The organism is Mesorhizobium sp. M0030 (assembly GCF_040323695.1).
GTDB lineage: Bacteria > Pseudomonadota > Alphaproteobacteria > Rhizobiales > Rhizobiaceae > Mesorhizobium.
The window spans coordinates 112,672-169,482 of record NZ_JAMYVE010000008.1 but is presented as its reverse complement, the minus strand read 5'-3'; the positions used below and the strand labels follow the sequence as shown (position 1 = coordinate 169,482).

At 64.0% G+C, this 56,811-nt stretch carries 54 protein-coding genes (1 of these 54 only partly in view); 24 read left to right on the top strand and 30 right to left on the bottom strand.

The window, feature by feature from the left end; translation table 11 throughout:
* The first annotated feature begins 112 nt into the window (after positions 1-112).
* Both NKJ80_RS17860 and NKJ80_RS17855 read left to right on the top strand, forming a co-directional pair.
* Complete coding sequence (locus NKJ80_RS17860; protein ID WP_023667887.1) at positions 113-277, top strand: DUF3309 family protein; 165 nt, start codon at positions 113-115, stop codon at positions 275-277.
* Positions 278-492: 215 nt separating this feature from the next.
* The gene (locus tag NKJ80_RS17855) at positions 493-627 is read left to right on the top strand and encodes a hypothetical protein (protein ID WP_352498042.1); all 135 of its coding nucleotides are present in this window, start codon (positions 493-495) and stop codon (positions 625-627) included.
* Between the two features lie 6 nt (positions 628-633).
* Here the strand turns inward: NKJ80_RS17855 and NKJ80_RS17850 are convergent, their stop codons facing one another.
* Positions 634-1,800, bottom strand: coding sequence for an MFS transporter (locus NKJ80_RS17850; protein WP_352498041.1), 1,167 nt, complete (start codon positions 1,798-1,800; stop codon positions 634-636).
* Between the two features lie 102 nt (positions 1,801-1,902).
* A complete protein-coding gene (locus tag NKJ80_RS17845; protein WP_023686977.1) occupies positions 1,903-2,130 on the bottom strand; it encodes a DUF1127 domain-containing protein in 228 nt (75 codons plus the stop codon).
* Between the two features lie 255 nt (positions 2,131-2,385).
* Between NKJ80_RS17845 and NKJ80_RS17840 the strand changes: the two genes are divergently transcribed.
* Both NKJ80_RS17840 and NKJ80_RS17835 read left to right on the top strand, forming a co-directional pair.
* Positions 2,386-3,903, top strand: a complete 1,518-nt coding sequence (locus NKJ80_RS17840) for a winged helix-turn-helix domain-containing tetratricopeptide repeat protein (protein WP_352498040.1) — start codon at positions 2,386-2,388, stop codon at positions 3,901-3,903.
* Between the two features lie 520 nt (positions 3,904-4,423).
* The gene (locus NKJ80_RS17835) at positions 4,424-5,920 is read left to right on the top strand and encodes an aldehyde dehydrogenase family protein (RefSeq protein ID WP_352498039.1); all 1,497 of its coding nucleotides are present in this window, start codon (positions 4,424-4,426) and stop codon (positions 5,918-5,920) included.
* A 25-nt stretch (positions 5,921-5,945) separates the two neighbouring features.
* Here the strand turns inward: NKJ80_RS17835 and doeB are convergent, their stop codons facing one another.
* From doeB to ehuR, 10 genes are all read right to left on the bottom strand, one after another.
* On the bottom strand, positions 5,946-6,950 hold the full coding sequence (gene doeB, locus NKJ80_RS17830) for a N(2)-acetyl-L-2,4-diaminobutanoate deacetylase DoeB (RefSeq protein WP_023823547.1): 1,005 nt from the start codon (positions 6,948-6,950) through the stop codon (positions 5,946-5,948).
* A 5-nt stretch (positions 6,951-6,955) separates the two neighbouring features.
* On the bottom strand, positions 6,956-8,134 hold the full coding sequence (gene doeA / locus NKJ80_RS17825) for an ectoine hydrolase DoeA (RefSeq protein ID WP_023823548.1): 1,179 nt from the start codon (positions 8,132-8,134) through the stop codon (positions 6,956-6,958).
* A gap of 38 nt (positions 8,135-8,172) precedes the next feature.
* Complete coding sequence (locus NKJ80_RS17820) at positions 8,173-9,165, bottom strand: cyclodeaminase (protein WP_352498038.1); 993 nt, start codon at positions 9,163-9,165, stop codon at positions 8,173-8,175.
* Positions 9,166-9,397: 232 nt separating this feature from the next.
* Entirely contained in the window at positions 9,398-10,384 is a 987-nt protein-coding gene (eutB, locus tag NKJ80_RS17815) for a hydroxyectoine utilization dehydratase EutB (protein WP_352498037.1), read from the bottom strand.
* A 5-nt stretch (positions 10,385-10,389) separates the two neighbouring features.
* On the bottom strand, positions 10,390-11,169 hold the full coding sequence (gene eutA, locus NKJ80_RS17810; RefSeq protein WP_023682672.1) for an ectoine utilization protein EutA: 780 nt from the start codon (positions 11,167-11,169) through the stop codon (positions 10,390-10,392).
* 8 nt (positions 11,170-11,177) lie between these two features.
* Positions 11,178-11,837, bottom strand: a complete 660-nt coding sequence (gene ehuD / locus NKJ80_RS17805) for an ectoine/hydroxyectoine ABC transporter permease subunit EhuD (RefSeq protein WP_352498036.1) — start codon at positions 11,835-11,837, stop codon at positions 11,178-11,180.
* Positions 11,837-12,496 (bottom strand): ectoine/hydroxyectoine ABC transporter permease subunit EhuC, encoded by a 660-nt coding sequence (gene ehuC, locus NKJ80_RS17800; protein ID WP_023682673.1) that lies wholly within the window; start codon positions 12,494-12,496, stop codon positions 11,837-11,839. The genes ehuD and ehuC overlap by 1 nt, the downstream gene beginning before the upstream one ends.
* A 161-nt stretch (positions 12,497-12,657) precedes the next feature.
* Positions 12,658-13,509: an ectoine/hydroxyectoine ABC transporter substrate-binding protein EhuB gene (ehuB, locus tag NKJ80_RS17795; protein WP_023682674.1), complete on the bottom strand. Its 852-nt coding sequence runs from the start codon at positions 13,507-13,509 to the stop codon at positions 12,658-12,660.
* A gap of 63 nt (positions 13,510-13,572) precedes the next feature.
* Positions 13,573-14,358 carry an ectoine/hydroxyectoine ABC transporter ATP-binding protein EhuA gene (gene ehuA / locus NKJ80_RS17790; RefSeq protein WP_023682675.1) on the bottom strand — a complete coding sequence of 262 codons (786 nt, stop codon included), beginning with the start codon at positions 14,356-14,358 and terminating at the stop codon, positions 13,573-13,575.
* A 124-nt stretch (positions 14,359-14,482) separates the two neighbouring features.
* Positions 14,483-15,868, bottom strand: coding sequence for a MocR-like ectoine utilization transcription factor EhuR (gene ehuR, locus NKJ80_RS17785; RefSeq protein WP_352498035.1), 1,386 nt, complete (start codon positions 15,866-15,868; stop codon positions 14,483-14,485).
* An 82-nt stretch (positions 15,869-15,950) separates the two neighbouring features.
* Here ehuR and NKJ80_RS17780 point away from each other — a divergent pair, with 82 nt between their 5' ends.
* From NKJ80_RS17780 to NKJ80_RS17765, 4 genes are all read left to right on the top strand, one after another.
* Positions 15,951-16,439, top strand: a complete 489-nt coding sequence (locus NKJ80_RS17780; RefSeq protein ID WP_023686966.1) for an Lrp/AsnC family transcriptional regulator — start codon at positions 15,951-15,953, stop codon at positions 16,437-16,439.
* A gap of 129 nt (positions 16,440-16,568) precedes the next feature.
* Positions 16,569-18,062: an NAD-dependent succinate-semialdehyde dehydrogenase gene (locus NKJ80_RS17775; protein ID WP_352498034.1), complete on the top strand. Its 1,494-nt coding sequence runs from the start codon at positions 16,569-16,571 to the stop codon at positions 18,060-18,062.
* 30 nt (positions 18,063-18,092) lie between these two features.
* Positions 18,093-19,472, top strand: coding sequence for an aspartate aminotransferase family protein (locus tag NKJ80_RS17770; protein ID WP_023823553.1), 1,380 nt, complete (start codon positions 18,093-18,095; stop codon positions 19,470-19,472).
* Positions 19,473-19,480: 8 nt separating this feature from the next.
* Positions 19,481-20,584, top strand: a complete 1,104-nt coding sequence (locus NKJ80_RS17765) for an alcohol dehydrogenase family protein (protein WP_352498033.1) — start codon at positions 19,481-19,483, stop codon at positions 20,582-20,584.
* 20 nt (positions 20,585-20,604) lie between these two features.
* Here the strand turns inward: NKJ80_RS17765 and NKJ80_RS17760 are convergent, their stop codons facing one another.
* Positions 20,605-20,781 (bottom strand): hypothetical protein, encoded by a 177-nt coding sequence (locus NKJ80_RS17760; RefSeq protein WP_352498032.1) that lies wholly within the window; start codon positions 20,779-20,781, stop codon positions 20,605-20,607.
* A 178-nt stretch (positions 20,782-20,959) separates the two neighbouring features.
* Here NKJ80_RS17760 and NKJ80_RS17755 point away from each other — a divergent pair, with 178 nt between their 5' ends.
* From NKJ80_RS17755 to NKJ80_RS17730, 6 genes are read left to right on the top strand one after another with little or no spacing between them, the layout of a single operon-like run.
* On the top strand, positions 20,960-21,631 hold the full coding sequence (locus NKJ80_RS17755; protein ID WP_023827980.1) for an amino acid ABC transporter permease: 672 nt from the start codon (positions 20,960-20,962) through the stop codon (positions 21,629-21,631).
* Positions 21,631-22,302, top strand: a complete 672-nt coding sequence (locus NKJ80_RS17750) for an amino acid ABC transporter permease (RefSeq protein WP_023825949.1) — start codon at positions 21,631-21,633, stop codon at positions 22,300-22,302. The genes NKJ80_RS17755 and NKJ80_RS17750 overlap by 1 nt, the downstream gene beginning before the upstream one ends.
* Before the next feature lies 1 nt (position 22,303).
* On the top strand, positions 22,304-23,038 hold the full coding sequence (locus NKJ80_RS17745; RefSeq protein WP_023710015.1) for an amino acid ABC transporter ATP-binding protein: 735 nt from the start codon (positions 22,304-22,306) through the stop codon (positions 23,036-23,038).
* Positions 23,039-23,040: 2 nt separating this feature from the next.
* Complete coding sequence (locus tag NKJ80_RS17740) at positions 23,041-23,961, top strand: isoaspartyl peptidase/L-asparaginase (RefSeq protein ID WP_352460167.1); 921 nt, start codon at positions 23,041-23,043, stop codon at positions 23,959-23,961.
* A gap of 17 nt (positions 23,962-23,978) precedes the next feature.
* Positions 23,979-24,770 (top strand): transporter substrate-binding domain-containing protein, encoded by a 792-nt coding sequence (locus NKJ80_RS17735; RefSeq protein WP_023726283.1) that lies wholly within the window; start codon positions 23,979-23,981, stop codon positions 24,768-24,770.
* Entirely contained in the window at positions 24,767-25,786 is a 1,020-nt protein-coding gene (locus NKJ80_RS17730) for a LacI family DNA-binding transcriptional regulator (RefSeq protein ID WP_502902207.1), read from the top strand. Before NKJ80_RS17735 ends, NKJ80_RS17730 begins: the two co-directional genes overlap by 4 nt.
* Positions 25,787-25,867: 81 nt before the next feature.
* On the opposite strand, the gene NKJ80_RS17725 is transcribed toward NKJ80_RS17730, so the two are convergent.
* Genes NKJ80_RS17725 through NKJ80_RS17700 form a run of 6 tightly spaced genes read right to left on the bottom strand, consistent with a single transcriptional unit; the run spans position 25,868 to position 30,207 of the window.
* The gene (locus NKJ80_RS17725) at positions 25,868-27,127 is read right to left on the bottom strand and encodes an ABC transporter substrate-binding protein (RefSeq protein ID WP_023692246.1); all 1,260 of its coding nucleotides are present in this window, start codon (positions 27,125-27,127) and stop codon (positions 25,868-25,870) included.
* A 36-nt stretch (positions 27,128-27,163) separates the two neighbouring features.
* Positions 27,164-27,592: a hypothetical protein gene (locus tag NKJ80_RS17720; protein ID WP_023667860.1), complete on the bottom strand. Its 429-nt coding sequence runs from the start codon at positions 27,590-27,592 to the stop codon at positions 27,164-27,166.
* A complete protein-coding gene (locus tag NKJ80_RS17715) occupies positions 27,589-28,644 on the bottom strand; it encodes an aldo/keto reductase (RefSeq protein ID WP_023667859.1) in 1,056 nt (351 codons plus the stop codon). The genes NKJ80_RS17720 and NKJ80_RS17715 overlap by 4 nt, the downstream gene beginning before the upstream one ends.
* Entirely contained in the window at positions 28,641-28,994 is a 354-nt protein-coding gene (locus tag NKJ80_RS17710) for a TIGR04076 family protein (protein WP_023667858.1), read from the bottom strand. Before NKJ80_RS17710 ends, NKJ80_RS17715 begins: the two co-directional genes overlap by 4 nt.
* Positions 28,995-29,483, bottom strand: a complete 489-nt coding sequence (locus tag NKJ80_RS17705; RefSeq protein WP_023692247.1) for a DUF3830 family protein — start codon at positions 29,481-29,483, stop codon at positions 28,995-28,997.
* A gap of 1 nt (position 29,484) precedes the next feature.
* Entirely contained in the window at positions 29,485-30,207 is a 723-nt protein-coding gene (locus NKJ80_RS17700) for a GntR family transcriptional regulator (protein ID WP_023686960.1), read from the bottom strand.
* 124 nt (positions 30,208-30,331) lie between these two features.
* Between NKJ80_RS17700 and NKJ80_RS17695 the strand changes: the two genes are divergently transcribed.
* From NKJ80_RS17695 to NKJ80_RS17675, 5 genes are read left to right on the top strand one after another with little or no spacing between them, the layout of a single operon-like run.
* Positions 30,332-31,132 carry an ABC transporter ATP-binding protein gene (locus NKJ80_RS17695; protein WP_023692248.1) on the top strand — a complete coding sequence of 267 codons (801 nt, stop codon included), beginning with the start codon at positions 30,332-30,334 and terminating at the stop codon, positions 31,130-31,132.
* A complete protein-coding gene (locus NKJ80_RS17690; protein WP_023692249.1) occupies positions 31,129-31,878 on the top strand; it encodes a branched-chain amino acid ABC transporter ATP-binding protein in 750 nt (249 codons plus the stop codon). The genes NKJ80_RS17695 and NKJ80_RS17690 overlap by 4 nt, the downstream gene beginning before the upstream one ends.
* On the top strand, positions 31,875-32,783 hold the full coding sequence (locus NKJ80_RS17685; RefSeq protein ID WP_023745643.1) for a branched-chain amino acid ABC transporter permease: 909 nt from the start codon (positions 31,875-31,877) through the stop codon (positions 32,781-32,783). The genes NKJ80_RS17690 and NKJ80_RS17685 overlap by 4 nt, the downstream gene beginning before the upstream one ends.
* The gene (locus NKJ80_RS17680; RefSeq protein WP_352498091.1) at positions 32,780-33,763 is read left to right on the top strand and encodes a branched-chain amino acid ABC transporter permease; all 984 of its coding nucleotides are present in this window, start codon (positions 32,780-32,782) and stop codon (positions 33,761-33,763) included. The genes NKJ80_RS17685 and NKJ80_RS17680 overlap by 4 nt, the downstream gene beginning before the upstream one ends.
* Positions 33,760-35,055 carry an NAD(P)/FAD-dependent oxidoreductase gene (locus NKJ80_RS17675; protein WP_352462108.1) on the top strand — a complete coding sequence of 432 codons (1,296 nt, stop codon included), beginning with the start codon at positions 33,760-33,762 and terminating at the stop codon, positions 35,053-35,055. Before NKJ80_RS17680 ends, NKJ80_RS17675 begins: the two co-directional genes overlap by 4 nt.
* Positions 35,056-35,187: 132 nt before the next feature.
* On the opposite strand, the gene NKJ80_RS17670 is transcribed toward NKJ80_RS17675, so the two are convergent.
* The 8 genes from NKJ80_RS17670 to NKJ80_RS17635 form a co-directional block, all read right to left on the bottom strand.
* Positions 35,188-38,025, bottom strand: a complete 2,838-nt coding sequence (locus NKJ80_RS17670) for a nitrate reductase (protein ID WP_352498030.1) — start codon at positions 38,023-38,025, stop codon at positions 35,188-35,190.
* 3 nt (positions 38,026-38,028) lie between these two features.
* Positions 38,029-38,358 carry a nitrite reductase small subunit NirD gene (gene nirD, locus NKJ80_RS17665; RefSeq protein WP_023686954.1) on the bottom strand — a complete coding sequence of 110 codons (330 nt, stop codon included), beginning with the start codon at positions 38,356-38,358 and terminating at the stop codon, positions 38,029-38,031.
* Between the two features lie 5 nt (positions 38,359-38,363).
* Entirely contained in the window at positions 38,364-40,811 is a 2,448-nt protein-coding gene (gene nirB / locus NKJ80_RS17660; RefSeq protein WP_352498029.1) for a nitrite reductase large subunit NirB, read from the bottom strand.
* A gap of 4 nt (positions 40,812-40,815) precedes the next feature.
* The gene (locus NKJ80_RS17655) at positions 40,816-41,613 is read right to left on the bottom strand and encodes an ABC transporter ATP-binding protein (protein ID WP_023667847.1); all 798 of its coding nucleotides are present in this window, start codon (positions 41,611-41,613) and stop codon (positions 40,816-40,818) included.
* Between the two features lie 10 nt (positions 41,614-41,623).
* Positions 41,624-42,514 (bottom strand): nitrate ABC transporter permease, encoded by an 891-nt coding sequence (gene ntrB / locus NKJ80_RS17650; protein WP_023682697.1) that lies wholly within the window; start codon positions 42,512-42,514, stop codon positions 41,624-41,626.
* Positions 42,515-42,605: 91 nt separating this feature from the next.
* Positions 42,606-43,934, bottom strand: coding sequence for a CmpA/NrtA family ABC transporter substrate-binding protein (locus NKJ80_RS17645; protein ID WP_023745648.1), 1,329 nt, complete (start codon positions 43,932-43,934; stop codon positions 42,606-42,608).
* A 343-nt stretch (positions 43,935-44,277) separates the two neighbouring features.
* The gene (locus NKJ80_RS17640) at positions 44,278-45,516 is read right to left on the bottom strand and encodes a CmpA/NrtA family ABC transporter substrate-binding protein (RefSeq protein WP_031201114.1); all 1,239 of its coding nucleotides are present in this window, start codon (positions 45,514-45,516) and stop codon (positions 44,278-44,280) included.
* A 2-nt stretch (positions 45,517-45,518) separates the two neighbouring features.
* Positions 45,519-46,121: an ANTAR domain-containing response regulator gene (locus NKJ80_RS17635; protein WP_023667842.1), complete on the bottom strand. Its 603-nt coding sequence runs from the start codon at positions 46,119-46,121 to the stop codon at positions 45,519-45,521.
* Positions 46,122-46,403: 282 nt separating this feature from the next.
* Here NKJ80_RS17635 and NKJ80_RS17630 point away from each other — a divergent pair, with 282 nt between their 5' ends.
* Positions 46,404-48,692 carry a mechanosensitive ion channel family protein gene (locus NKJ80_RS17630; protein WP_352498028.1) on the top strand — a complete coding sequence of 763 codons (2,289 nt, stop codon included), beginning with the start codon at positions 46,404-46,406 and terminating at the stop codon, positions 48,690-48,692.
* A gap of 177 nt (positions 48,693-48,869) precedes the next feature.
* On the opposite strand, the gene NKJ80_RS17625 is transcribed toward NKJ80_RS17630, so the two are convergent.
* The 3 genes from NKJ80_RS17625 to NKJ80_RS17615 form a co-directional block, all read right to left on the bottom strand.
* A complete protein-coding gene (locus NKJ80_RS17625) occupies positions 48,870-50,357 on the bottom strand; it encodes an aldehyde dehydrogenase (protein WP_023818585.1) in 1,488 nt (495 codons plus the stop codon).
* Entirely contained in the window at positions 50,354-51,547 is a 1,194-nt protein-coding gene (locus NKJ80_RS17620) for a cytochrome P450 (protein WP_352498027.1), read from the bottom strand. Before NKJ80_RS17620 ends, NKJ80_RS17625 begins: the two co-directional genes overlap by 4 nt.
* A gap of 64 nt (positions 51,548-51,611) precedes the next feature.
* Complete coding sequence (locus NKJ80_RS17615; RefSeq protein WP_023751798.1) at positions 51,612-53,060, bottom strand: APC family permease; 1,449 nt, start codon at positions 53,058-53,060, stop codon at positions 51,612-51,614.
* 165 nt (positions 53,061-53,225) lie between these two features.
* Here NKJ80_RS17615 and NKJ80_RS17610 point away from each other — a divergent pair, with 165 nt between their 5' ends.
* The 4 genes in view from NKJ80_RS17610 to NKJ80_RS17595 are tightly spaced (at most 20 nt apart) and all read left to right on the top strand, a layout consistent with a single transcriptional unit that may run on beyond the window.
* Positions 53,226-53,996: an IclR family transcriptional regulator gene (locus NKJ80_RS17610; protein WP_352498026.1), complete on the top strand. Its 771-nt coding sequence runs from the start codon at positions 53,226-53,228 to the stop codon at positions 53,994-53,996.
* Positions 53,996-55,279, top strand: coding sequence for a Tm-1-like ATP-binding domain-containing protein (locus tag NKJ80_RS17605; RefSeq protein WP_023729179.1), 1,284 nt, complete (start codon positions 53,996-53,998; stop codon positions 55,277-55,279). Before NKJ80_RS17610 ends, NKJ80_RS17605 begins: the two co-directional genes overlap by 1 nt.
* The gene (locus NKJ80_RS17600) at positions 55,276-55,938 is read left to right on the top strand and encodes an HAD family hydrolase (protein ID WP_352498025.1); all 663 of its coding nucleotides are present in this window, start codon (positions 55,276-55,278) and stop codon (positions 55,936-55,938) included. Before NKJ80_RS17605 ends, NKJ80_RS17600 begins: the two co-directional genes overlap by 4 nt.
* Positions 55,939-55,958: 20 nt before the next feature.
* On the top strand, positions 55,959-56,811 hold the 5' portion of the coding sequence (locus tag NKJ80_RS17595; RefSeq protein WP_352498024.1) for an aminotransferase class III-fold pyridoxal phosphate-dependent enzyme. 500 nt of this gene lie beyond the right edge of the window; 853 of the gene's 1,353 nt are visible here — the first part of the coding sequence; it begins with the start codon at positions 55,959-55,961; the stop codon falls past the right edge of the window.

Here is a 56,811-nt window from a genome sequence, read left to right as displayed (position 1 = left end):
GGCTTTCGTTCCTTAGCCGTCGGATGAAAATCGCCGGGGAACAGGAAGGCTTGCTGGGAGTTTAGTTCTTCGAGCGGCGCCGTGAACGGCGCGGCAGCGAAGGAGACGGCATATGGGCCTGGGTACCATTCTAATTATCATCCTGATCATCGCGTTGCTCGGCGGCTTCAGCGGCCTCGGCGGCGGCCCGTTTTACGGCACTGGTTACTATGGCGGCGGTGGCCTCGGGCTGGTGCTGATCATCGTGATCATTCTGGTTGTTCTCGGGCGAATATAGCGTCGCCACTGGCGGCCGCCGAGTTCTACGGCGGCCGCGTTTTCGCCTGACATCGAGGTTTGAAGACATGGCAGCTGAAGACATTGCTGGTCCGGAAACACTGGGCCGGCGTCGGCGCGAGCGAGAGCGAACGCGACGAGCTGGGATATCCTAATGGTGGCACTATCCGAAGGCGGCGGGCGTAAGCTGCAGACCCCGACACCCGCCTGGCGGCCGTGGCGTTCATCGAGGCGGATCGGACGTTTCGAGAAACGCAGGACGGCGACCAGGCGAGTTCGGCCTTTCTCGCTCTTGTCGACAAGGGCAGCATCGGCCTGAAGGCCGCATTGGCAGGCACGCCTTACGCCTGAACGCGGTCAAACCCGCCGTAGCTCCGCCAGCAGAAACACCACCAGTACACAGCACAGCAGGCCAAGCGACGACGGCAGTCCCTGATGTCCGGTCAGTTGCATCGCCAGCCCTGCCACGGGGGAGCCGACGATGCCGCCTGTGCCCCATACGAACGCGAAGGCGGCATTGCCGGCGATCAAGGCTTGACCGGTGAAACGCTCGCCGAGCTGGATCAGCGACAGCGTGTAGATCCCGAACGAGACGCCGCCCCAGACGAAGAAGAGCGGCCAGACAAGCCATGTAGCGAAGAGCAACGGCAACAGCAAACAACCGGCCAGGCAAGCCAGGACACAGAACAGCATCGTCGGCTTCGAGCCAAACCGTTCGGCGGCGCGCCCAAGCACGACCTGCAGCACGGCATTGCCGGCGATGAAACAGGTGATGAGCGAAGCGATGCGCTGCTCAGTGCTGCCGAGCGCGGCACCATAGACCGCGAACAGCGAGAGCAGGACTTGCTCGAAGGCGGCAGCCGTGAAGACTGCGAACAAGAGCAGCGGCGCCAGCGCGAAGAAGCCGCCGACCGACACCGCTTCGCCCTCACGCGGCATGTCGGGCAGGCGCGGCGCGACGGCAAGCACGATCAGGCCGCAGACAAGGAAGGCCGCGCTGCCGATGATGAAGGGTGGCCATCCTTGCGTGCCGACCAAGCCTAGCGACAGCGGGCCGAGGCCAAAGCCGGCGGAAACGATGGAGGAGTATAGGCCCATGATGCGGCCTCGGCGTGCGGCGGGTGTGATCGAGACCAGCCAGGTTTCACTGATCACGTAAAGCGGATTGGCAAAGAAGCCGAGCAGGAAGCGCAACGGCATCCAGGCCCATACATCCTGCGTCCAGGCAATCGCGATCAGGACGGTTGCTGCCAGGATCGAACACACAACCGCAAAGCGCGCCGCGCCCACCCGCCGGACCAGCGCCGGCGTGAAGAGCGACGATATAATGAAACCCAGAGGCGTCATCGCGGCCGAGAGGCCGATAAGGCCCGGTGTCGTCCCTTGCCGTTCCAGGATGAAGCTGAGCAGCGGATACGTCAGCCCCTGTGCTATGGCGAACACCGTAACTGTCGCGATGATGCCGGCCATCGCGGCCCATGCGATGTGGTTCTCCGGCGGTGACGTCGCGTCTTCGGCGCTCATGCCGACTTCGAAGCAGGATCGGCACGTTCCGGCAAGGGCAAATGCCGGCAAAGTGCCGCGGCACGCCCAAACAGGCGGTCGGGTCTTATCCGCGACATCAACTCACACTTGCCAGAAGCGTTTTACGATTTCGGCCTCGACCTGGCGTCTGGTCAGACCGATATCGTCGATCAGGTGCGGATTGGCCTCCGCCATCTGCTTGAGGTCCCAGCGAAAGCGTATCCGCTCGCGCCAGGCCGCGATCATGCCCCGCGGGCTTGTCAGATGCGGGCGAGGCGACACCGCCTTTTCTGGCCAGGCTGCACGAGCAGAAGCAAGGGTATCGTTCATGGCAACCTCCATTCGGTTTAACGGGCGACAGCCCAAGGCTTGCAAGAGGTTGAACTCTGCCGCATGCGGACGGCGCCGTAATTAAGCCCGGCCAAATAGTTCTCAAAAGTTCCAAACTGGCTAGAGCACCTCGCCGTTTCATGGAAACGGCGAGGTGCTCAACTCTTTGTTTTGACGCCATACGTCCGTGAAGCGCTCCGCCGCGCTTTCCCGTGGGAAAACCGCCTTCACACCTTTCCTGGAATTGCTCTATAGATGCGCGTTATGCAGGGATCGCGCTTTGCCTTTGGTCCGTTCGTGCTTGATCCGGGTGCGGGAACGCTCCTTCGGGACCAAGTTCCCGTCGCCGCCGGCCACCGCGGACTGCAGCTGCTGGCGGCGCTCGTCGCCCGGCCCGGCGAGATCGTGGCCAAGGCCGAGTTGATGGATGCGGCATGGCCAGGCACCGCCGTTGAGGAAGGCAACCTCACCGTCCAGATTGCGCAATTGCGCAAGCTGCTGGGTCCGACCACGAACGGCGGAGAATGGATATCGACCGTTCCGCGCGTCGGCTATCGCTTCGCCGGCGCCATCGAACAGCTCGGCGACGATAAGCGACAGGCTTTGCCGCTGCCCGCCAAACCGTCGATAGCCGTGCTGCCCTTTGCCAATTTCAGCAACGACCCCGAGCAGGAAGCCTTCGCCGACGGGTTGACCGAAGACCTGATCACCGACCTGTCGAGGATCGGCGGCCTGTTCGTCATCGCGCGCAACTCGACCTTTGCCTACAAGGGCAAGGCGGTGGATGTGCGCGAGGTCGCCAGGGAACTTGGCGTGCGCTATCTCTTGGAGGGCAGCGCCAGACGCGCCGCCGGGCGCGTGCGCATCAACGCCCAGCTGGTCGACGCGCTGAGCGGCGAGCATTTGTGGGCAGACCGCTTCGATCGCGGCCTGGAAGATATCTTTGCCGTTCAGGACGAGGTGACGGCCAAGATCGTCGAGGCGCTGCTTGGCCGGCTGCGCGCGCCGCTGCCGCGCAACCGGCCCCGAAATCTCGAGGCCTACGATCTGTGCGTGCGAGCCCGCAACCTGATCGACGTCTCGCCGGAGACGGCGCGCGAAGCGCATCTGTTGCTGACGCGCGCGCTTGCGCTCGATCCGGACTATGCCGAAGCCTATCGCTGGCTTGCCATGAACCACTGGATGGGATGGGTGCATTGGGGAGAGCCCATTGAGCCTGCCCGCGGCCTTGCCCTGGAACTGGCGCGCAAGGCTGTGGCGATCGATCCCAACGATGCCGGCTGCCACTGGGTGCTTGCTAACCTGCTTGCCTATGAGCGCAGATTCGACGAAGCGGATGTGGGATTTGCCAAGGCGTTCGAGCTCGACCCGAACGAGGCCGATGCCTGGGCGACATTGTCCGACATCGCGGTCTTGGCCGGGCGCGTCGAGGACGGCCTCGACTATATCGGCAAGGCGTTCCGGCTGAACCCGTTTCCGGCAAGCTGGTACTATCTGACGCTCGGCCAGGCGCAATATGCGGCGCGCGACTATGAAGCTGCCGTCGAAACGACGCGCCGGGACGAGACGTATCGGACAAGCTCGCGCCGTTTCCTTGCGGCAAGCCTTGCGCAACTCGGCCGGATCGACGAGGCGCGCGCCGAGGTCGACTTGTTCCTCGTCGCGAACCCACATTTCACCACCCGTCACTGGGTCGAGACGGAGCCGTTCCGCGACACTGCCACGCTCGACCATTTCGTCGATGGCTTCCGAAAGGCCGGACTTCCGGAGTGACGGACCGGCGTGCTCGATCGATGCAGGCACCGTCGGTTGCGGCTCAATCTGTCAATGTTTGCAAGTCGCGAGGCCGCTCGACCGATCTTGCTTCCGCGAGCAGTCATCCAACAGCGATTGCAGCGAAGCGGCGCGCGTCACGGTGAAGCCGGCTGGAACGGCCACGATCGATCCGGCCACGGGTGAGCGCTGGGTGGCGGCTGGCGACTACCTGTTGCGCTCTCGTCTGCAATGCCGGCATCGCGGTCGCCGTGGGCAATGATCGGCTTGCCTCCTTGAGCTTTCAGCGACGCGCTCCGACAACTCGCGATGATTTTTCTAGATGCCGGTGATTTTCTAGATGCCGTTTGTCGAAGCATGATCTTTTCCGAAAACCGTTTCCCACTTTTCTGGATCACGCTCTAGCGGCTGGCGTGATCGGGAAGTCCGCGCAATCTGATTGTCCGAGCGCCCTTTAGCTTTCCTTGTTTGAGGTCGGCGGCGGGAGTAATAGTCGCCACGGAATTGCGAGGAGGAAGAGATGACGCTGAACTTCGACCCGAAGGCGAAGGCCACGGCGTTGTACCATGGCGAATTCCGACCGATGTTCATTGGCGGCAAGTGGGTCGCGGCGCAGTCCGGCCACGGCATGCAGGCACTCAATCCGGCAACAGGCGAGGTGCTGGCGACAGTGCCGCGCGGCGGGGCTGCCGATATCGACTCGGCGGTGGCCGCCGCGCGCGCGGCCTTCGAAGGCCCATGGTCCAAATTCTCGCCCTACGAGCGGCAGTGCGTGCTGCTCAGGATCGCCGATCTCTTCGAGACGCATTGGGAAGAGCTCAGCGTTTCCGACACGCTGGATATGGGGCTGCCGATCACGCGCACGCTCGCTAACCGGCGCCGCGTCATCGGCATGCTGCGCTTCTATGCCGGCATGGCGACGGCGCTGCATGGCGAGACGATCGACAATTCGATTCCCGGCGAGATCGTCACCTTCACCCGGCGCGAGCCGGTGGGCGTCGTTGGTGCGATCATTCCCTGGAACGCGCCGACCGCCGCCTCGATCTGGAAGATCGCGCCGGCGCTGGCGACGGGCTGCACCATCGTGCTGAAACCGTCCGAGGATGCGTCGCTGACGCCGCTGCTGATCGCGCAACTGATGCAGGAAGCCGGCGTGCCCGACGGCGTCGTCAACGTCGTCACCGGCACCGGGGCCGACGCCGGTGCGCGGCTCGCCGAACATCCAGACGTCAACAAGATCGTTTTCACCGGATCGACGCTGACCGGCCAGGCCATTGCGCGGGCAGCCGTGGCCAACCTCAAGCGCGTTTCGCTGGAACTCGGCGGCAAGTCGCCGATCATCGTCTGCCGCGACGCCGACATCGACAAGGCTGTTCCGATCGCGGCGATGGCGGTGTTCGTGCATTCGGGCCAGATCTGCATTGCAGGCTCGCGGCTGTTCGTGGCGCGCGAAATCCATGACGAGTTCGTCCGACGGCTCGCCGATTTCGCCGGCAGACTGCGAATCGGCCATGGCATCGAGGCCGAGACGGAAATCGGACCGCTCATCAATGCCAGGCAGGCAGCCAAGGTGGAGGGCTATATCAGGGCCGGCAGCGACGAAGGCGCCGAACTGGTCGCCGGCGGCTCGCGGCTGACCGGCGAGCTCTACGATGGCGGCAACTTCATTGCGCCGACGGTCTTCGGCGCCGTGTCGGACCAGATGACCATCGCGCGCGAGGAGATTTTCGGCCCGGTGATTTCGGCGATGCCCTTCGACACGCTCGACGAAGCGGTGGCGCGTGCCAATGCGACGCCCTATGGCCTGGCCGCCGGCATCTTCACGACACATCTGGGCACCGCGCACAAGCTTGCCCGCCGCGTCAAGGCCGGCTCGGTCTGGGTCAACATGTACCATGCCATCGACCCGGCGGTGCCGTTCGGCGGCATGAAGATGTCCGGCTATGGCCGTGAGGGCGGCATCGAGCATCTGCACGAGTATCTGGAGACCAAGTCGGTCTGGATCCAGACCGACTGATATTCGCGCGGCGTACTCTGCGAAATCACGATGAAACCAAAACGGCCAGGACGGCGGCGCAGTCACCGGCTTTGACCAGGCCGGGGAAATGCCGCGCCGCCAGAATGCCGGACATTTTTGCCCGGATTTCCTGCGGAGCGATGCCGGTGCGGCCGGTGGAATGGATGCGCCCCAGCACCGAGCCTTCTTTCACAGGCTCGCCGAGATCGACCATGGTTTCGATCATGCCGTCGTCCTCGGCGAAGGAGAAGCAATCGCCCGACGGCATGTCGAGCCACTGCGTCGGGCTCTTCTCTACTGCACCGGCGACAATGCCGGCATGACGCAGCACATTGCTGATGCCGCGCCGCGCAATCCGCACCGTCTGTGCGCGCGAGGTGCCGCCGCCGCCAAGCTCGGTGCTGACGAAGACCTTGCCCATTTCCTCCGCCGCCGTGTCGTACATGCCGACGGAGTCGATCTCGATCATGCGCATCGAGAACGGAGCCGCGAATGCGGCGACCGCGTCGAAGGCTTTCTGCTCCAGTGCCTTGTCGGGCACCGTGTGCGCGGCACAGAAGGGCACGAAATCCAGCGTCCTGCCGCCGGAGTGGAAATCGAAGACGAGGTCGGCGCGCGGCAGCAGTTCGCGTTGAAAGTAGTCGGCGATCTTCTCGGTCACCGTGCCGTCGGGGCGGCCGGGAAAGCTGCGGTTCATATTGCCCTTGTCGATCGGCGACGTCCGCGTGCCGGCGCGGAAGGCCGGATAGTTCATCGCCGGCACAATGATCACCGTGCCGCTGACCTGTTTGGGATCGAGCGTGCGGGCAAGATCGTAGAGCGCCAGCGGCCCCTCATACTCGTCGCCATGGTTGCCGCCGGTGAGCAGCGCGGCCGGCCCCTTGCCGTTGCGGATGACGCAGATCGGGATCATCACCGAGCCCCAAGCCGAGTCGTCGCGGCTGTAGGGCAGGCGCAGGAAACCATGTTGCACGCCGTCCTTGTCGAAATCGACGGTCGGCGCGATCGGAGATGGGCGGAGGCTAGGCATCGGGCTCAATTCTTCACCACCAGTTTGCGCGGTACATTGGCGAGGCACTCTACACCGGTTTCGGTGATCAGGATGGATTCGGTGATTTCCAGTCCCATCGTCTCCAGCCACAGGCCGGTCATGAAATGGAAGGTCATGCCGGGCTTGAGTTCGGTGCGGTCGCCGGGGCGCAGGCTCATGGTGCGTTCGCCCCAATCCGGCGGATAGGATAGGCCGATGGAGTAGCCGGTGCGGTTGTCCTTGACGATGCCGTATTTCTTCAACACGGCGAAAAAGGCATTGGCGATGTCCTCGCAGGCATTGCCGGGTTTCGCCGCCGCAAGCCCCGCCTCCATGCCTTCCAGCGTCGCCTTCTCGGCATCGAGGAATTCCTGTGTCGGCTTGCCGAGAAAGACGGTGCGCGACAGCGGGCAATGGTAGCGGTTGTAGCAGCCGGCGATCTCGAAGAAGGTGCCCTCGCCCGACTTCATCGGCTGGTCGTCCCAGGTGAGATGCGGCGCCGAGGCGTCGGCGCCCGACGGCAGCAGCGGCACGATCGCCGGATAGTCGCCGCCGACGCCATCGACACCGCGCGTGCCGGCATCGTAGATCTCGGCGACCAGATCGCATTTGCGCATGCCGACCTGGATCTTGTCGACGATGCGCTGGTGCATGGCTTCGACGATGCGGGCCGCCTTGCGCATATAGTCGATTTCAGTCGGGCTCTTCACCGCGCGCTGCCAATTGACCAGCGCTGTCGCGTCGACGAAGCGGGCGTTGGGCAGGTGCTTCTGCAACGCGGCGAAGGCGGCAGCCGAGAACCAGTAATTGTCCATCTCGACGCCGACGGTCAGCTTGCCCCAGCCGCGATCACTAAGCACGCTTGCCAAAAAATCCATCGGGTGGCGCTCGGTCGACTGCACGTAGTGGTCGGCATAGCCGACGATGTTGTCATGCGCGAGATAGGCGGTGCGCTTGGCGCCATTGGCATCCTGGCCGCGACCGTACCAGACCGGCTCGCCCGATGGTGGCACGATCACCGCCTGATGCACATAGAACGACCAGCCATCATAGCCGGTCAGCCAGGCCATGTTGGATGGGTCGCTGATAACAAGCAGATCGACGCCTTTCCCCTCCATGGCTTTTCGCGTCTTGGCGAGGCGATCCGCAAATTCGGCGCGCGAGAATTTCAGGTTCGGTTGCATTGTTCTTGGTCCTCGTTTGTTGGGCCTTGCGACCAGCATCAGCTTTCAAAAATGGTTCCGGCATTGGCCGCCCGCGCCCGGTCGCGAGCGAGCGTGGCGATCGCCGTATCCTGCACGCCGGTGCCGGTGAGGTCGGCAATGGTGATATCGCTGGGTGAGCGCCTTCCGTGCCGTTCGCCGGCGATGATCTGGCCGAGTTCGGTGACCTCGGCATCGGCTCCCATCACGCCCGATGCGATGGCGTGATGCAGTTCTCCCAGACGCCGTGTCTGCTTGGCGCTGTCGGCGACATAGAGATCGGCCATGCGCAGGATCGCCGGCGCGATCTCGTTCTTGTGTTCGGCATCCGAGCCCATGGCGGTGATGTGCTGCCCGGCAACGACAAAGCCCGCCTTGATCAGCGGCTCGGTCGACGGCGTGGTGGTGACGATGATGTCGGCGCCGATGGTTGCTTTGGCTGCATCCGGCTCGGCGCGCACGAGGACGCCAAGTTTTTCGCGCAGCGCGCCTGCGGCCGCCTCCGCCTTGACGGCATCGCGCGCCCAGATACGTGCCTCGGCGATCGGCCGCACCAACATGAGCGCTTCGAGTTGCAGCCCGGCTTGCACGCCGGCGCCGAAGATTGCGGCGACGGACGAATCCGGCCGCGACAGATGCTTCGCCGCGACGGCGCCGGCAGCAGCGGTGCGGACATCTGTGAGATAGCCATTGTCCAGCAGCAGCGCCTCGACCACACCGGTTCTTGCCGAGAGCAACACCATCATGCCGCCCCCGCTGGGCAGACCGAACTTCGGATTGTCGAAGAAGCCGGAGCTTATCTTAACGGCGAAACCGTCTATTCCAGGCACATAGGCCGACTTCACATCGACCTCGCCGCGCTGCTCGTGAATGTCCAACCGCAGGATCGGCGGCATCGCCACCGACAATGTGGCGAGCGCGCGGAAAGCGTTTTCGACGCAGGCGACCGCGTCGAGATCGAGCGGCACGATTGTGCGCAGTTCCTTCTCGGTGAGGATGGTCATCGGACTCATGTGTCGCGCTCCGTACTAGCGCGCACCACGAAGGATAGTGTTCCGTCACACCCCCCTCTGGCCTGCCGGCCATCTCCCCCGCAAGGGGGGAGATTGGACTGCACTCCTGCCTTCGCCAATCTCCAGCGCAGCAAGAATAGCGACCGCATCGAAGCTGCCGATCTCCCCCCTTGCGGGGGAGATGTCCGGCAGGACAGAGGGGGGTGGGCGGGAATTCGGCGTGGGAGAGCTTTCATGCCGCGCGCTCCGCGATTGCGTCACCGCAGACGATCTTGCGATGCGTGTTCATGTCGATATTGCGGCCCGAGAGAAGAACGACCACCGGCCCGGTCGCCCTGACCTTGCCGGCGAGTAGCGCAGCGATGCCGACCGCACCGGCGCCTTCGACGATCTCGCGCTCCTGTTCATAGGCATGTCGGATGCCGGCGGCGATCTCGTCCTCGGTGAGCAGGATGACGTCGTCGAGCAGATCGCGGCACATGGCGAAGGTCAGCCGGTTGTCGAGACCGATGCCGCCGCCGAGCGAATCCGCCAGTGTCGGCAGTTCTTCAACCTCGACCGGCCGGCCGGCGTCGAGGCTGGCCTTCATCGCAGCGCCACGTTCCATCGAAACGCCGATCACTTTTGTCCTGGGGCTAGTGCCTTTGATAGCTGCGGCGATGCCCGAGGCCAAGCCGCCACCGGAAAGCTGGACGAGGACGAGAGCGGCATCCGGGACCTGCTCGATCATCTCCAGTCCAAGCGTGCCCTGCCCAGCGATGATGGCCGGGTGGTCGAAGGGCGGCAGCATCACCAGTCCCTCCTGCGCCACCAGCCGTTCGACCTCCTGCTGCGCCTCGTCCTGACTGTTGCCGATGATGCGGACATCCGCGCCAAGCCGACGGATTTCGTCGAGCTTGTTGCCCGGCACCAGTCGCGACATGCAGATCACCGCACGCATGCCTTCGAGCTTCGCGGCATGGGCCAGCGCACGGCCATGATTGCCGGTCGACGCCGCGACCACGCCGCGCGCCTTCTCCTCGGCGCTCAGCGAAGCAACGGCATTCGAGGCGCCGCGCAGCTTGAAGCTGCCGGTGGTCTGGCGGTGTTCAAGCTTGAGGTGGACGGGGATGCCCAGTCGTTCGGAAAGGCTGTGAGATAACCCTGTCGGCGTGCGTTCGATTTTGCCGGCAATTCGCTCCCGGGCGGCACGAATATCGTTAAGGGTGACTGTCGTCATGATCGTCAATCGCGCGGCAAAGGCAGCGTCATCAGACGGCCAAATTCGGGATGCGACGTCCCGTCGCCACACAACCGCAAACAATTCCAGGCGCTGGCCTGATTGCTGGTGACGACCGGGCGGTCGATCGCCTGTTCCATCCCGGGAACCGCGAGCGCTCCGCGCAATGCGGTGCAGGACACGAACAGTGCATCGGCCTGCGCATTCGTCGCCTCACGAGCCAGGTCGGCGATCGCTGCCGGCGCAATGCGCGCCATCTCGCGATCGTCCTCGAAGCCGAGGCAGGTGAAGCTGACGATCTCAAAGCCGCGCTCGGCGAAATACGTCGCCATCGGTCTGGAGGTTTCTACGGTGTAAGGGGTGAGGATGCTGATCTTCTTGGCACCCAGCGCCTTCAGCCCGCGCACGCCTGCCATGGGCGGCGTGACCACAGGAACACCCGGCTTGGCAGACTGGATCGCCGCCTCGATCTCGGCGTCGCCAATCACCACCGAGGCCGAGGTGCAGGAGTAGCAGATCGCGTCGAGCGGCTCGTCTGGCAGGATCAGCGCGGCGCCCGCCGCCAGCTCCGGCTGCATCTTGCGAAGGTTTTCCGGCGTCGTCGGATTCTTGTAGGGAATGCGCGCGACATAGACGCCGATGCGCTCGCTCGCCACCATGCGGCGGAAATCCGGTTCGCTGGTGTGGTCGGTGGCAAGGATGATCAGGCCGACGCGCTTTTCCAGCGGGCGCGCATCGAGCGCCGGCCTTGTCGGCATCAGCCTGATTTCGGGCAGCGGTTTCATCTTGAGAATTACCTTTCGATCTTGCCGTAGCGATGTTCCAGCCAGCGCAGCAGCACGACCGAGAAGAGGCTGATGACGAGGAAGAAAGCGCCGACCAGCGTGATCGGTTCGATGTAGCGATAGTAGGTGTTGGCGACGCTCTTTGCCTGGTTCATCAGCTCCAGCACGGTGATTGCCGATAGCAGCGGTGTCTCCTTGAACATGGCGATGAAATAATTGGCCAGCGCCGGGATCATCGGTGGGATCGCTTGCGGAATGATGATGTTGGTCCAGGTCTGCGTGGCGCTCAGATTGCAGGCCTTGGCCGCCTCCCACTGGCCGCGCGGCACGTTGTCGATGCCGGCGCGATAGACTTCCGCCGTGTAGGTGCCGTAGTGCAGGCCGAGCCCGATGACGCCGGCGACCAGCGGCGGCAACAGGATGCCGAAATCCGGCAGGACATAGAAGATGAAATAAAGTTGCACCAGAAGTGGCGTGCCGCGGATGAATTCGGCCGCCCAACCAACGGTGCGCGACAGGACCTTGTTGGGCGAGCGTCGCGCCAGCGCGATGCCCAGACCCACGACAGCGGCCAGCACGGAGCCGAGCAGCGTTGCCAGGATGGTGATCTTCACGCCCTGGATCAGCGTCGGCAGGATCTCCCAGACGAAGTTCCAGTCCCAATCCATCAGACGCGCACCCCGTCGAGGCCGCGCGCCATGCGGCGTTCCAATGAACGCACGCCCCAGGAGATGATCAGCGCCAGGGCGAAATAGATGATCAGGATGGTGGTGAACGGCGCCAGCGTGTTGCCGGTCTGCGAGCGCACGACCTGCGCCTGAAAGGTGAGATCGGCGAGCGAGATCAGCGACACCACGGAGGTCGCCTTGAGCAGTTCGATGGCGTTGTTGCCGAAGGTCGGCAGCATGATCAGCAGCGCCTGCGGCAGGATGACATGGCGCATGCCTTGCCAGCGGCCGAGGTTGAGCGCGATGCAGGCCTCATATTGTTCGCGGCCGACCGACTGGATGGCGCCGCGTACCACCTCGGCCGCATAGGCGCCGACATTGAGGCCCAGCGCCAGCACACCCGCCTGCAGCGGGGTCAGTTCGAGGCCGATCAACGGCAACACGAAATAGGCAAAGAACAGCTGTACGAAGATCGAGGTGCCGCGGAAGAATTCTATATAGACGGTTGCCAGCCAGCGCAGAGCAAAGAAGCGCGACACGCGGCCCATGCCGGCGAGGAAGGCCATGATCAGGGCGAGCACCGACCCCATCAGCGTCAGCTCGATGGTGACAAGCGCTCCCTGCAATATCAGGCCAAGGTAGCCGGACCACTGGGTCATTCGGGTTCCAACGGTTGGGTTCTAGCTCCTTCTCCCCGTACACTGGGAGAAGGTGCCGGCAGGCAGATGAGGGGCAGCGCTAAATTCTCAGAACCTGGCGCCGCCCATCATCCGGCCCTTGGGCCACCTTCTCCCGGTGAACAGGGAGAAGGCAAACGGCCCTATTTCGCCGCGCAGAGCTTGTCCCGCGTGGTCGACATCGCGGCTGCGGCCGAGAAGCCGTAGGGCTCGATGATCTTGGCGAACTCGCCGGATTTCTTCAGCTTGGCGAGCTCGACATCGAAGGCGTCGCGCAGGGCCTCATCGCCTTTCTTGAAGGCGGCGCCGTCGCAATAGACCGGCGCGCCGACCACCGGGGCGATGACTTCGAGGTTCGGATCGTTGGCTTTCTTGACGAGGTCGTTGATCGACAGGACGGGCAGCGAATAGGCGTCGATGCGGCCGTCCTGCAGCATCTTCAGGCCGCTCTGGCCGTCCGGCACGACGATGACGCGCTCGCGCGGCACGCCGGCGTTGAGCGCCAGCTTCTCCTCGGTGCCGCCACCGGGCGCGCCGATTGTGGCGGACGTGTCCTTGGCGACGTCCTCGTAGCTCTTGAAGCCCTTCGGATTGCCCTTCTTCACCAGCATCGCCTCGGCGTCGCACAGCACCGGCTCGGAATAGACGACCGCCGCGCAACGCTCCGGCTTCATGAACAGGCCGGCGGTGACGACGTCGAAGCGGCCGGCCTGCAGGCCGGGGATCATCGCGCCATATTCGGAGATCGAAGCGACGATGTCGGCAACACCGAGACGCTTGAAGACCTCGCGCGCCACGTCGGGCGCCGCACCCGAAACTTTGCCGTCGGCGGCGACCGCCGTATAGGGCGGCTCGTTGGCGATCGCGACGCGGGCAAAGCCCTGCGCCTTCAATTGCTCGAGCTTGCTGTCATCGGCCGAACCGGTGCTCGACGCGGCGAGCACCGCCGTCAGTGCGAGACCGGCGACGCCGGCCAGAATGCCAAGTTTCTTCATTGTTCCCAACTCCTTGTTGTCTTCTTGGTTTTGTCTGGGGCGGTCTTCCGCCCCGCAAAGCGGTCAGACACGATGTCCGGCTGCGATGATCTTCTTCAGGAAGCCTTGCGTGCGCTCCTGCTTTGGATGGCGGAAAATCTCGTCTGGTTTGCCCTCTTCGACGATCTTGCCGCGGTCGAAGAACAGCACGCGGTCGGCGAAGTCGTGGGCAAAGCCCATCTCGTGGGTGACCAGCAGCATGGTCATGTCGGTCTCTGCGGCGAGCTTGCGCATGACATTCATCACCTCCTCGACCAGCTCCGGATCGAGGGCCGACGTCACCTCGTCGAACAGCATGATCTTCGGCGACAATGCCAGCGCACGGGCAATCGCCACGCGCTGCTTCTGGCCGCCGGACAGCTGCGCCGGCATCGACTTCGCCTTGTCGGCCATGCCGACCATGTCGAGCAGTTCCATGGCCCGCTTTTCAGCGGCGGCGCGAGGCGTGCCCTTGGTCAGCATCGGCGCCAGCGTGACGTTATCCATGACGCATTTGTGCGGAAACAGATTGAACAGCTGGAAGACCATGCCGATCTTCTGCCGCATCTTGGTCAGGTGCCGCTCGTCGGCGGGCAGCAGCTGGCCGTTGCGCTCCATGTGATAGAGCTGCTCGCCATCGATCTGGATATGGCCGCCGTCGATCTTCTCCAGCGTCATCAGGATTCGCAGGATCGTCGTCTTGCCCGAGCCGGACGGGCCGATCAGCGCCAGCTTCTCGCCGGGCATGACCTGCATCGACAGGCCGTCCAGTACCTTGAACGAGCCGAAGCTCTTCGAAATGGCGTCGACCTTGATGATGGGTGAGGACAAATGAATTTCCCCTGCTGGAGAAGCCTGTGCCCTTAACGATGCGGAACGCGCCAAATCATGTCAATTGGGAAAATAAAATCATGACAATATTTCCGGCACTGCATGATTCCAGAGCAATTCCCGCTTAGATTGCGAGCAGCAGATGCTCCGGATCGCCAAGCAGCAACTTGGTGACAACGCCGAGGCCGGCGCGCAGTTCCCCCTCGGTGGTCGAGCCGAGCGAGATGCGCACCGCCGGATGCCAGGGCGCATCCGAGATGCGGAAGGAGGTGCCGGGCGCGATCGCCACGCCTTGCAGGCGGGCCTGGGCGACGAAGCTTTCCTCGGCACGGTCCGCGGGCAGTTGCAACCAGACATGCAGCCCGTCGCGCCTGGCGCGATAACCAACCCCGCCCAGCACCTCGGCTGCGATGTCCTGGCGGCGGCGCAATGCCGCGCGCTGCCAGCGAACGAGTTCCATCGCCGTGCCGTCGGTCACCCATTTGGTGGCGATCTCGGCCACCAGCGGCGTCGCCATCCAGTTCGACACCAGATGCCGGTTGGCAACGGCGGCGACATAGCGGTTGGGCGCCGCGAGATAGCCGATGCGCAGGCCAGGTACGGTGATCTTGGTGAAGGAAGTGACGTAGAGCGTGCGCTCCGGCGCAAAGGCGGCGACCGGCGGCGGCCGGTCCTCGATCAGCGGACCCAGCACATCGTTCTCGATGATGGCGATGTCGTGCTTGCGCGCGACCGCGGCGATCTCTTCGCGCCGCCGAGCGTCCATCAGCGTCGCCGTCGGGTTGATCACCGACGGTTGCACGAATACCGCGCGAATGTCGGTGAGCCGGCAGACCTCGTCCAACGCCTCCGGGATCAGGCCATTGCCGTCGATCGGCAGGCCTTCCAGGTTGAAGCCGAGATAGCGCGCCAGCGGCACCAGCGTGTGGTGGCCGATGGCCTCGGTGGCGACAGTCGATCCCGGCGGCGCAACGCTCATCAGCGCCACGGTCATCCCGGCGGTCGCGCCATTGGTCAGGCTGATATTCTGTGCGGAGGTGTCGAGCCCACACAGTTTCAGCCATTCGACAGCCACCGCGCGGTGACGCGGGAACACCATGTTGGGCCGGAACGACAACGCCGAACTGGATGGCAGGTTTTCGGCCAGCCAGCCCAGCGCCTGCTTCAGCCGCTCCAAATGCATCGGCTCGCAGACCGGCTTCAGGATTGACAGATCGATGACCTCGCCGAGGCGCTCCGGCAGATAGGGCGGCTCCGGGTCGCGGCGCTGCGTCTGGACAAAGCTGCCACGGCCGATCTCGCCCGAAATCAGGCCGCGCCGGATCAGTTCTTCGTAGGCGCGGCTGACCGTCTGCACCGACAGTTTTAAATCGTCTGCCAGCCTTCGATGCGTTGGAAGCCGCGCGCCGTTGGCCAGCCGCCCGTCATGAATGGCGCGGGCGAACTGGTCGGCCAGCGTTTGATAGGCTGGCCGGCGGATGAGCGCAGGGTCGGGTTGCCATGATGTCATGACTTAATAGAGATCGAAATCAGTGCAATTGACAATCGAAATAATGCGCCGTCATGGTGATGCCGACAAAAAGCGGACGCCGATGACATCGAAACTCGACGCGGTCGACCTCAGGATACTCGACGCCATCCAGCGCGACGGGCGCATCACCAAGCTGGCGCTGGCCGAACAGGTCGGGCTGTCGCCGACGCCGTGCTGGATGCGGCTGCGCAAGCTGGAGAAGGCAGGCATCGTCTCGGGCTACCACGCCAGGATCGCCATGCGCGTGGTGGCGCCGGTCGCCACCGTGTTGATGGAGGTGACGCTGGCCAGCCATCGCCAGGCCGATTTCGACCGCTTCGAACGCGTCATCCGCGACATCCCCGAAATCGTCGCCTGCTGGTCGGTGGGCGGCGGCGTCGACTATGTGGTCAAGGTGATGACGCGCGACATCGACGCCTATCAGCGGCTGGTCGACGACCTGCTGGAGCGCGAGATCGGCATCGACCGCTACTTCACCTACATCGTCACCAAGACGGTGAAGGACGAAATCGTGCTGCCGATAGCCGACCTGCTGCCGGCGTCGGCATAAGCCCGGAGAGAATGTCTGTCGGGACGGCACAATAGAGAGAGTCTCTCTCCTTCAGGGCGTCGAAACAGTCTCTCTGTCTGCATGTGACGGATAGTCTTCCCGCATCGTCCGAACCGGGAGGCCTCGACCATGTCCGCGCATTTTGCCCGCTCGCATCGCCATGAGGCGCTCGACCGCCTCTCCGACCGCCGGCTGCTGCGCGAGCTTGCCTATGTCGATGGGCATTGGACCGCGAGCGAAGCGGCCGAAAGCTTTGAAGTCACCGATCCGGCCACAGGCGCGACGGTCGCGTTTGTCGCCGCGCTCGATGCGCAGCAAACGACAAGGGCAATCGGTGCCGCCGCGCGTGCCTTCCCGGCTTGGCGGTCACTGCTGCCGCAGGAGCGGTCGAGAATTCTGCGAAAATGGTTCGAGCTGATCATCGCGGCGAAAGACGACCTTGCCCTGCTGATGACTTTGGAACAAGGCAAGCCGCTGCAGGAATCGCTCGGCGAAATCGACTATGCCGCCTCTTTCGTCGAATGGTATGCCGAAGAGGCAAAGCGCCTCAACGCCGAGAGCGTCACCAGCCATCTGCCGAATGCCGAAATGATGGTGCGGCGCGAGCCGCTCGGCGTTGTCGGCGTCGTCACGCCCTGGAATTTTCCGGCGGCGATGCTGACCCGCAAGGCGGCCGCCGCACTCGCCGCCGGCTGCACCATCGTCGCACACCCATCCTCGGAGACGCCGCTGTCGGCGCTGGCGCTGGCTGAACTCGGCGAGCGCGCCGGCCTGCCCGCCGGCGTCTTCAATGTCATCACCGGCAAGGCTGCTACCATTGTCGGTCGCATGTGCGAGGACCCGCGCGTTCGCGCCATAAGCTTCACCGGCTCGACCGAGATCGGCCGGCTGATCGCGGCGCAAAGCGCGCCGACGATGAAGCGGCTGGTGATGGAGCTTGGGGGCCACGCGCCGCTGATCGTCTTTGCCGATACCGATCTGGACAAGGCGGTGAGCATCGCCATCGATGCCAAATTCGCCACCTCCGGCCAGGACTGCCTCGCCGCCAACCGCATCTATGTCCAGCGCCCGATCTACGATCGCTTCTGCGCCGCTTTTGCCAGGCGTATCGAGGCGCTGCGCACCGGCAACGGCCTTACCGACAAGATCGACATCGGGCCGCTGATGCATGAGCGTGCCGTCGCAAAGGTCGAAGAGCAGGTCGCCGATGCCATCGCTCGTGGCGCGCGCTGTCTCACCGGCGGCAAGCGGCATCAGGCCGGGCCGCTGTTCTACCAGCCGACGCTGCTGGCCGATGTCAGCGACGAAGCGCTGATCATGCGCGAGGAGACCTTTGGGCCGGTCGCCGCCGTCACGCCGTTCGACAGTGAGGACGAGGTGATCGCCCGTGCCAACGCCACAGAATATGGCCTGGTCGCCTATGTCGTTACCGAGAACGGCGCCCGCCAGCAGCGCCTGGGCCGCGCGCTCGACTACGGCATGCTCGCTATCAATCGCGTCAAGATCACCGGCGCGCCGATCCCATTCGGCGGCGTCAAGCAATCCGGCATCGGTCGCGAAGGCTCGCGCCATGGGCTCGAAGCTTTCACCGATCTGAAGTACCTCTGCCTGGACGTCGCATAGTCCGTCCGGCCATCCCTCAAGGAGTCAAAAATGCTCAACCAGTCCAACGAACTCAACGCCTGGGATCGCGACCATTTCTTCCATCCTTCGACCCATATGGGCACGCATGCGCGAGGCGAGAGCCCGACCCGCATCATGGCCGGCGGTGAAGGCGTCACCGTCTGGGACAACAATGGCAAGAAGAGCATCGATGCCTTTGCCGGTCTCTATTGCGTCAATGTCGGCTATGGCCGCCAAAAGATCGCGGATGCCATCGCCACCCAGGCGAAAAACCTCGCCTACTATCATGCCTATGTCGGCCACGGCACCGAGGCCTCGATCACGCTGGCCAAGATGATCATCGACCGCGCGCCGAAGGGCATGAGCAGGGTCTATTTCGGGCTCTCCGGTTCGGACGCCAACGAAACCAACATCAAGCTGATCTGGTACTACAACAACGTGCTTGGGCGGCCGGAGAAGAAGAAGATCATCTCGCGCTGGCGCGGCTATCACGGTTCGGGCGTGATGACGGGATCACTGACCGGGCTCGACCTGTTCCACAATGCCTTCGACCTGCCGCGCGCGCCGGTCCTGCACACCGAAGCGCCCTATTATTTCCGCCGCGCCGACCGCTCGATGAGCGAGGAGCAGTTCTCGCAGCATTGCGCCGACAAGCTTGAAGAGATGATCCTGGCCGAAGGTCCCGAAACCGTCGCCGCCTTCATCGGCGAGCCGATCCTCGGTACTGGCGGCATCGTGCCGCCGCCGGCCGGCTACTGGGAGAAGATCCAGGCGGTGCTGAAGAAGTATGACGTGCTGCTGGTCGCCGACGAGGTGGTGACGGGCTTCGGCCGTCTGGGCACCATGTTCGGCTCCGACCATTACGGCATCAAGCCGGACCTGATCACCATCGCCAAGGGCCTGACCTCGGCCTATGCGCCGCTGTCGGGCGTCATCGTTGCCGACAAGATGTGGCAGGTGCTGGTGCAGGGCTCCGACAAGCTTGGCTCGCTCGGCCATGGCTGGACCTATGCGGCGCACCCGATCTGCGTCGCCGCCGGCGTCGCCAATCTCGAACTGATCGACGAGATGGACCTAGTGACAAACGCCGATGAGACGGGCGCCTATTTCCGCGCCGAACTGGCCAAGGCCGTCGGCGGTCACAGACATGTCGGCGACGTGCGCGGCGATGGCATGCTGGCGGCAGTCGAATTTGTCGCCGACAAGGACGACCGGGTGTTCTTCGATGCTTCGCTCAAGATCGGGCCGCAGGTGGCGACAGCACTTGCCGCCAGCGGTGTCATCGGCCGCGCCATGCCGCAGGGCGACATCCTTGGCTTCGCGCCGCCGCTCTGCCTGACGCGTGAGGAAGCCGACATCGTCGTTTCGAAAACCGCCGATGCCGTCAACAGCGTGTTTGCCAACCTCTGAGATCGACGATGAATGCCATGACCAAGACCCTCCCCGCCACCATGGCCGCCGTGCTGCTCACCGGGCATGGCGGACCGGAAAGGCTCGTCTATCGCGCCGATGTGAAAGTGCCTGTGCCTGCCGCCGGCGAGGTGCTGGTTAAGGTCAGCGCTTGCGGTATGAACAACACCGATGTCTGGGTACGCCAGGGCGCCTATGGCACGGAGGAGGACGCTGCCGCCGTGTCGACGTGGCGGCGGCAAGGCAACACGCTTACCTTCCCGCGCATCCAGGGCACCGACACGGTCGGCACCATCGCTGCCGTCGGCGAAGGCGTTTCCCCGGGCCGTATCGGCGAACGGGTAATGGTCGACTTTTCGATCTACAACCGCGACGACGATTCGCTCGCCGACATCGACTATATGGGCCACGGTCGCGACGGCGGGTACGCCGAGTACCAGACGGTGCCGGGCGAGAATGCGCATGTCGTCGATACTGACATGAGCGACGTCGAACTCGCCACCTTCTGCTGCGCCTACCTCACCGGCGAGCAAATGCTGGAGCGCGCCGGGCTGAAAACCGGCGAACGCGTGCTGGTCACCGGCGCCTCGGGCGGCGTCGGTTCCGGCATCGTGCAGCTGGCGCGGGCGCGCGGCGCCATTCCCTACGCCGTCGTCGGCAAGGGCAAGGAGCAGGCGGTGCGCGACATCGGCGCCGAAGCGGTTATTACCCGTGGGGTTGCCGATCTTCCCGCCGCCGTGAATGAAGCCACTGGCGGCCAGCCGATCGATGTGGTCGCCGATCTCGTCGGCGGCGCGATCTTCAACGACCTCTTGCGCATCCTGAGGCCCGAAGGCCGCTACACCACCGCCGGCGCGATTGCCGGTCCGGTTGTGCAGCTCGATCTCCGGACCATGTATCTGAAGCAGCTGCAACTGCACGGATCGAGCCAGGGGACGCGCGCCGACTTCCGCCGCATCGTTGGATACATCGAAGCGAAGAAAATCCGGCCGCTGGTCGCCGGTGTCTACAAACTGTCCGATTTCCACAAGGCGCAGGCCGACTTCATCGCCAAGGATTTCGTCGGCAAGCTGGTGGTTGTGCCGGACGCCATGTGGAACATCCGCGCATAACGGCTCTCAACGCTCCTACGTCAGAGCGCGTCGTAAACGGCATCAATCAATACCTTGCGGCGTGGATCGACGTCGTCGAAACCCAGCATGCGGTTGGTGACGTAGCCGAATCCGACGCCGGCGCCGGGATCGGCAAAACCGAGGGCGCCGCCCCCAGCCGCCATGGCCGAGGGATTGCGGCGACGCGCGGCTGGCATAGGCGGCGTCCTCGAGCTGAAAGCCGGCGGCGAATTGCCGGCGCTTGAGACATAGCGCGCATGAGGCGAACCGGAATCATCGCAACGAATGCAAGCCACAGGCCGGCAACCAGACCCTGCATCTTGACAGACGAGGCGAAAGCCAAAAGAGTGAAACCGGTTTCACTGGGGACCGCCGGTGCATTTCGATCTGTCCATTCTGCTCCCGCATCTGGGTTTTCTGGCGCGCGGCGCCGAACTTACGGCGGCGGCTTGCGCGCTGTCGCTGGTGGGAAGCGTCGTCATGGGCGCGTTGGTGGCGATCGCACGCACCTCCGCCTCGGCACTGCTTCGACGGATCGCCTTCGTCTACGTCGATCTCTTCCGCAATGTGCCGTTCATCGTCCAGCTGTTCTTCTTCTATTACGGCCTGCCCGAGCTCGGCATTTACATCGACGCCTTCACCACCGGCGTCGTGGCGCTTTCCATTGCCGGCGGCGCCTATGCCTCAGACATCATTCGCGCCGGCATCCTCGCCATCGACCAGGGCATCATCGACGCCGCTGAAGTGAGCGGCCTGTCCAGGCGCAAGATCTTCACCCGCATCGTGCTGCCGATTGCGCTGCGCACCTCCGTGCGACCGCTCGGATCCGTGCTCATCAACATGATCCTTACGTCCTCGATCCTCTCGACCATCACGCTCAACGAGCTCACCGGCTCGGCCCAGATCGTGGTCTCGCAGACCTATCGGCCCTTCGAGGTCTATGTGGTGCTGCTCTGTGCCTATGCGGCCCTGACCTATCTGGTCTCGCTGGGCGTCACCCTGCTCCACCGCCATCTCAATCGGGACATGATGGAGGCGGTCGACTGATGCGGTTCAGCGACTTCACCTCCTACGACCTGATCCTGCTGGCGCAAGGTCTCGGCACCAACATCGCGCTGTTTCTCGTCACCTCTCTGATCGGACTGCTGATTGGCCTGAGCTGGGCGTTGGTGCGGTTCTACCGTGTGCCGGTTCTGGCCCAGGTCGTCACCTTCCTGTCGGAGCTGTTGAAGAACTCGCCGGTGTTGGTGCAGCTGTTCCTGGTGTTCTTCGGCCTGCCGGCGCTGTTGCATATAAGGGTGACGCCGGTCACCGCAGCGACCATCACTCTGTCGGCGAACACCGCGGCATTCGTCTATGTCATCGCGGTCTCGGCGATCGAGTCGATCGAACGCGAGCAGGTCGAGGCCGCGCGTGTCTTCGGCCTGACCCGGTGGCAGGTCCTGCGCCATATCGTTTCGCCCCAGGCTGCCGCCTTCGCGGTCGGCCCGCTCGTCGCGCTGCTGGTCAACCAGCTTCAGGTGACGTCGCTGATTTCTGTCATCGGCGTCGTCGACCTGACCAAGATTGGCCACATCCTCAACATGCGAACCTTGAAGCCGTTCGCGGTCTGGACCGTCGTCGGGCTGCTCTACTATGGCGCGGCAAAGCTGGTCGCCCTGCTTGGCGAGCGTCTTGAAAACCGCCTGCGGGCGCACAGCGCCTGGCGGGGGCTTTAACATGCTCAAGATCGAAAACGTGCACAAAGCGTTCGGCGAGGTCACTGTGCTGGACGGCGTCGACCTGACGATCGCGCCCGGCGAAGTGGTCTCGATCCTCGGGTCGTCGGGGTCCGGCAAGTCGACACTGATCCGTTGCATCAACGGCCTCGAAAAGCTGAAGTCGGGCCGCATCACGGTCGACGATTTCGATGTCAGCAAGCCGAAGGAGCTGGCCGAGGCGCGCAAGCGCTCAGGCACCGTCTTCCAGCTGTTCAACCTCTATCCGCATATGAGCGCGCTTCAGAACATTACGCTCGCCCCGATCGAGGTGCTGAAGATGCCGCGCCCTGAGGCCGAGGCGCTGGCGCGCAAGCTGCTCGAGTCCGTCGGCCTCGCCGATCGGGCCAACGCCTACCCGGCGCAGTTGTCGGGCGGGCAGCGCCAGCGTGTCGGCATCTGCCGGGCGCTCGCCATGCAGCCGCGCTATCTGCTGCTCGATGAAGTGACCAGCGCGCTCGACCCGGAAATGACTTCCGAGGTGCTGGCCATCCTGGCAAAGCTCGCCGCGCAAGGCACGACGATGCTGTTCGTCACCCACGAGATCGAATTCGCGCGCGAGATTTCCAACCGCATCGTCTTCCTCGACAAGGGCAGGCTGGTGGTCGATCTGCCAACGGATCGTTTCTTCGCCGCGGACGGCGGCCGGGCGCAGCCGCGGGTTGCGCAGTTTCTCTCCAGGATGCGCAAGGACTAGGAATGCTGCTGTTAGCCAACAACGAAGCATGGCCGGGATTCGAAACCTCGGTGCAAATGCTGCGCGATGGCGCCGTCAGCCTGGACGCGATGGTTGCCGGCATCGGCATGGTGGAGAAAGAGGTCAAGGTTCGCAGCGTCGGTTATGGCGGCTGGCCGAACATGCTGGGCGAGATGGAGTTCGACGCCGGCGTCATGGACGGCAATACAAGAGAGGTCGGTTCAGTCGGCGCCGTGCCAAGGACCTTGGCGGTCGCTGCCCTGGCGCAGCAGGTAATGAAGCGCCTGCCGCATGTGATGCTGACCGGCGAAGGGGCGCGGCGCTTTGCCAGCGAAATCGGTTTTGCCGAAGACGAAGTCTTGTTCGAGGACAGCAAGCGCGTCTGGTGGGAGCGGCTGCAACAGGAACTCACACCGCAACAGCTGGCGAAATTCCCCGATATCGATCTGGCGCCGCTCAGCCGTACTATCACCGATCCCGAGCGGGTCCGCGACACCACCGTCTTCCTGTCGGCGGATGCGCGGCGCGGCGTCCATGCCGCGAGTTCGACCTCGGGCTGGGCGTGGAAATATCCGGGCCGGCTCGGCGATTCTCCCATTCCCGGCGCAGGCTTTTACGCCGACAGCCGCTATGGCGCGGCGGCGTGCACCCATACCGGCGAGATGACGATGCGCTGCGCCACCGCACGGACCGTCGTGCTGGCCATGAAGCTTGGCCGATCCTTGTCGGATGCGGTCGCGCTGGCGGTCGAGGAACTGGCTGAACTCGACACCGGCTTCCTGGCCGGAGTGGTCATCCACGCCGTCGACGCCGAGCAGAACCACGAGGTGGTGAATTTCAGATGCGAGGGCGAGGTCCGCTACTGGCTCTGGAAGGATTCCATGTCCGCACCCGAATTGCGGGCGGCAAGACGCGTCACTTGAAAATAAGGAGACGAACCATGAAGACCGTACTGCGTGCCTTCGCCGCGCTGGCCATCGTGGCCGGTTCGGCATTTCCAGCCCTTGCCGGCATGATTGACGACATCCGCTCACGCGGCACCATTCGCATTGGCGTATCGCTCGGCGGCGAGCCGATCGGCTTTCGCGATGCACAAAACAACCCTGTCGGCTACGATGTCGATGTCGCGACGCTGCTGGCGCAAAAGCTCGGCGTGCCGGTCGAGTTCGTCGACGTCTCGGGCGATGCGCGTATTTCCATGCTGGTGTCGGGACAGATCGATGTCGCGGTCGCAAACACCTCGGCAACGCTCGAGCGGGCCAAGACCGTCAACTTCACCATCCCCTACAACCGGGCCGGGCTGCGCGTCATCGTCCAGAAGGATGCCGGGATAACCGACCTCAAGGGGCTCGCGGGCAAGAAGGTTGTCGTCGGCCGCGGCACCACGGGCGAAACCTTCCTCAAGGCAGCCGTGCCGGACGCAGAGCTCGTTTATGTCGACCAGTTCGCGCCCGACGGGGTTCTGCAGCTGCAACAGAAGCGCGTCGATGCGGCGATCGAGGATTCCTCGCTGCTCGATTACCTCGCAACCAAGACACCGAGCCTGGTGACGCTGCCTGGCCTCTATTCCAACGATCCGATCGGCATCGCGGTCGCCAAGGGCGATCCCGAATTCGTCCGCTGGCTCGACATGTTCGTGTCCGACTTCATCCAGTCGGGCACCTATGAGACGACCTACAAGAAGTGGTGGGGCCCGGACTCCAACCCGCCGGCGCTCAACCCGCTGTGGTGACACCCACTACCGTTAACCGATCGGCGCACACTCGAGGCGCCGTCGCAACGATCGCCGATGTCGCGCGGCTGGCAGGCGTGTCGCGTGCCGCGGCCAGCCGTGCGCTGTCGAGCGGACCGCGACCGGTCTCGGCGGACAAACGCGAACGTGTCGTGCAGGCCGCCGCGCAGCTCGGCTACAAACCCAATCTCCTGGCGCAAAGCCTGACCACCAAGACCGTCAATCTGGTTGCCGTCGTGGTCAACCACATTCACGACCTTTCAGATCTCGACCTGTTCGACCGGCTGCTCGACGCAATCCAGTCGATCGGCAAGCAGGTCATCCTCATCCGCATCGGCTCGGCGGAAGGGGTCGAGGATTTTCTGCGCAACGGCGTTGCCTATCATGTCGATGCCGCCGTGGTGTTCTCCGACTTTGCCGATGCAGCGACGGTGCGGCGCATGTTTCGCTCGGACCTGGTCATCATGCTGAACGGACTGCATGACGATCTGTCACCCACAATCATTCCCGATGAAGGCGTCGGCATCGTCGAGGCCGTGGCGGATGCGGCGGCCAAGCGCGCGCGCACGGCCAGCCTGCTGACCGGCCGTTCGTCCTCGCGGGTCGAACAGCTGCGCATCGGCCACTACCTCGAAGCGTTCCGGCATCATGGAATTGAACTGCTGCAGACGGTCCAGGGAGACTATTCCTACGAGTCGGGCTATGCGGCAGCCGCCGGCCTGACGGGACGCGGCTGTCCCGATGCGGTCTTTTGTACGTCCGACGCGATGGCCATGGGTGTTCTGGATGTCTGCCGGGTGGATTTCCCCGACAACCGGCCCAGCCGCTTCCGCCTCTATGGCTTCGACAATGTGTCCCTGACCAATTTCGACGCCTACCCGATATCGTCAATCGGCTACGACAAATCAGACTATGTGGGTCATATCGTCGGCGCCCTCTCCAATCCGCAGGTCTTCATGCCCGGCCAGCCGCCTGTCGTTATATTGACCCGGCTGATTTCGCGCTTGACCGCGTAACTAGCGCCGATGTTGGACTGCTTGTCCGGCGCCGATCTCCCAGAGATCGAACGGAGATCGCGCCGGACAATGTACCGGCGCCTACTGCAATTTCGCCTGCAGCGCGTTGACGTCGTCGGTTGTCATTTCACCGTCGGTCGTCACCTTGCCGTCGACGATCTTCCACAGCCGGAACGGACCGGTGATGTCGCCATATTTGTCGAAGCTGACCGGACCGATGACGCCTTCATAGCGGATCGGCTTGCCGTCCTTGATCAGGCCGAGCGCCTTGGCGAACTCGTCCTTGCCGGCATAGATCGGTGTGCCGGCAGGATCGACCGCCTTGTACATGGCATCCTTGATCTTGGCTGGATCCTCGGAGCCGGCAATGGCAATGGCGAGACCGACAATGGCGCCGGCATCATAGGAACGGTCGGCTGCCGGGTTCGACGGTTCGATGCCCGAAAACTCCTTGTAGTTTTTCAGGAAATAGTCGGTGGAGGCCGTCGGGCTGGTGCCGGAAGAGGTGCCATAGGCATCCTTGAGATAGTCGGCGCCGACGGATTCGATGAAGTCCGGGCTGTTCATGCCGTCATTGAGCAGGAATTTCTGCACGCCGCCCTGCGATATCCAGGTGCGGGCGACCGTTGCGCCGTCGACCGGCGTGCTGACGAGGTAGAGTCCGTCCGGCTCGCCTCCCATCGCCGCCGTCACTTCCGAAGCATAGCTCGACTGCTTTTCATTATAGGGCGTGTCGGAGACGATGGTGCCGCCGAGCGCTTTGTAGGCACGCGAGAATTCGGCCACCATGTTGACGCCGAAGTCGTTGTTGACATGGATGATCGACAGTTTCTTGAAGCCCTTGTCGATGGCGTATTTGGCGGCGGCCACGCCTTGCAGCGCATCCGACGTGATGGTGCGGAAGAAGATGCCGTTGGTCTTGCCGTCGCGGCCAAGGGCGGTCAGCGTCGGCGAGGACGAAGCCGGCGACACCTGCACGATCTTGGCCGGCCCGGTGACCGAGGTCAAAATCGGGATCGACACCGAGGAGATGATGCCGCCGATGATCACCGGCACCTTCTTGACCTGTACCAGCTGGGTCGCGGCATCGACCGCGATATTGCCCTGGCTCTGGCTGTCGCGCGTGTCGGTTGCGAGATCGCAGCCGCGTACGCCACCGGCTTCATTGATGTCGCGGAAGGCCATTTCGACGGACTTCGCGCCGGCCTGGCCGTATTCGCCGGCCGGACCGGTGAGCTCCATGACCAGGCCGACGGTGATCTTGCAGTCCGCTGCGTGTGCGGCGCCGGCCATCGTCACGAGAGCCAGTGCTGTGGTGATTTGAAGTATCGTCTTCTTCATTGCCGTTCCCCTTTTCTTGTTTGAACTTTTGCCTGTTCAGCCTTCCGGCGCCTGCAGCCAGGTCTCATGCAGATGCCGCCATTCGACGCCGTTTGGTGCCGATGAACTGGTGGTGAAGACCGCACTGGACTGCCGGCGACTGTGTTTGCCGGCGCGCAGTTGCGCCTCGATGTAGAAGATGACGATCGTGTCCGCGTCCTGCCAACCCGGCCTGATGTCCTCGATCGATATGGCAAAACCGTCGTCGCAAGTGGCGCGGCTTGTCCGGACATGATCTACGACCGCGTCGCGATCGAGGATCTGGCCATTCGGCGCCACCATGGTGAGGCCTTCGCCCATGACAGCCTCGAAGCGGCCGAACTCCACAGCGTCGGCTCGCGCGGCGACAAACCAGTCGACGAAGAAGCGATGCAGGTCGATGATTTCAGCGCTGGCACGCGAAAAAAGGGAAGGCTCTCCGCTCATTTCTTCCCCGCATTGAGGTTGTAATGCATGATCGAGCCGTGGCGGCCATGACGGTCGCGCTCCAGCGCGTAGACATCGCCCGCGAGGCCGGTGCCTTGTGCGATGGCGGCAGCAATCCGCGCGCGATCGTCGGCGTCGAGCGCGACGTCCATGATTTTCGTATTGGCCAGCGCATGTGCCTGGTTGCGCGCACCGACAATGACGGCCGCGACCTGCGGCTGCTCGAGCACCCATGCCGAGGCGATGGTGGCAATGTCGACGCCGTGGCGATCGCCGACCGCTTTCAGCGCCTTGAGCAGGGACTGGAACAGCTCCCAGCCGCCGAAGTCGTCGATGATCAGCTTGTATTTGACCAGCGAGCGGTTTTCGAGCGGCGTGGAGGGCTCGGCCACGCCAAGCCATTTGTCGCTGAGGAAGCCGCCCGCCACCGAGCCGTAGCAGAGGAAGCGGACACCGTTCTTAGCGGCAAGGCCCGCAAGGCTGTTTGCCGGCCGCTGGTCGAGCACTGAATATTGCAGTTGCTGGCTGACCAGCGGGATGCCCGCGGAGAGGATTTCGGCTAGCCTCGGCGTATCGAAATTGGTGGTGCCGAGATTGCGCACCTTGCCTTCCAGCCGAAGCTCGTCGAGCCAACCCATCGCCTCGACGTAACGAGGCTGGTCATAATCCCACCAGTGAAACTGCACGAGGTCGATCCGCTCGGTCTTGAGCCTGCGAAGCGACTGATCGACGATGCCCCTGATGTAGTCGCGGCTGATGCCTGCCAGTCGTTCGAGGTCCGGCACCAGCTTGGTGTGCACCTTCATCCTGGCCGCGACATCGAGACCGCGCTCGCCGGCCAGCCGCAGGCGCGCGGCGCCGATCAGTTCCTCGACGCCGGTGTAGATGTCGGCGCAGTCATAGGTCCAGATGCCGGCATCGAAAGTGGCGATGAGGTCGGTCACCGCCTGGCTGCGGTCGACGGCGCCATGCCCGCCGGCCAGCTGCCAGCCACCGCGGATGACTCGCGAGATCCCATAGCCGGGGCTGAGTTCGATGGTCCTGGCGGTCATCCCTTGTCGGTCTCCTTCGGCAGCGGCACGGCCGTGGTTTCGGCATGGCTGAACCGCCGCTTGGCAAGCCTGACGATGCGGAGCCGGCTGGCGCAATTGGGATCGGGACAGGCGATCTCGGCATCCGAGGTCATCCAGTCATTTGCATGCGTCGGGCGCTGCTTTGCCGCCAGGAGCGGCAACACGGCCGAGATCGAATAGATCGAAAAACCCTGCCCTGCCGGCAGCGAGAGCATTTCGCCCTTGAGTTCGAAATAGTCGCCGGCCCTGGCGCCGCAATAGACCGGCTTGCCCTCGGGGATGACCGCTTCGACGCGCAGATCGAAGAGTTCGAAACTGTCGTCGGCCATTCAGGCCTCCACCAGGCTGAAGGTGATGTCACAGGCGCCGTTGCGGCGGATGACGCCGCAGGCGGCGGCAAACTGATCGCGCTCTCCGGCAAGCACTTGCGCGACCACGCTGCCGGCCAGCCAGCCGATCGGGAACAGCAGCCGCGCCCCCTGCCCGTAGTACAGGCCGATATCGAAGATGGCATTGGGATTGCCGCCCCACACGCGTGGCGGCACATAGGACAGCACGATATCGCCGGGCTGCGGCGTCACCGTTGCATTCTCCGGTGGCAAAGACTGGGCATAGGCCTGGCCGTGGAGATCGGCTGACGGAACCGGGCACGAGATTTCCGGTCCTGTCCACATCGCATGGATGCCTGGGATGATGCGTGGCTGCGCCAGATACGCCAGCAGGAAGGCGGCATTCTCCGGCGCCTTTTCGGGCAATAGCAGCGCCGTCACGGAAAGCTTCGAGCGTGGTTCTGTGATGCCGATGGCGGGCTTGGGCATGTCAGTCCTTCGCCGATTGAAGTTTGTCGCGCAGGAAGGCGAAGGGGCGGCTGATGTCGGCTACCAGCGCCTCGCGCGCCGCTTGCGCATCCTGTTTGGCAAGTGCCGCGACAATTCGACGATGATAGTGGGCGGTATCAACCTCGCCTGCCTCGGAGAAGGCATAGATGGCGACGCGGATGCAGGGACCCGATTGAAGCCAGAGGCTTTCGATCATCGGGATCAGCACAGCCGAGCCGCAGCAGCGGTAGATCTCAAAATGGAAGCTCTGGTTGAGCGTCGCTTCGCGATCGATATCCTTCTTGTGCTTCAGGGCCCGCATCTCGTCCCACTCGCCCAGCATGGCTTCGATCGATGCGATCTGGCGCGGGCTCATGCGCCTGGCGGCAAGCGCTATCGCTTCGCCTTCGATGAGGGAGCGGGCACGCAGGAGGTCGTCGATGCGCTCCAGCGTGATCGGCGGCACGCGCACGGAACGGTTGGGCAGCGCCTCCAGCGCCTTTTCCGTGATCAGCCGGCCGAGCGCTTCGCGTACCGGCATGGTCGAGGTGACCAGCGCATCGGCAAGACCACGGATGGTCAGCACCTGGTTTGGCTCGAAAAGGCCACCGATCAGAGCACGGCGCAACTCGGAATAGACGCGATCCTGCACCGTCTCGCGGCCGACCGGCGTAAGCTGGGCTGCGATCGTCTCGTTGTTCTTTTCGATGGCAGCCTTCTGCATTACCGGCATTTGCCCCGTTTTCGGCTTGCGAATGAAATTAAAGCCGAATAGCGTGATCAAAGCAAGTGTGATCACAAATCAAAAATCAGGAGGCGACAACGATCGTCTTCGGCCAGAGGGTTTGATGAGCGATGCAGCGGAGCGCCAAGGGCAGGAGACCCGTGCGCCAGTTCTGACGGCACGAAACGTCGTCAGGCGTTTTGGCGGCCTTGTCGCCGTCAACGATGTCTCGTTTGATGTCAAAGCGGGCGAAATCCTCGGCCTGATCGGGCCGAATGGCGCCGGCAAGACGACGATGTTCGATCTGTTGGCGGGCAGCATATTGCCAACCAGCGGCGATATCCTGCTCAATGGCACGCGCGTCTCCGGCGAAGCCGCTCATCTGCGTATCGGCCGTGGTCTTGGCCGCACCTTCCAGATCCCGCGCCCCCTGCCCAATCTGACGCTGATCGAAAACATCATGCTGGCGGCGCAGGGCCAAGCCGGCGAAAAATTGCTCGCCAACTTCGTCACGCCGTGGCGAGTGGCGGCACAGGAAAGAGCAGCCAGGGCAAAGGCACTCGAGCTGCTGGATTTGGTCACTCTCACCCATCTCGCGCACGAGCCGGCACGCGTGCTTTCCGGCGGCCAGCGCAAGCTGCTCGAACTCGCCCGCGTCATGATGGCCGATCCGGCGATCATCCTGCTCGACGAACCGGCCGCCGGCGTCAACGCGACGCTGCTCGAGATCATCATCGACCGCATCCGCGACATCAACGCGCACGGCATCACCTTTCTGCTGATCGAGCACAATATCGACATGGTGACGCGGCTCTGCCACCGCGTGCTGGTCATGGCGAGCGGCCAGTTGCTCAGCGAAGGCACGGCAGAGGAAGTCGCCCGCGACCCGCGCGTCATCGAGGCTTATCTCGGGGGCGCCACATGAACGAGACCGTCCTCGACGTGCGCAACCTCGAAGCCGGCTATGAGCTTGGCGTGCCGATCGTGCGCGGCGCCTCGATCACCGTCGGCAAGGGCGAGATCGTCGTCGTGCTCGGTCCCAACGGCGCCGGCAAGTCGAGCTTCATCAAGGCGATCGCCGGCCTTGTCCCGATCACCGGCGGCACCGTATTTCTGGACGGCAAGGACATCACCGCCGCTCCCGCGCACACCATGGTTCGGCTCGGCCTGGCCTTCGTACCGCAGACGGAGAACATCTTCCCGCTGATGTCGGTCGAGGACAATCTGAAGGTCGCCTGCGGCATCCTCGAGCGACGCGAAATCCCTGCCCGCATCGAGGAAATGTATGCGGCCTTCCCCGACCTCGTCCGCCAGCGCCGCACCGCCGCCGGCAATCTGTCGGGCGGACAGCGGCAGATGCTCGCCGTCGCACGTGCGCTGATCGTCCATCCTAAGGTGCTGCTGCTCGACGAGCCGTCGGCCGGCCTGTCGCCGAAATTCGTATCGATGGTGTTCGAGATGCTGGCCGGCATCCGCAGGTCCGGCGTCACCATCCTGCTGGTCGAACAGAACGCCAAGGCAGCGCTGGCCATCGGCGACCGCGCCTATGTGCTGGTCGAAGGCAAGGACCGGCACGAGGGTGTGGCGTCCGAATTGTGGAACGATCCTGTCGTCGCCGAACTCTATCTCGGCCAACGCCCGTCTCACGCCGGCAAGGAAGGCGCGGCATGAGCCTGCAATTTGTCGTCGATGGGTTGCTGACCGGCTCGATGATCGGACTTGGCGCCATCGGCGTGACGCTGACCTATTCGATCCTGCGCTTCTCGAATTTTGCCCATGGCGACTTCATGGCCTGGGGCACCTATGCGACGCTCGCCGTCGTCAGCGCCATCGGCGCGATGTTCGGCAAGGTGGCGCCCATTGGACCGCTGTCTTTCGGCTGGCCGCTGCTGGTTGCGCTGGTTGTCGGCATGACTTTCACCGCCCTGCTGGCGCTGTTGCTCGACAAGGTGCTGTTTTCGCGGCTTCGCTCGCAGGGGCAAGCCATCATCGTGGTGATGGCGAGCTTCGGCGCCTCGATGGCGCTGCGCAGCCTGCTCGAATTCACCTTCAGCTCACGGCCGACCTATTTCAGCCGCGCGATCCAGATCGCCATGCCGGTCGGCTTCGGCATCCGCATCACGCCCGATCAGATCGCGCTTCTGCTGCTGACCGCCGTGCTGGTGCTCGGCGTGCATCTGTTGATGACACGCACGCAGACCGGCCGCTCCATGCAGGCGCTGAGCCAGAATGCAGCGCTGGCCCGCATCGTCGGTATCGATGTTGCCTCCGTTGTGCGCGTCACCTGGATCATCGGCGGGGCGCTGGCCTGTGTGGCCGGCGTGATGATCGGCATTCTGGTGCAGATCCGCCCGTTCATGGGCTTCGACATGCTGCTACCGATGTTCGCCGCCGCCATCCTGGGCGGCATCGGCAGCATACCGGGCGCCGTGCTCGGCGGCCTGATCATTGGCCTTGCCGAAGCCGGTGCGGTGCAGCTGATCGGCGCCGAATGGCGCGCCGCAATCTCCTTCATCATCCTGATGGCGGTGCTGTTCGTGCGGCCGATCGGCCTGTTTGGTGTGAGGGAACGCTGATGGACCTGCTCGGCTACGGCGCCTTCTTCCTGACCACCGCACTGATCTTTTCGCTGGTCACACTGGGGCTCAATCTGCAGTGGGGGCTGACTGGCCTTTTCAATGTCGGTCTTGCCGGTTTCGTCGCCGTCGGCGCCTATACATCGGCGCTGCTCACGACCCCGGACGATGCCGCGCGCTTCGGCGGCTTCGGTCTGCCGATCCTGGCCGGCTGGGCGGGCGCCATGGTCGTCGGCGGTATCGCCGCAGCACTTACCGGCATGGCCACGCTGCGTCTGCGATCCGACTACCTGGCGATCACCACCTTCGGCGTCGCCGTCGTCGTGCAGCTGGTCGCGCTCAACGCGCAGAAACTCACCGGCGGCCCGTTCGGCATCGGTTTCATCCCGCGCCCGTTCGGCGGCCTTGCCGAAACGCCGCTGCTGTTCAACCTGTCGAACCTCGCCGTCGTTTCGGCTGTGACGCTGATCGCCTATCTCGCTCTGGAGCACCTGTCGCGCAGCCCCTGGGGCCGCGTGCTCAAGGCGCTGCGCGAGGACGAGCGAGCGGCGATTTCGCTGGGCAAGAGCGCGCGCTTCTACCGCGTCCAGGCCTTCGCCGTCGGCGGCGCTATCATGGCGCTGGCCGGCGCTTTGCAGGCGCATTTCACCGGCTTCATCGCGCCCGATAACTATCTGCCGATCCTGACCTTCCAGGTCTGGGTGATGCTGATCGTCGGCGGCTCGGGCAGCAATGCCGGCGCCGTTGCCGGCAGCATCCTGGTCTGGGCGATATGGGCGGGGTCGGGCACGCTGACCAGCGTGCTGTTTGCGCCCGAGCAGCAAGCACGCGCGGCCTCGCTGCAGATCGTCGCCATCGGCGTCATGCTGTGCGTCATCCTGCTGATCCGGCCGAACGGATTGTTCGGCGATCGGCCGCGCCGGCCGAAGCCCGGCAAACTGACAAAGGCGGCGGCCAGCGAGAACGAGGCCGGACCATGAATGCCATGATCCGGCAAGACGTACATGGCGTTTCACTCTGGCATGCCGTCAGCCGCAACCGCCGCGACCGGGGCACGCTGCAAGGCGGGCTCGACGTCGATCTCGCAATCGTTGGCGGCGGCTTTTCCGGCCTGTCGACGGCATTGCATGCCGCCGAGAAAGGGCTTTCGGTCGCGGTCCTTGAAGCCGAATTCCTTGCCTGGGGTGCGACCGGCCGGAATGCCGGCTTCGTCGTTCCGAACTTCGCCAAGCGGGATCCAGACGACATCATCGCCGAACTCGGACCCGAGCGCGGCGGGCGCCTGGTTGACTTAGCCGCCGGCAGCGCCGACCTGGTCTTCGGGCTGATCAAGCGGCACGGCATCGAATGCGACGCTGTGCAGAATGGTTGGATCCAGCCGGCGCATTCGTCCGCCGCGCTGGAAAAGACGCGATCGCGCGCCGAGCAATGGGCGGCGCGGGGCAGGCCGACCGTTGCGCTCGATGCCATGGCGGTCACGGAGCTCACCGGCATCGACGGCTATGCCGGCGGCTGGATGGACAGATCTGGCGGCGTCCTCAATCCGGTCGAGTATGCGCGCAGCCTGGCCGATGCCGCCGAAAAAGCCGGCGCGCGGATCTTCGAGCAGACGCGCGTCGCTTCCATTGACCGCGCTGCGGATGGCTGGACCTTGACGACCGCATCCGGCGCCGTGCGTGCGGGCAAGGTGGTGATCGCCACCAACGCCTATGGCGGGGCACTGAACCGGACACTGGCGCGGACCTATATCCCGCTGAAAGTCTTCCAGATCGCCACTGCGCCGCTGTCGCGGGCCATACGCGCGCGCCTGCTGCCCGGCGGCCAGGGCGTTGGCGACACCAGGCGCAACCTGTTCACGTGCCGCTTCGATGGCCAGAACCGGCTGATCAGCGGCGGCATGCATGTCGTCGGAGCCGGCGCTGAGACGCGCATGCCGCAAACGATCTGGCGACGGCTCGCCAGGCATCTCGATTTGCCTGACCTGCCGCCGCTTGCCTACAGCTGGACAGGCGTGGCGGCGGTGGTGCCGGATTTCCTGCCGCGTCTCATCGACCTCGGCCCTGGCCTGATCGCCGGCTTCGCCTGCAACGGTCGCGGCATCGCCATGACCACGGCAATGGGCAAAGTGCTGGCGGACTGGGCGAGCGGAACGGACGCCCGCGATCTGCCGCTCCCCTTCGCGCCGCCAGCGCCGATCCCGCTGCATAAGCTCGTGCGCTATGCACCGAATATGCTGCTCCCCTGGAGCATCCTGCGCGACCGGCTGGATTAGACAGCCAAGCCAGGTGATCCCCCCTGCCGGCGCGCTCATGGCGGCCCGAAAAGGACCGCCACCACCTTCCGCAATCGATGACCATGGTGGCCCAAGAGGATATCGTCAGATCCCCTCCCCAGCCAGCCGCATCTACTCCGCAGCCTGAACCCGATTGGCCTGGATGACCGCCCGGATCTCGGACCGGCAGGAGCCGCAATTTGTGCCCGCCTTCAGGGCGCCGCCTATGGCTTCGATTGTCGTGCACCCGGCCGCCACTGCCGCCACGATCTGGTTGACCCCGACGTTGAAACAGGAGCAGACGGTCGCGCCCGCATCGGGCCGATCGGCGCCGGCGCGACCGGCGACGATCCTGAAGCGTTCGCGCTGGCTGGTGTGAACCTCCTGGAGTTGCTGTGCCGCCCAACCCCGCGAAACCGCCACCGGTCCCGACGCGATAAACAAAGCCCCGGCGAGGTGCTGGTCGTCGAAGGCAGCAATACGATGCTGGCCGGTATCGCGGTCGTGATAAGCGAGCGTATCGGCTACGGGAACATCGAAAAGCGAACCAGCAAAACCAGCCCAGTCGATGTCGTCGTCAGCAAAGGCAAGCTCCACCCGCCAGCCGCCCTTGCATTTGGCCATGGCCCAGTAGTCTGCTGCGACCGCCACCGGCTTGCGGCGCACCACGGCGAAGCCGAAGGCTCTCGCGGCGAACTTCTCGATGCGGGCGCCGACATGTTTCAGCGCAGGCTGACCGGAAACCGGATCGGTCAGAGGCGCGGTCAGCGTGTCGAGCCGGCCTTTTGCCGAAAACTGGTCAGTCCAGTGCATCGGCGCAAACACGCTGCCCTGGCGCTGGCGTGCCGTCACCAGCGCGCGCACCAGCACATCGCCGCGCGGGCTGGAGACGCGCACAATGTCGGCGTCGCCAATGCCGTGATGCGTGGCATCCGCCGGGTGGATCTCGACGAAGGGCTCGGCCATGTGCTGGGAGAGACGTGGGCTTTTCCCAGTGCGGGTCATCGTGTGCCAATGGTCGCGAACACGGCCGGTGTTGAGGATCAGCGGATAGTTCGGGCTGGTGCGTGTCTCGACGATGGGACGAATGGCGATGAAGCGGGCCTTGCGGTCGGGATTGTAGAAATTGCCGTTGGCGAAGAAGCGGGTGCTGGAAGGGTCAAGTCCCGCTTGAACACCCCCCTCTGTCCTGCCGGACATCTCCCCCGCAAGGGGGGAGATTGGCAGCTTTGACGCCGGCATATCTTCTGCATCGTTGATAATTGGCGAAGGCCGAGGCGACGGCTGATCTCCCCCCTTGCGGGGGAGATGGCCGGCAGGCCAGAGGGGGGTGGCTGTGCTCGGCGCCGGCCATTGGAAAGGCTCAAGCGCTGCATAGGCCTCCTTATCAACACCAGCATAAGCGCCAATATCAAAATCCCGTGCGCCGTCATTCTCGAACCCGGACAGCGCGGCGTGTCCGGCGAAGATTTCCGCTGGCGACGAATAGGAAAACGCCTCGTCAAACCCCATCCGCTTGCCCACCTCGGCGACGATCAACCAATCCGGCCGCGCCTCACCGGGCACAGCAAGAAAGCTGCGCTGGCGCGAGATGCGGCGCTCTGAATTGGTCACGGTGCCGTCCTTCTCGCCCCATGCGGCGGCGGGCAGCCGCACATGGGCGTGGCGCATGGTGTCCGTGCTCGCCAGCACATCCGAAACCACGACGAACGGGCAAGCCTTGATCGCCGCCTCGACGGCATCGGCATCCGGCATCGAGTCGACCGGGTTGGTGGCCATGATCCACAATGCCTTGATGCGGCCGGCGGCGATCGCCTGAAACATCTCGACCGCCTTCAGACCGGGCTTTGGGGCGACGGCCGGCGCATTCCAGAAACGCTGCACGCGGTCGCGGTGCTCGGGGTTTTCGATCTCCATATGGGCGGCCAGCATATTGGCCATGCCGCCGACCTCGCGGCCGCCCATGGCGTTGGGCTGGCCGGTCACTGAAAACGGTCCTGCCCCAGGTTTGCCGATGCGGCCGGTGGCGAGATGGCAGTTGATGATGGCGTTGACCTTGTCGGTGCCCGAAGACGACTGGTTCACGCCTTGGCTGTAGACCGTCACTGTCTTTGCGGTGGTGGCAAACAGGCTATAGAAGCGGGCAAGCTCCTCTTCGCTCAAGCCGGTGGCGGCGGCAACGCCGGCAAGATCGAGTTTCGAGGCAGCGAAGAGCGCTTGCCCGAAGCCGGTCGTGTGGGCGGTGATGTAAGCGCGGTCGAGTGCGTTGTGCTGGCCGAGCCAGGCGAGCAGACCAGTGAACAAAGCAACGTCGCCATCCGGCGCGATCGCCAGGTGAATGTCGGCGATATCAGCGGTCATGGTGCGGCGCGGGTCGACCAGCACGACCTTCATCTCCGGTCGTTTTTCCCGGGCCGCCGCGATGCGCTGGAAGAGCACGGGATGGCACCAGGCGAGATTGGAGCCGACCAGCACAATCAGGTCGGCGAGCTCGAGATCCTCGTAGGTGCCGGGCACGGTGTCGGAGCCGAAGGCGCGGCGGTGGCCGGCAACCGAGGAGGCCATGCATAGCCGCGAATTGGTGTCGATGTTGGCCGAGCCGATGAAGCCCTTCATCAGCTTGTTGGCGACATAGTAGTCTTCGGTCAGCAACTGGCCGGAGACATAGAAGGCGACGGAGTCAGGACCGTGCTCGGCGATGGTTTGCGAAAAGGTCGAAGCGACGCGGTCGAGCGCCTCGTCCCAGCCGGTACGGCGACCGTGGATTTCGGGGTAGAGCAGCCTGCCGTCGAGGTCGATGGTTTCGGCCAGGGCCGAGCCCTTGGAGCAGAGCCGGCCGAAGTTCGCTGGATGTTCGGGGTCGCCGCGGACGCGTACTTCACCGCCCGGGGCGACTTTCGCCAGCACGCCGCAACCCACCCCGCAATAGGGGCAGGTGGTCCTCACCTCGCGCGCTTCGCCCAGTTCCATGCTTCAGGCCGCGCGGCTGGCCAGCGCTTTCAGCGCAATGAACAGGAGCTCGCCTTCGATCCGCACAGGAATGGTGCGCACGGCGCCCTCGTCGGCGCCGAGCGCCTTGCCCGTCTCCAGCGAGATGACCCAATTGTGCAAGGGACAGGTGACGGCGGTGCCGTGGACGATGCCTTGGCTCAGCGGCCCACCTCTGTGCGGGCAATGATCGTCGATGGCGTAGACCTGATCGTCCTGCGTCCGGAAGACGGCGATCTTACCCTCGGGTGTGTCGACGCAGCGCGCGCCACGCCGCGGGATGTCGGAGAGTGAGCCGATCGATATCCAGTCCATTTTGATCACTCCGCCGCCTGCGCAAACCCGACAGAAGCCATTGGCCGGAACTCGTGCTTGTCCTTGCCGGAGACGCGTTCCGACCACGGGTCGACCTGGGCGAATTTCTGGCTGAAGACGAAGCGCTCGTAATAGGCCTTGCGCTTTGCACCGTCGTCCATGATCTGGCGCTTGATCTCGGGGATGCCGATGCGCTTGGCCCATTTGTAGATGCGCTCGAGATAGCGGCCCTGCTCGCGATACATCTGCGTCAGCGCGACGATATGCTCCAGCGCCTCGTCCTCGGTCTTGACCAGGCCAAGCACTTCGGTGCCCTTGATGTCGAGGCCGGCGGCGCCGGCGAAATGGATCTCGTAGCCACTGTCGACACAGATCACGCCGACATCCTTGCAGGTCGCCTCGGCGCAGTTGCGCGGACAGCCCGACACCGCCATTTTAACCTTGGCCGGGGTCCACGAGCCCCACATGAATTTCTCGATGCGAATGCCGAGGCCGGTCGAATCCTGCGTGCCGAAGCGGCACCAGTCGGAGCCGACACAGGTCTTCACCGTGCGCAGGCCCTTGGCGTAAGCATGGCCTGAGACGAAGCCGGCCTGGCCGAGATCGGCCCACACCGCCGGCAGATCCTCCTTGCGGATGCCCAGCATGTCGATGCGCTGGCCGCCGGTGACCTTGACCATCGGTATCTCGAACTTGTCGACGACGTCGGCGATGGCGCGCAGTTCGGCGGCGTTGGTGACGCCGCCCCACATGCGCGGCACCACCGAATAGGTGCCGTCCTTCTGGATGTTGGCGTGGACGCGTTCGTTGATGAAGCGCGACTGATAGTCGTCGGCGTAATCGTTCGGCCAGTCGCAGACGAGGTAGTAGTTGAGCGCCGGCCGACATTTTGCGCAGCCGCAGGAGGTCGTCCATTCCAGCTCCTGCATGACGGCGGGAATGGTCTTCAGGCTCTTGGCGATGATCAGCCGGCGCACCTCGTCATGGCCGAGCGTGGTGCAGCCGCACATCGGTTGCACGGCGGCCGGGTTGTATTTGTCGCCGATGGTCAGCACCATCAGCTTCTCGACCAGCCCGGTGCACGAACCGCAGGAAGCCGATGCCTTGGTGTGGGCGCGCACGTCGTCGAGCGAAGCCAGGCCCTTGGCCGTGATCGCGCCGGTGATCTTGCCCTTGCAAACGCCGTTGCAGCCGCAGATTTCCGCATCATCCGGCAAGGCTGCAACGGCCGCCATAGGGTCCAGCGGGGCCCCCTGGTAGGACTGGCCGAAGATGAGCGTGTCGCGCATCTCCGATATGTCGGTCTGCTTCTTCTTGAGATCGTTGAACCAGGCCCCATCCGCCGTCTCGCCATAAAGCACGGTGCCGATGATGCGGTCGTCCTTGAGCACAAGGCGCTTGTAGACGCCGGCGGCGGCATCGCGCAGCACGATCTCCTGGCGGTCCTCGCCTTCGGCGAAGTCGCCAAGCGAGAACAGGTCGATGCCGGTGACCTTGAGCTTGGTCGGCGTGTCCATGTGGACGAAGGCCGCTGCCTCGTTGCCGGCCAACTGGTTCGCGGCAACGCGCGCCATCTCGTAGAGCGGCGCGACCAGCCCGTAGACCTGGCCGTAGACCTCGGCGCATTCGCCGAGCGCGTAGATGTCGGGGTCGTTGCTGCGCATGCCGGCATCGACGACAATACCACGATTGACGGCTATGCCGGCCTCCCTGGCCAGCGCCGCATTCGGCCGGATGCCGACCGCCATCACCACCAGCGTTGCCGGGATAATAGTGCCGTCGGCAAGCTCCACCTGCCCGACCTTGCCGTTGCCGGTGATCGCCTGGGTGTTGGCCTTGGTGATGACCTTGATGCCGCGCTGTTCCACCGCGCGCTGCAGGAGATAGCCGGCGGCTGGATCGAGCTGACGCTCCATCAATGTCGGCATGACATGCAGCACGGTGACGTCCATGCCTTGGGCGTTCAAACCTGCTGCCGCCTCCAGCCCGAGCAGGCCGCCGCCGATGACCACGGCCTTGGCGCGCGACTGGGCGGCAAGCATCATGGCCTGAACATCGTCGAGGTCGCGATAGGTCAGCACCCCCGGCAGATCATGGCCGGGCACCGGAATGATAAAGGGCACCGATCCGGTGGCGATGACGAGCTTGTCGTAAGGCTCGGTGACGCCGTGATCGGAGGTGACTGTCTTGGCCGCCCGGTCGATGGCGACGATCTTGTGACCTTTGTAGAGGGTGATGTTGTTGGCGATGTACCAGCCGTCGCCGTGGATGATGATTTCCTCATAGGCCTTTTCGCCGGAGAGAACCGGCGACAGCATGATGCGGTCGTAGTTCACCCGCGGCTCGGCGTTGAAAATGGTCACGGTGTAGCGGCCCGGCGCCTGTTCGAGCAGATGCTCCAGCATGCGCCCGGGGGCCATGCCGTTGCCGATGATGACGAGTTTTTCGGTCATGGCGTTACTCCGCGGCTTCGACGAAGCGGTGGCGTTCATAGAGGAACTTCAGCACCGCTTCGCGGCAGCGCAGGAAGGTGCGGTCGGAAGAGAGTTCGACGCGTCGACGCGGCCGCAGCAGCGGCACCGCAAGCACCTCGCCGATTGTCGCCGCCGGACCGTTGGTCATCATGACGATGCGGTCGGACAACAGCACCGCCTCGTCGACATCGTGGGTGATCATGATCGTCGTCGAGCCGAGCCTGGAATGGATGTCCATAACCGCATCCTGCAGATGGGCGCGCGTCAGCGCGTCGAGTGCCCCGAACGGCTCGTCGAGCAACAGGATCTTCGGCTCCATGGCAAGCGCCCGGGCAATGCCGACGCGCTGCTTCATGCCGCCCGATATTTCGGCCGGCCGCTTGTCCTTGGCATGGGCCATCTGCACGAGATCGAGATTGCGCATGATCCAGTCATGTCGCTCGGTCCTGCTCTTGGAACGGCCAAAGACTTTCGACACCGCCAGGCTGATGTTTTCGTAGACGGTGAGCCATGGCAGCAGGCTGTGGTTCTGGAACACCACGGCGCGCTCGGGTCCGGGGCTGTCGACCTCCTTGTTTTCAAGCAGCACGGCGCCGGCGGAAACCTTGGTCAGCCCGGCGATCAGATTGAGCAAGGTCGACTTGCCACAGCCGGAATGGCCGATGATGGAGACGAATTCGCCCTTGTCGATGGTCAGCCTGATGTCCTTGAGCACCTCGCTGACCTGACCGCCGCGGGCAAAGGATTTGTCGATATGGTCGAGCTTCAGATAGGCCGTCATCGCCCTCTCCTCACTTTGCCGTTGTGCCGCGGGTGACGAAAGCGCCGACCGCAGCGACCAGGCGGTCGAGGCAGAAGCCGGTGACGCCGATATAGGCGAGCGCGACGATGATGTCGGGCAGCCGCGACGAGTTCCAGGCGTCCCAGATGAAGAAGCCGATGCCGACGCCGCCGGTCAGCATTTCGGCGGCGACGATGGCGAGCCAGGACAGGCCGATGCCGATTCTGAGGCCGGTGAAGATGTAGGGTGCGGCGGCCGGAACCATGATCTTGACGAAGAATTCGAACTGGTTGAGCCGCAAGATGCGCGAGACGTTGCGGTAGTCTTCCGGAATGTTTCGCACGCCGACGGCGGTGTTGATGATGATCGGCCAGATCGAGGTGATGAAGATAACGAACAGCGCCGACGGGCTGGAATCGCGGAAAGCAGCCAGCGACAGCGGCAACCAGGCCAGCGGCGGCACGGTGCGCAGTATCTGGAACACCGGATCGAGGCCACGCATGGCCCAGATCGACTGGCCGACCAGGGCGCCGAGCGCGACGCCGACGATCGCCGCCAGGCCGAAGCCGATGGCGACGCGCTGCAGAGAGATCAGCACCCGCCACGCAAGGCCGATATCCTGCGGGCCGTTGTTGAAGAACGGATGCGCGATCAGGTCATAGGCCTCGTTCCACACCTGGCTGGGCGGCGGTAGGCTGGCGGTCGGCGACGAGCAGGCGATCTGCCACACGACCAGCATGAAGGCGATAACGATGACCGGCGGCACCAGGGCGGTGGCCAGCCTGCCGGCGATCGCGATCGGGTCGAAGCGGCGCCGCGCTTTGGCGGTGAAAGCGATGACCGCGGCAGGCTTGGCGGGGAACGCCTTCACCGTGGTTTCCTCAATGGCTTGGATGGACATGTCTGGGTATAACTCCGGGGTCGTGCGGGCGACAACGGCGAAGCGCCGTTGCGCTGGGGCGACAAACGGCGGAACGCGCCGTTTGCGCTGGTCAAGCCGATGCCTTGATCTTCAGGCTGTCGAGATAGGCCGACGGGTTGGCCGGGTCGAAAATCTTGCCGTCGAAGAAGGTCTCGACGCCGCGCGACGACGAGGCCGGAATATCGGCTGCGGCAACGCCGAGATCCTTCGCCGCCTCGCGCCAGATATCCTCGCGATTGACCTGATCGACCAGCGTCTTGATGTCGGTGGTCGGCGCGAATTTTCCCCAACGGATGTTTTCGGCGAGGAACCAGCTGTCGTGGCTCTTGTAGGGATAGGAGACGCCACCCTTCCAGAATTTCATGTAGAGGTCAGTGCCGGTGGCCACGCGGCCGTTGCCGTAGTTGATGTCGCCCTTGAGGCGGCCGATAATGTCGGCGACAGGCACGTTCATCCATTGCCGCTTGCCGATGATGGCGGCCATCTCGTCCTTGTTCTCCGTGGCCTCGCACCATTGCTGGGCCTCCATGACGGCCATCACGATCGCCTTGGTGGCGTTCGGGTATTTGTCGATGAATTCGGCGCGGAGGCCGAGCGCCTTTTCGGGATGACCCTTCCACAGTTCGCCGGTGGTGGCGGCGGTGAAACCAACGCCTTGGTGGACGAGCTGTTCGTTCCACGGTTCGCCAACGCAGAACACGTCCATGTTGCCGACTTTCATGTTGGCGACCATCTGCGGCGGCGGCACGACAATGGTCGAGACGTCCTTGTCGGGATCGATGCCGCCGGCGGCCAGCCAGTAACGGAGCCACAAATCATGGGTGCCGCCCGGGAACGTCATGGCGGCCTTGATTTCCTTGCCGGCCGCCTTCTTGGCGGCGAAGGCGTCCTTCAGCTTGGAGGCGTCGAGGCCGACACCGGTGCCGGCGTATTCCTGCGCAACCGAAATGCCCTGGCAGTCGTAGTTGAGCCGCGCCACGATAGCCATCGGCATCGGCTGGTTGTTCTGCGTCACCTTGCCGGTGTGCATGAGATAGGGCAGCGGCGTCAGGATGTGAGCGCCGTCGATGCCGTTGGCTGCGCCGCCGAGCATCAGATTGTCGCGCGTCGCGCCCCAGGAGGCCTGCTTGAGCACCTCGACGTCGGGCATGCCGAACTTGGCGAACAGCCCCTTCTCCTTGGCGATCATCAGCGGCGCCGCGTCGGTCAGCGCGATGAAGCCGAGCTTGGCGCCGGTGACCTCCGGAGCGGTCGTGGCGGCATAGGCGCCCGAGGGGAAGAGCTTGCGGGCCGCCACGAACAGGCCGGCCGTCATGGCGCTGCTGACAAGAAAATCGCGGCGCGTCACATCCTTGAGCGATGTTCCCGTCCCGATCCATTTCCCTATTTTTTCTTTCATCGTGATCTCCGGTTGAACGCGAGGGCTTCGTCGAGTGGCCAAAACAAAAAAGCCGCCGTCCAGGCCTCGCGCGTCCGTACATCCGGGATCGCGTCGTTGACCTGAGCGGCAGCTTTGCCTGTGGCGCCCGCCATTGGACGCCTGTTCCGTGACCCGCGAAGGGCCTGACTAATTCAAAGCAGGAACCGTGCCAGTTTTGGGTGAAACGAAAAACCTAAATGAAATCAACATTACGCGCCAGATGCCGGCACGCGAGCCGACATCGCAAGCAGATCAAAGATTGTTCACTACAGCAATCGCACGCACATTTTTTGTGCAATGCACAAGAATGGCGCGAGAATGATCAGGCTTCCGCGCGAGCGGCTTTCTGGCGCGCTATATAGCCGTCGATCTCGTCGGGGTCGAAGGTCTGACCGTCGAAGAAGCCGTCCGGCCCAAGCACCAAGCCTGCCCCGGTCGCACCGACAGCCGTGGCGACCTTAAGCGCGCCCTCGACCTTCGCATTGGCGCCGGGAAGTGCAACGCCAAGCGGCTTTAGCGCCGAGCGGTAGAGGTCCGGACGGTAGCAGTCACGGGCGATAGCAAGGTTTTCCGGCGTGTGCTCGACATGCCCCCAGCGCACCATCTGCGTATAGAACCACAGCGCATGGCTCTTCCACGGAAAGTTCGCCGCCTTGTCGAAGGGCAGGAAGAAGTCGTCGACATCCAGTTCGGCGCCGCCGCCCAGTTCAAGATGGCCGGTCAGGATCGGCATCTGGACAGCTGGTGGCAGGCCCAGGAAGCCAGCTTGAGCCATCACACCAGCCAGTTCGGCGTGGTTGCCCCGATCCTGGCACCAGCGCGCCGAATGATGCAGCGCGCGCAGCAATGCTGCCAGCGCGACCGGGTTCTCCTGCGACCACGCCTTGCGCACGCCGATCACCTTCTCCGGACTGTTGCGCCACAGCAGCGCCTTGACGGTGACGATATGGCCGGTGCCGGCGGCGACCGAGGCGCTGTTCCAGGGCTCGCCGACGCAGTAGCCGTCGATCCGCCCGGCGACCAGCGCATCGGCCATGAAGGGCGGTGGCACGATGACGATCTCGATCTCGCGCTCCGGATCGATGCCGCACCCGGCAAGCCAGTAGCGCAGTTCGTAATTATGCCCCGAATGCGGGTGCACCACGGCAAAGCGCAGCGGATCGCCGCCAGCCCCGGCGCGGTCGCGAATGAAGGCACCGAGGGCTGCGCCCGCGCGCGCGGGCTCGAGATCGGGTATGGCGCCGTGTGCCGCCATGCCTTCCCAGACGGCGTTGGAGATGGTGACGCAATTGCCGCCAAGCCCGAGCGAAAACGGCACGATGGTCTCGGAAGCAAGCGGCGTCAGCCCGAGATTGCAGGCGAGCGGCATCGGCCCCAGCATGTGCGCCAGGTGGAAATGGCCGATGGCGATGCGGTCGCGGATGTTGGCCCAGGAGGTCTCGCGGTGCAGTGTGAGATCGATGCCCTCGCGCGCGGCAAATCCAAGCTCACCCGCCGCAACCAGCACGGCACTGTCGAAGAGCGGCATGAAGCCGGCGGTGATCTGGTGCTCGGCGCTCATGCTCATTCGTCCTCCGACGGCCCGAGCAGCCCGGCGGCAGTCACCAGGCTCTGGGCAATGTCGCCGATCTTGCGGTTCTGGTTCATCGCCGTCTTGCGCAGCAGCGTGTAGGCGGCCTCTTCGGTCAGGCCGCGCGACTTCATCAGGATGCCCTTGGCACGGTCGATCACCTTGCGGCTCTCAAGCTCCCCTCGAACCTCTTCCAGCTCGCGCGCCATGCGCGAGAAAGCGTTGAAGCGGCTGACCGCCATGTCCAGGATCGGCTTGACGCGCTCTTGCCTGAGGCCGTCGACGACATAGGCCGAAACGCCGGCATCGACCGCCGCTTCGATCGATGCCTGGTCCGATCGGTCGACGAACATGGCGATCGGCCGCTTCACCGCACGCGACAGCTGGAACATGTTTTCCAGCATGTCGCGGTTCGGGTTTTCCAGGTCGATGACGATGACGTCCGGCTCGATCTCGGCGATGCGCCGCGCAATGCCGGTCACGTCGTGGATGACGGTGACCCGCTCATGGCCGGCCTCGCGCAAACCTGCCTCGATGATCGCGGCGCGGATACGGTTTTCGTCGATGACCAGGACGGCGAGTGAGCTGCGGACCATGCGTGCATTGTGGGCAAGGTCGCAAAATTGTGCAATGCGGCATGGTCACAGGCTCCCGCCGCGGAGCAACCGACGACCGACAACGACCCGGTCTAGGTGGTCGGGACAAGGAACGCAGCGCAACGCTGGCGCTGGTGATGACAGCCTTGCCGGTCGCCTGGTGCCCTACCCAACGGTCTAGGTGCGATGAGACTTGCACCGCAACATCGGCTTGTTAAAGGTGGGGGCAACGACGGACATAGCTGTCCTTGCTCGCCGATCTGACCGGAAGGTTACCGCACGATGCTGCTCATGAAACGACGATTGGGAGCCAGCAAGCTGGCGCGCCCGGCACGGCGTCCCGGAGGCCTGACGACGATGTTTGCCCTGATTGCCGGGCCGCTCATCCTTGGCATCGCCCTCCTGCTGGCTGGCCCGGCACAGGCGCAGTCACCGGCCGCCGTCGCGCCCGACAAGGTCAAACAGCTGTTCGAGCTTCTCGACGATCCGTCGGTGAAGGCCTGGGTGGCCGAGCAACGAAATCCGGCCGCTGGATCAACGGAAGCGCCTGCCGAGGCTGGCGCTCCGCCGGCCGACGCCGTGGCCGCACCGAGCCAGATGAATACAATGGCATCCTCGACGCTCGATCGGATCAAGCATCACATCGAGAAAATCGTGCGAACCGTGCCCACACTGCCGGGCCAGTTCGCACGCGTCCGGGCCCAGACAATGGACGATATGTCCAGCAAGGGCCCCGTCAGCATATTGGTGCTGATTGCGATCTTTATCGCTGCCGGCCTGGCGCTCACCTGGGCAATATACAAGCTCACCCGTCCATTTCGTCTTTGGATCATCGCGCAACCCAGAGATACGCCCATCGGGCGGGCCAAGAAGATCGGCGGCCGCACGCTTTATTCCAGCATGATGATCGGCTCGTTCGCGCTGGGCAGCGCCGGTGCGTTCATGCTGTTCGACTGGCCAGCGCTCATCCGCGAGATTGTGCTGACATTTCTGATGGCTGCGGTCTTTACGTGGGCTGTGCGCCTATACGTGATGGCCACGCTCGTCCCTTCTTTCATGGAGGTCGAGCACTCCATCGAGGTTCGTGCCCTGCCGATCACCAACGGAGCTGCTGACCATTGGGCTTATTGGCTGCCCCGGATCGTCGGCGTTTTCGCCTTCTTCGCCGCCGCGTTTGTCCTCTTGCCGGGTCTCGGCATAGACCAGGACGGAATGATGGTCCTGTCCGTCGGCGCCGATTTCATCCTGCTGTTGCTCTTCCTGCTGGCCATTTGGCGTCGGCCAAGAACGCAGCGAGACGGCGCGCGCCACAGCGGTCACACGGCAGTGACATGGTTGTTGACGGCTTATTTCGTCGTTCTGTTCCTCGAACGCATTGCCGGCCTCTACACCTTCTTCTGGTTTACCTTCGCCTCTTTCTTTCTGCCCCTGGCAATCGTGTTGACGGAGCGCGGGGTTAATTTCGTCCTGCGGCCAGGTTCGGAAGATGCCGGCCGGCCGACGATCCCGGCGGTGACGATCGCTGTCATCGATCGCGGTATCCGGATGATTTTCATCCTCGCGGCGGCTTACCTTCTCGCACGCGTACTGGGCCTGGACATGCAATCCATGCGCGGCAGCGATACGACCACCATGCTCATATTGCGCGGCTTGATCAACGTCGTGGTCATTGCCCTTGCTGCCGATTTCGGCTGGTCGATCATCAAAGCCTTGATCGAACGAAAGCTGGGCGTCGCGATACCGCAAGCGGTGGTGAGCGAAGAAGACATCCTCACCCTCGATCCGCATCAGGCGCGGCTGCACACGCTGTTGCCGATCATCCAGAACATTCTGCTAGCAGTGATCATCGTGATGGCGGTGCTGATGATGCTCGCTTCGATCGGCATCCAGATCGGCCCGCTGATCGCCGGCGCCGGCGTCGTCGGCGTCGCGGTGGGTTTTGGCGCGCAAACCATCGTCAAGGACGTGATCTCTGGCGTGTTTTATCTGCTCGACGATGCTTTCCGTGTCGGCGAATACATTTCATCGGGCAGCTACAGGGGTACGGTGGAGAGCTTTTCGCTGCGCTCGGTGAAGCTGCGCCACCATCGTGGTCCGCTGTTCACGATACCTTTCGGCGAACTCGGCGCCGTGCAGAACCAGAGCCGTGACTGGGTCACCGACAAATTCAACATCACCGTTGGCTATGACACCGATATCGACTTTGCTCGCAAACTGATCAAGCGAATTGGCCTGGAACTGGCGGAAGATCCGGAGTTCAAACACTGGGTGATCGAACCGATCAAGATGCAGGGGGTGCAGGAGTTCGGCGAGTACGGCATCGTCTTGAGGGTCAAGGTCACGACCAGACCTGGAGGCGCCTTCAGCATGAAAGGCAGGTTCTTTTTGCGCCTCCGCCAGGCCTTCAAGGAGCAGGGCATCGAGCTCCCATTCCCGACCGTTCACGTCCAGGGGCTGCAAGACCCGCATGGGACAGAGAATGCGCCTTTGGAGATCACACCCGAATTACGAATGGCCGTCGCCCAGTCGCACACCAATCGGCGCAGAAAAAAAGCGAGCACAACGGAGTAGGACGCCGTGATACCGGCCGGCCGCAACACGGCTTTCCGCGCAAAACCAGGACCCACGACACCACGCTAGTCGGAACTGCCGATAGCGGTGACGCGATCGCCGCCAACCAGCACCAGCGTGGCGTTTCTGAGGCCAAGCTTGACGAAAAGAGCAGATACGCTGGCCTTTCCGCAAGGCTCAGAGCGCAATCCAGGCGGTCTTGAGGTCGACAAATTTCTCCAGCGCATGCAGCGACTTGTCACGGCCGAAACCGGACTGTTTGACGCCGCCAAGCGGCACGGTGATATCGGCTCCGCCATAGGTGTTGACGTGGACGACACCGGCGTTGATGGCGCGCACCATGCGATGGGCCGTGGAAAGATTGGCGGTCCACACCGCCGAGGCAAGTCCGTAGACAGTGGAGTTGGCGAGATGCACCGCCTCCTCCTCGGTCTCGAAGCGCATCACGCCGAGCACCGGTCCGAACACCTCCTCGCGCGCCAACTGCATCTCTTGCGTCACGTTCTCGAAGATCGTCGGCGCCATGTAGCTGCCGCCGGTCTCGGTCAGTATCCGTTCGCCACCGGCGACGAGACGGGCGCCTTCGGCTTGCGCCATGGCGACGAAGCCGAGATTCTTGTCCAGCTGTTCGGCGCTCGATACCGCACCGATATCGCTGGCGAGATCGAGCGGGTCGCCGACCTTGAGCCGCGTGGTTGCCGAGACAAGTTCGTCCATGAAAAGATCATAGACCGACGACTGGACGAGCAGACGCGAGCCCGCCACGCAGACCTGGCCTGAATTGCGAAAGATGCCGTTGGCCGAGACGACCGCCGCCTGCTTCAGGTCCGGAGCGTCGGCAAAGACGATGTTGGGCGACTTGCCGCCAAGCTCGAGGAAGACCCGCTTCAAATTGGAACGGGCGGAGTATTCGAGCAGCCGCCGGCCGACCGGCCCCGATCCGGTAAAGGCGATGGCGTCGACATCCATGTGGAGGCCAAGCGCTTCGCCGGCGACAGCACCATGCCCGGTAACGACGTTGAACACGCCTTCGGGAAGTCCAGCCTCGCTTGCGAGTTCGGCCAGCCGCAGCAAGGTCAGCGAGGCGATCTCCGGCGGCTTGACGACGACGCTGTTGCCGGTGGCCAGTGCGGGCGCAATCTTCCAGGCGCCGATCATCAGCGGGAAGTTCCACGGCACGATGACGCCGACGACACCGAGTGGCTCCCTGTGGATCAGCCCGAGCACATTGTCGGCCGTCGGCGCGATCTCGCCATAGACCTTGTCGATCGCCTCGGCGTAGTAGCGGATGGTGCCGGCCGCCGACAGTGGCTCGGCCTTGTAGGCCATGCCGATCTCGGTGCCGTTGTCGCGCACGCCAAGCACGACCAGTTCGTCGACATGTTCTTCGATCAGCTCGGCAAATTTCGTCAGCACCTTCTTGCGAAAGGCAGGGGCGGCGCGCGACCATGAACCCTTCTCGAATGCTTTTCGCGCCGATCGGACCGCGCGATCGATGTCGGCGGCATTGCCGTCGGCGATGCTGGCAAAAGGGCGGCCGTCGATCGGCGAAATCACCGCCAGCGTCGCGCCGCTCGTCGCTGCGGCCTGTACGCCGTCGATAAACAAGCCCCGCTCGCCGATCTCCGTCTTGCGCAGCGCGTCGATGGCATTCTGGCTGATCATTGGTGGCGGACTCCCAGGGAAACATACAACGTGGTTGGCGCTCGGAATTCCCAGCCGCGAAACACCGGCACCTTGCCCGGCACCAGGCTGAGATCGGGGAAGCGCAGGAGCAGCAGCCTTAATGCAAGGCACATCTGCTCGCGCGCGAAAAACCGGCCCGAACAGAAATGATGACCAAAGCCGAAGGCGGCATGATTGCCTTCCCTGCGGTTGATGTCGAAGCGGTCTGGATCGGCAAAGCGGCTCTCGTCGCGGCTTGCCGAGGAGACAAGTGCAGCGACCGCGGCGCCGGCAGGGATCGTTACGCCGCCAAGCTCGACCGCCCGCGTCGTCTGCCGCGTCTGGGTGCCGATCGGCGCCACCCAGCGCAAGCCTTCATCGACAGCCCTGGGCACAAAGGTCTCGGGATCGGCGAGCACCTGCCGCAATTGTTCGGGATGCGCAAGCAGGCCGGCGAGGATCGAACCGGCACCATGTCCGGGCTCCTGCATGCCGCCAAGCAGGATGACCTTGATGCTTGGCATCAAGAAATCGATCGGCCGCGTCGTGCCTTCCGGCATGCCGTCATGCAGCATATGCGACAGCGCCGAGTCGTCGGGTGCGCGCGCCAGTCTATCCAGAGTCGGCCGGATGGCTGCGCCGACCTCGGCGCTGATCGCGTCGGCGATCTCTTGCCGCTTCGGGTCGTTCTCGAAATTGATGGCGCCCTGCGCAAGGCCATAGAACCAGCGGCGCAGCGTCGGCATGTCGATGTCGGCAAGGCCAAGCGAGCGCGCCAGGCTGAGCGTCGACACCGGCTCGAAATAATCCGCCATCAGCTCGGCGGAGCCTTGTTCGGCGATCCGGTCGAGAAAAGGTTCGGCAATCGACCGTACGAGATCGCCGGCATAGGCGGCGACGGTGCGCGGCCGGTATTTCGGATCGACGCCTTGGCGCAGCTGTCTATGCGTTTCGCCGTCGGTGGTCAGGATGGTCGGCTTGCCGAACGAGCGTTCGACCGGAGACGTACCAACGACGGCGGAGAAGATGTCGGGTGACTTTGCGACGGTCTCGACGTCCTTCCAGCGGGTGACGAACCAGAGATTGACCGCCGGCACGAAAGCGACAGGCGCACTGCGCCGCAGTTCCGCATAGATCGGATACGGATCGGCTTCCAGCGCCTCAACGGTGATGCTCTCGGCAAAGCTCAACGCCGGTACTCCCTTTGCGATGGAAAGGGGCGGCGCCGAACGCGCTACCCCCTTGTCCTTTGTCCTAGTCCTTCAGCGGCACGCCGAGATTTTCGAAGGCAACCGGATCCCGGCTCTTCAACGCACCGGCAAGCAGCAGGCCGACCACCGCGGCAATCAGCACCAGCCCCGGCAGCAACACGCCAAGGAAGCCACCGGCCCCGGACAGGCCACCGAAATTAATGACGATCAGGTAGATGATGACGACGAAAGCGATGAAGGCCAGCCCAGGCAGGATGGTGGTCTTCAGCGCATTCTCCTGCGTCGACGGGTTGGCGCGGAAGTACATCACCACGGCGAGCGAGGCCACCGCCATCATGACGATGACTCCCAGCGTCGCGACATTGGTCAGCCAGGAAAACAGCGCCAGAACCGGATCGAGGCCGAGCACCGCGAACAGTCCGATGACGATCGCTGCCAACACGCTCTGGATGACGGAAGCGACATGCGGGCTCTGGTGCACTGAATGCGTCACGCCGATCGCTTCAGGCAACAGCTTCTCGCGGCCCGAGACGTAGATGTAGCGGGCAACCGCGTTGTGGAACGCCAGCACGCCGGCAAACAGGCTCGACACGAACAGGATGCCCATGGCGTGCGACAGCATGGTTCCGGCGTAGCGGTCGGACAGGCCGAACAGGAAAGTCGTCGGATCCTGAAGCGCCTGCAGTGCGGGCAACAATTTGTCGACGCCGGCGCCGACCGCCATCAGCCAGGCCGTGACCATGTAGAAGACGCCGATCAGCAGCACGGAGAAATAGGTGGCGCGCGGAATGGTCACCTTGGGGTCGCGGGCTTCCTCGGCGTAGATCGTCGTCGCCTCGAAACCGATGAAGGCGGCGAAACAGAACAGGATGGCGATGGCGGGCGAGCCGCTGACGATCTGGCTCCAGCTGAACGGCGCCGCCGAGAGACCACTGTCGCCACCGGTCTTGAGGATGGCGAGGTCTAACACCAGCACCACGATGTATTCGCACAGCACCAGCACCGTCAGGATCTTGGCCGACAGGTCGACCTGGCGGTAGCCCAACACCGCGACGATGGCGACGGCGATGAAGCTCCACACCCACCAGGGCAGGTCGATGCCCCAGCCGGCGAACAGGCCGGCGGTCGCGGCCCCCAGCAGGCCCATGACCCCGATCTGCATGGCATTGTAGGACAGGATCGCGATGATTGCGGTTGCGCCGCCGGCAAAGCCGCCGAGCCCGCGCGCGGCATAGGCATAGAAGGCGCCGGCATTGCCGACATGGCGCGACATGGCGACGTAGCCGACCGCAAACAGCAGCAGCAACACGGTCACGATAAGATAGGTGCCGGCAAAGCCCGCCCCATTGCCCATAAGCATGCCGAGCGGCGTGCCGCCGGCGACCGCGGTGAGCGGCGCCGCCGCCGAAATCACCATGAAGGTGATAGCGCCGACGCCAAGACTGTTCTTGCGCAGCCTGTTGGCGGGCGCCTGTTCCGAAACTGCTGACATTGTCCCTCCAGTTTTACGAACCCCTGGGTTCGCGGCCGCTCGGCCTGTTCCCTGAATGCCATCGGTTCATTATTTGAACCGTTATTTTGAATATAGACTTGCAAAGAATGCCGATGCCTGTCAAGTTAATTCACACATTAAGTTTCTATCCGAGCGGGAGGCTGGATGGGTACCGTCGGCAAGGCGATTTCACTTCTGGAGCTGTTCACGGCGGACGAGCCCGAGCTCGGACTTTCCGATCTCGCGCGGCGGTGCGCCTTCGACAAGGCGACGACGCGGCGGCTGCTGATGGCGCTGGGCGGCCATGGCTTCGTCGAGCAGGATGCCGGCACGCGGCACTATCGCCTCGGCGCCGGCCTGTCGCGGCTGGCGCGTATCCGCGAAGCCTGCTTCCCGTTCCTGCAAACGGCAATTCCCGTGGCGCAGGATCTGGCGGGTTCGACAACCGAGACGGTGCATCTGTCGGAATTCGGCGTCGACAGGCTGATCACCGTCCATGTCGAGCATTCAAGCTGGGCAAACCGGGTGAACATCGATGTCGGCCAGCTTCTGCCGCTGCATTCCACCGCCTCCGGCATCGCCTATCTGGCCTTCGCCGACAACGCGACCGTGAAAGCATGCCTGACAGGTTCGCTTGAGGCCTTCACCGATCATACCCTCGTCGAGTCGGCCGCCATTTCAAAGTCGATCGGCGAGGCGCGCGACCGCGGCTATTCAATCTGCGACCAGGGCCATGAGGACGGCGTGATCGGCGTCGCGGCTGCAATCCGCGCCGCCGATGGTCTTGCGCTGGGGACAATTGCGGTGGCAGCCCCGAAGGCCAGGACGACACCGGCTACGATCGTGGAACGAGGGCTTGCGGTTGTGACCGCAGCACGGGAGATTTCGATGCGCCTCAATGGCGAAAACCTGCAAACCCTGAGGAGGCAGGCCTGATGTCTGTAAGTATGGCAACGCCCCGCATCCTGGTCATCGGCACGGGCGACACCAAGACCGACGAACTGCTGTTCATGAAAGCGTGCATCGAGGCATCGGGTGGCCGCGCCGTGATGATGGATGTCAGCGTGCTGGGCGACCCCGCCTATAGTCCCGATCACGACAAGCATGCCGTTGCGCGGGCCGCTGGCGTGACGATGGCCGAAATCGTCTCGAGCGGCGATGAAAACACCGCCATGACATTGATGGCAGTCGGCGCCGTTCAGCTGGTGCGCCAGCTTCATCAGCGCGGCGAGATCGACGCCTTCATCGCCATCGGTGGTTCGATGGGAACCGATTTGGCGCTCGATGTCGCGCTGTGCCTGCCGCTCGGCGTGCCGAAATTCGTCGTCTCGACCATCGCCTACTCGCACCTCATTCCGCCCGAGCGTGTCGCGCCCGACCTGATGATGATCCTGTGGGCAGGCGGGCTCTACGGCCTCAACACCATCTGCAAGCTGGTCCTTTCCCAGGCCTGCGGCGCGGTCGTCGGTGCGGCGAGGATCGTGCTTGCATCCCGTGCTTCCGCCACGGCGGTCGGGCCGACCATCGGCATGACTTCTCTGGGCAGCAGTTGCCTGCGCTATATGAAGACGCTGAAGCCGGCGTTGGAGCAGCGCGGCTATGACGTCGCAGTCTTTCACACCACCGGGATGGGGGGCCGGGCCTTCGAATCGATCGCCAGCCAGGACCATTTCTGCGCGGTGTTCGACTTCAGCCTGCAGGAGATCACCAATCATCTTGCCGGTTCGGTCGTCAGCTCCGGCGCCGACCGGCTCGAGAATGCCGGCGCCCGCGGCATTCCGCAGATCGCAGCCCCTGGCGCCGTTGACATGGTCGATTTGCCGACCTGGCAGGCGCTGCCGACAAAGTTCGCGCAGCGGCCGTTCCATGCTCATAACAGGTTGATCGGCTCGATCACCGTCGATGCCGCCGACCGCCGTGAAGTCGCCAGGACCATCGCCGCCAAGCTCGGTGCGTCGAAGGGGCGCTCCGCTTTCATCCTGCCCTCCGGCGGCATCCAGGAATGGGATGCGCAGGGCGAGCCGCTGTACGAACCCGAAGCCCTCGCGGCCTTTACCGACGAGATGCGCAAGGCCATTCCCGCCGGCGTCGAGTTCCACGAGATCGACGCCCACATCAACAGCGACGAGTTCGTCGGCAAGGCGCTCGAAATCTTCGACCGCTGGGTCGAGGAAGGCATCATCCCGCGCGGCATGCCGGCCAAGGGAGTGGCTGCGTGAGCGCTGTTCCTGCCCAGGCGCTCGTCCTCGATTTCGGCGGCGTCGTCACCCGGACCCTTTTCGAGACCCATGCCTTGACCGAACAGGCGCTCGGCCTCGCGCCGGGAACGCTGCAATGGTACGGGCCGTTCGACCCGGATTCAGATCCGCTGTGGCGCTCAATGCAGGCCGACGAGATCAGCGAGCGCGATTATTGGCGCACCCGCACCAGCGAAGTCGGCCGGCTCGTCGGCGAGGACTGGCAGGCGATGGAGACATTCGTCCAGCGCGCACGCGGAGCCGAGCCGGAAAAGATCGTGCGGCCCGAAGCCGTCCGCGCAATCCGGACCGTGCATGCGGCGGGATTTCGCCTGGCGATCGTGTCCAACGAGCTAGATCTGTTCTATGGCGCCGGCTTCCGTCAGCGGCTGCCGCTGCTCGAGCTGTTCGACACCATCGTCGACGCCACTTATACCGGCATCCTCAAGCCCGATCCGCGCGCCTATGCCTTGGTGACCGAGGCGCTTGGCCTGCCTGCCCGCGCCTGCGTGTTCGTTGACGACCAGCAGCGCAACGTCGATGGCGGCCGTGCCGCCGGCATGCGCACCGTTCATTTCGACGTCGCGCGGCCGGCACTTTCCTATGCCGAGGCCCTCGGCCATTTCGACCTCATCTCCTGAGACATTTGCGGAGCCTTGCGATGCGCGACATCAATTTCCTCACCGAGAAAAACGCCAAGCCGATCTGGCATCCGATGGCACACCCGGCCGAGATGCGGGCCAACCCGCCAAAGGTGATCATGAAAGGCGAAGGCGTGATGGTCACCGACATCGACGGCAACACCGTGCTCGATGCGGTTGGCGGCCTGTGGAACGTCAATCTCGGCTACTCCTGCGACCCCATCAAGAAGGCCATCGCCGACCAGCTCAGCGCCCTGCCCTACTATTCCGGGTTTCGCGGAACCTCGACCGGCCCGTCGATCGAGCTCGCTTACGAACTCATCGAATGGTTCGAACCGGAAGGCATGGTGCGGACCTTCTTCACCTCGGGCGGCTCGGATTCGGTCGAAACCGCACTGCGGCTCGCCCGCCAATACTGGAAGATTCGCGGCCAGGGCGACCGGACAAAATTCCTCGCGCTGAAGAAGGGCTATCACGGCACCCATTTCGGCGGCGCGTCGGTCAACGGCAACGCCAATTTCCGCCGCAACTATGAGCCGCTTATGCCCGGCGTCTTCCACATTCCCGCACCCTGGACCTTCCGCAATCCGTTCGATGAGACCGATCCGGCGCGGCTGGCCAAACTGTGCGCCAAAGCGCTGGAGGACGAGATCGCCTTCCAGGGCGGCGACACCATTGCCGCCTTCATCATGGAGCCGGTTCTCGGCGCTGGCGGCGTCATCGTTCCGCATGACAGCTTCATGCCGCTGGTCCGCGAGATATGCGACCGCCACGAAATCCTGCTGATCGCCGACGAGGTGGTCACGGGCTTCGGTCGCACCGGCGCCTGGTCGGGTTCGCGGCTATCCGGCGTGAAGCCGGATTTCATGACCA

Coding starts and splice junctions, on each gene's coding strand:
- NKJ80_RS17860 (WP_023667887.1), top strand. CDS start 113: ATGGGCCTGGGTACCATTCTAATTATCATCCTGATCATCGCGTTGCTC.
- NKJ80_RS17850 (WP_352498041.1), bottom strand. CDS start 1,800: ATGAGCGCCGAAGACGCGACGTCACCGCCGGAGAACCACATCGCATGG.
- NKJ80_RS17845 (WP_023686977.1), bottom strand. CDS start 2,130: ATGAACGATACCCTTGCTTCTGCTCGTGCAGCCTGGCCAGAAAAGGCG.
- NKJ80_RS17840 (WP_352498040.1), top strand. CDS start 2,386: ATGCGCGTTATGCAGGGATCGCGCTTTGCCTTTGGTCCGTTCGTGCTT.
- NKJ80_RS17835 (WP_352498039.1), top strand. CDS start 4,424: ATGACGCTGAACTTCGACCCGAAGGCGAAGGCCACGGCGTTGTACCAT.
- doeB (WP_023823547.1), bottom strand. CDS start 6,950: ATGCCTAGCCTCCGCCCATCTCCGATCGCGCCGACCGTCGATTTCGAC.
- doeA (WP_023823548.1), bottom strand. CDS start 8,134: ATGCAACCGAACCTGAAATTCTCGCGCGCCGAATTTGCGGATCGCCTC.
- NKJ80_RS17820 (WP_352498038.1), bottom strand. CDS start 9,165: ATGAGTCCGATGACCATCCTCACCGAGAAGGAACTGCGCACAATCGTG.
- eutB (WP_352498037.1), bottom strand. CDS start 10,384: ATGACGACAGTCACCCTTAACGATATTCGTGCCGCCCGGGAGCGAATT.
- eutA (WP_023682672.1), bottom strand. CDS start 11,169: ATGAAACCGCTGCCCGAAATCAGGCTGATGCCGACAAGGCCGGCGCTC.
- ehuD (WP_352498036.1), bottom strand. CDS start 11,837: ATGGATTGGGACTGGAACTTCGTCTGGGAGATCCTGCCGACGCTGATC.
- ehuC (WP_023682673.1), bottom strand. CDS start 12,496: ATGACCCAGTGGTCCGGCTACCTTGGCCTGATATTGCAGGGAGCGCTT.
- ehuB (WP_023682674.1), bottom strand. CDS start 13,509: ATGAAGAAACTTGGCATTCTGGCCGGCGTCGCCGGTCTCGCACTGACG.
- ehuR (WP_352498035.1), bottom strand. CDS start 15,868: ATGACATCATGGCAACCCGACCCTGCGCTCATCCGCCGGCCAGCCTAT.
- NKJ80_RS17780 (WP_023686966.1), top strand. CDS start 15,951: ATGACATCGAAACTCGACGCGGTCGACCTCAGGATACTCGACGCCATC.
- NKJ80_RS17775 (WP_352498034.1), top strand. CDS start 16,569: ATGTCCGCGCATTTTGCCCGCTCGCATCGCCATGAGGCGCTCGACCGC.
- NKJ80_RS17770 (WP_023823553.1), top strand. CDS start 18,093: ATGCTCAACCAGTCCAACGAACTCAACGCCTGGGATCGCGACCATTTC.
- NKJ80_RS17765 (WP_352498033.1), top strand. CDS start 19,481: ATGAATGCCATGACCAAGACCCTCCCCGCCACCATGGCCGCCGTGCTG.
- NKJ80_RS17760 (WP_352498032.1), bottom strand. CDS start 20,781: ATGCCAGCCGCGCGTCGCCGCAATCCCTCGGCCATGGCGGCTGGGGGC.
- NKJ80_RS17750 (WP_023825949.1), top strand. CDS start 21,631: ATGCGGTTCAGCGACTTCACCTCCTACGACCTGATCCTGCTGGCGCAA.
- NKJ80_RS17745 (WP_023710015.1), top strand. CDS start 22,304: ATGCTCAAGATCGAAAACGTGCACAAAGCGTTCGGCGAGGTCACTGTG.
- NKJ80_RS17740 (WP_352460167.1), top strand. CDS start 23,041: ATGCTGCTGTTAGCCAACAACGAAGCATGGCCGGGATTCGAAACCTCG.
- NKJ80_RS17735 (WP_023726283.1), top strand. CDS start 23,979: ATGAAGACCGTACTGCGTGCCTTCGCCGCGCTGGCCATCGTGGCCGGT.
- NKJ80_RS17725 (WP_023692246.1), bottom strand. CDS start 27,127: ATGAAGAAGACGATACTTCAAATCACCACAGCACTGGCTCTCGTGACG.
- NKJ80_RS17720 (WP_023667860.1), bottom strand. CDS start 27,592: ATGAGCGGAGAGCCTTCCCTTTTTTCGCGTGCCAGCGCTGAAATCATC.
- NKJ80_RS17715 (WP_023667859.1), bottom strand. CDS start 28,644: ATGACCGCCAGGACCATCGAACTCAGCCCCGGCTATGGGATCTCGCGA.
- NKJ80_RS17710 (WP_023667858.1), bottom strand. CDS start 28,994: ATGGCCGACGACAGTTTCGAACTCTTCGATCTGCGCGTCGAAGCGGTC.
- NKJ80_RS17705 (WP_023692247.1), bottom strand. CDS start 29,483: ATGCCCAAGCCCGCCATCGGCATCACAGAACCACGCTCGAAGCTTTCC.
- NKJ80_RS17700 (WP_023686960.1), bottom strand. CDS start 30,207: ATGCAGAAGGCTGCCATCGAAAAGAACAACGAGACGATCGCAGCCCAG.
- NKJ80_RS17695 (WP_023692248.1), top strand. CDS start 30,332: ATGAGCGATGCAGCGGAGCGCCAAGGGCAGGAGACCCGTGCGCCAGTT.
- NKJ80_RS17690 (WP_023692249.1), top strand. CDS start 31,129: ATGAACGAGACCGTCCTCGACGTGCGCAACCTCGAAGCCGGCTATGAG.
- NKJ80_RS17685 (WP_023745643.1), top strand. CDS start 31,875: ATGAGCCTGCAATTTGTCGTCGATGGGTTGCTGACCGGCTCGATGATC.
- NKJ80_RS17675 (WP_352462108.1), top strand. CDS start 33,760: ATGAATGCCATGATCCGGCAAGACGTACATGGCGTTTCACTCTGGCAT.
- NKJ80_RS17670 (WP_352498030.1), bottom strand. CDS start 38,025: ATGGAACTGGGCGAAGCGCGCGAGGTGAGGACCACCTGCCCCTATTGC.
- nirD (WP_023686954.1), bottom strand. CDS start 38,358: ATGGACTGGATATCGATCGGCTCACTCTCCGACATCCCGCGGCGTGGC.
- nirB (WP_352498029.1), bottom strand. CDS start 40,811: ATGACCGAAAAACTCGTCATCATCGGCAACGGCATGGCCCCCGGGCGC.
- NKJ80_RS17655 (WP_023667847.1), bottom strand. CDS start 41,613: ATGACGGCCTATCTGAAGCTCGACCATATCGACAAATCCTTTGCCCGC.
- ntrB (WP_023682697.1), bottom strand. CDS start 42,514: ATGTCCATCCAAGCCATTGAGGAAACCACGGTGAAGGCGTTCCCCGCC.
- NKJ80_RS17645 (WP_023745648.1), bottom strand. CDS start 43,934: ATGAAAGAAAAAATAGGGAAATGGATCGGGACGGGAACATCGCTCAAG.
- NKJ80_RS17640 (WP_031201114.1), bottom strand. CDS start 45,516: ATGAGCGCCGAGCACCAGATCACCGCCGGCTTCATGCCGCTCTTCGAC.
- NKJ80_RS17635 (WP_023667842.1), bottom strand. CDS start 46,121: ATGGTCCGCAGCTCACTCGCCGTCCTGGTCATCGACGAAAACCGTATC.
- NKJ80_RS17630 (WP_352498028.1), top strand. CDS start 46,404: ATGCTGCTCATGAAACGACGATTGGGAGCCAGCAAGCTGGCGCGCCCG.
- NKJ80_RS17625 (WP_023818585.1), bottom strand. CDS start 50,357: ATGATCAGCCAGAATGCCATCGACGCGCTGCGCAAGACGGAGATCGGC.
- NKJ80_RS17615 (WP_023751798.1), bottom strand. CDS start 53,060: ATGTCAGCAGTTTCGGAACAGGCGCCCGCCAACAGGCTGCGCAAGAAC.
- NKJ80_RS17610 (WP_352498026.1), top strand. CDS start 53,226: ATGGGTACCGTCGGCAAGGCGATTTCACTTCTGGAGCTGTTCACGGCG.
- NKJ80_RS17605 (WP_023729179.1), top strand. CDS start 53,996: ATGTCTGTAAGTATGGCAACGCCCCGCATCCTGGTCATCGGCACGGGC.